We start from the raw sequence: 54,644 nt of genomic DNA, 5'->3' as shown, positions 1-54,644 counted from the left end.
CGAGCGGGTGATGCGCCAGGACATCACGATGCACAGCAGCAGCGCGGCGAGACCGCCGGCGCTCAGCGAACCGGCCGTGATCAGCAGCCCGCGCGCCTCCTCGCCGCTGCGGTCCAGCAGGCCCTGGGTCTGCTGGCGGATCAGTTGCTCGTACTGGGTGGAGAGCTTCGTCATCGCGGCGTCCCAGCGCGCCTGCGCCTGCGGCAGTCGGGTGTGGCGGGAGGCGCCGTCGCCCGTGGTGCGGGCCGAGAGGACCTCGTCCTCCACGGACTGCAGCGCCCGCCAGTCCCCGCCCTGGACGATCCGCTCGACCTCGGTCTTCACCTCGCCCTCCAGCGAGGGGACGAGCTGGTTGTCGACGAGCCAGCGGCGGGCGTTGACCACCTGGGCGAAACCGTTGCGGGTGGGTTCGTCGAGACGGCCCGAGGGCCAGTTGAGGGTGAGGATCGCGTCCTCCTGGGAGACCAGCTCCGCGGCCTGCGCGATGGTGACGAGGGGACCGGCCTGCGAGGTGAGGTCGCCGTCGTCGACCTGGGTCAGCTGCTGGAAGGCGTGGATCTGGCCGTCGATGATCGAGCCGTAGTGCTCCAGGACCTGCTCGGGCGTGATGTCGGTGGGGTTGTCCACCTGGTCCCGGTAGTACTCCAGGCTGTTGGAGGCGCCCATCACCGAGTACAGCTGGTCGCCGATACGGTCGGGGGCGCGCTCGATCTCGCTCGCGCGGCGGTCCAGCTTGGCGACCGCCCGGTCGGTCTCCCGGCGCTGCCGCCGCAGCGCGTCCATGGAGCTGCCGGGGGTCGCCATGTAGGCGGCGGACAGGGCCCGCTCACGTTGCAGGGCGAGGGTCGCCTCGGTTCCCATGGCACCGGTGGACTTGCTCAGACCGGTCTGCGTCCGCAGCTGCAGGCCCTCCGAGAACATCTGGGTCGTCGTCACACCCCAGCTCACGGCCAGCGTGACGCTGGGGATCAGAGCCAGGAGGATCAGCGAGAGACGTATGGAGCCGAGACGGCGCCGGGCGCCGGTCCGTGGGGGCATCGTCGTCCTTGGGCGGTTGGCGGGGAGCGGAAGGGAGCGGGGGCGGGGCGGCAGGGGTCCGGAATCGGTGGGTGGACACCTGTCAGTGGGGCGCACAGGGGATGCGGAGGATGTTATCCGTACAAGTGAGCGCACGTCGCAGGGGTGGTGGGAAGTTTGGCGTCGCCGTTACACGACCGTTCCGGATACTTGGGGCGCGTGGCTCGGCCGTGCCCGAACGGAAGGTTCCGTTTGTCCGCGCGCGGCGGGCTACGGGCTCTCGCCGCGGGAGCGCGCGGTGGCCCGGACGCGAGGGCGCGCGGTGGCCCGGACGCGTCACGTCAGCGGGTCCCGTTCGCCGCGAACCTGGCGATGCCGGCGATGTTCTTCCTGGTCACGAAGGCGGGGCCGGTGAGCACCGGGGCGACGCCGCCACCGCTGACGTTGCCGTTGGTCCGGTACAGCCACAGCCCGTCGACCGCCAGATATCCCTGCAGGTAGGGCTGTTGGTCGACGGCGAACTGGACGTCCCCGTCCCGTACGGCCTTGACCAGGTCCTTGTTGAGGTCGAACGTGGCGACCTCGGCCTTGCTGCCGGCGTCGCCCACGGAGTCCACGGCGGCGAGCGCGAACTGCGCCCCGAGCGTGACGACCTCGTCGATGGACGGGTCCTGACGGAGCTTCGCGGCGATCGCGTCGGTCACCGCGTCCATGTCGGTGCCGTCGACGTACAGGTTCTCGGTCTGCCCGCCGAAGGTCTTGCGTACGCCGGCGCAGCGGGCCTCCAGGGCGACGTTGCCGCGCTCGTGGATGACGCACAGGGCGCGCTTGGCGGCGCGGGCGTCGAGTTCGTTGCCGAGCGCCCGGCCGGCGACGCTCTCGTCCTGGCCGTAGAAACCCAGCAGGCCCTGGGCCCGCCAGGCACCGATGCCGGAGTTGAGGCCCACCACGGGTATGCCCGCGGCGCGGGCCTCGGCGACCGCGCCGCGCACGGCCTGCGGCTTGGCGAGGGTCACCGCGATGCCGTCGACCTTGTCGGCGATCGCGTCCCGCACCAGTTTCGCCTGCCCCGCGGGGTCGGGGTCGCTGACGAACGTCAGCTCGATGCCGTCCTTCGCGGCTGCGGCCTCGGCGCCCTTGCGGACCAGGTCCCAGAAGGCGTCCCCCTCGGCGCTGTGCGTGATCAGCGCGACCTTCATCCCGCCCGGGACCCCCGACGTGTCCGTGTCCGCACCGTCCTGCGAGCCGCCGAGGACGGAGCAGCCGACGACGGTCAGGCAGAGAGCCGCGGCGAGGGCCGTGGCACGGAAGGCGGTGAGGAACCTGTGGGGCACGGGAGAGGGGTTCATGGGGGCGCGGCACCTCGCTGTGCGACCGGGGTGGGAGGTCGGGGAGAGCGAGGCCGCCGTCATCACCGCGATGACGTGCGGCGACTGGCTGACTTTCGCTGGGCGGAGCCAATCGCGTGTGACGCCCGGTAGTCAAGTGAACAACGTAATCGATGTGTTGCCGTGACGGCCCGATCCTGACCCGCGCACACGTGTCAACGGCCGGGGCGGGTCCGGGGCGGGGGACCTGGAACGTTCCAGCCCGCCCGCCGGAGTCGATTTCCGGCCGTCCCCGCCACCGGTCCGGTGGTCCCGTTCTTAGGCCGGATCCCGTCCCCGGGGGCGGCAACCCCGGTGCCTCCGGCGGCGACTGCCCGTCTGACGGCTCCCTCCCCCACACGGAACGGAAGCGACGCATGAGCGAGAACCGCGGCAAGGCCCGCCACCGCAGAAGGAGCACCGCCCTCGCGGCCGGTGTCCCCCTGTCCCTCGTCGCCGCCGGGACCATGGCCCACGGCACGGTCCTCGGAGTGTTCGGCGAGGACGCGCAGCCCCGCGCGGCCGCGGCGGCCGACGTGCCGGCGCTGCTCATGTCCGCTACGGGACACCGGAGTTCGATCGGCACGACGGTGGCCGCCAAGGCCGCCGCGGCCACCACCCTCACCGTCGCCAAGGACGGCAGCGGCCAGTTCACCAGCGTGCAGAAGGCCGTCGACGCGGTGCCCGCGAACAACCCCTCGCGGGTGGTGATCTCGGTCAGGCCGGGCACCTACCGGGAACTCGTCAAGGTCCCCTCCAACAAGCCGCACGTCACCATCCAGGGCACGGGCGGCAGCCGCAAGGAGACCACCATCGTGTACAACAACGCGGCGGGCACGCCCAAGCCGGGCGGCGGCACCTACGGCACCGGCGGCAGCGCCACCGTCGCCGTGGAGGCGGACGACTTCCAGGCCCGCAACCTGACCCTCTCCAACGACTTCGACGAGGCCGCCAACCAGTCCCTCAAGGACCAGCAGGCGGTCGCGCTGCGCACGGCGGCCGACAAGGTGCTCCTCGACAACGTCATCGTGACCGGCGACCAGGACACCCTGCTGCTGGACACCGCCTCGAAGGACAGGCTGGGCCGGGTCTACGTCGTGAACTCCTACGTCATCGGCAACGTCGACTTCATCTTCGGCAGGGCCACGGCCGCCGTCGACCGGTCGGTCATCACCCTGAAGAAGCGCTGGAACGGCACCTCGGCCGGCTACGTCACCGCACCGAGCACCGCCGCCGGCCGCAAGGGCTTCCTGATTACCAACTCCACCGTCAACGGTGACGTGTCCGACCGGAGCTTCCACCTCGGCCGCCCCTGGCACGCGGGCGGTGACGCCTCGCTCGACCCCCAGACCACGGTCCGCAACACCAGCCTCAGCGCGGCGATCCGGACCGCGCCGTGGACCGACATGAGCGGCTTCTCCTGGAAGGACGACCGTTTCGCCGAGTACCGGAACACCGGTCCGGGATCGGGCGGCGCGAGCTCCGACCGCCCGCACCTGAGCGACGCACAGGCGTCCGGCCAGGAGGTCACCGGCTGGCTGGCCGGCTGGACACCGGGCGCCTGACCACCGCGGCGGGGCGCACGCAACGTCCTCGCAACCTGCCCGGGCGTTCACTGCGGCCATGGATGTCGTCCCGCGCGTCGAGCTGACCCCCGCGGCCGCCGATCTCGTACGGCGGCTGCGGGCGGCCCACGGCCCTTTGATGTTCCACCAGTCGGGCGGCTGCTGCGACGGCAGCTCCCCCATGTGCTACCCGGACGGCGAGTTCCGCACGGGGGACTCCGACGTCCTCCTCGCGGAGCTGACCGTGGACGGGGTCGACGAGAGCGTCGGGTTCTGGATGTCCCGCGGCCAGTACGAGGTGTGGAGCCACACCCGGCTGATCGTCGACGTCGTACCGGGCCGGGGCGGCGGCTTCTCGCTGGAGGCACCCGAAGGGGTGCGTTTTCTCATCCGTTCCCGCGTCGTCGGAGCCGAGGCGCCGCCCGGCCGGTAGTCGTCTGGTGCACTTTCCCTGAGTCCTGGGAACGGTTGACGAGACATCAGGGGGCGCCGTGACGCGTCGTGCTGGACGGGTGCGCAGGGTACTGACGGTTCTCTCGGTGTGGAGTGTGCTGGCCGGCGCGGCCCTGGCGGGCGCGGCACCGGCCACCGCCGCGCCCCGGGCCGTCGCCGTCGCGCCGGGCGTCGAGTACAGCCACTTCGACGTCAGGGGCGCCCAGGGCGTCACCCACGCCCATCTGCTGACCGTCGACCTGCGCAACCGGCAGGTCGGCGTCGGGCTGCTGTACCCGGGGAAGGTGGCAGCGCGGGCGACCGTGTCCCGGCTGGCCGGCGCGGCGGGAGCCGTGGCCGGGGTCAACGGCGACTTCTTCAACATCACCGAGACCCAGCACCCGGGCGTCGCGGCCACCGGGGCACCGGTCGGTCCGGCGATCGCCGCCGGGCACGCGCTCAAGGCCGCCGTACCGAAGGGCCAGCGCTTCGGTCCCGCCCTGCCGCCGGGGACGAGCACCCGGGACGTGCTCGGCGTCACGACCGACGGCACGGCCCGCCTGGACAGCGTCGCCCTCGACGGGTCCGTCACCACCGCCGACGGCGACCTCCCGCTGCGCGGCCTCAACCAGTACGCCCTGCCGGTGGGTTCCGTCGGGGCGTTCACCTCGGACTGGGGCAGCGTCTCCCGGATGCGGGCCGTCTGCGGCACGGACACCGACCGGGCGGCACCGTGCAGCACCGACACCCACGAGGTGGTGGTCGAGGACGGCCGCGTGGTCGGCTCGGCCGGCACCCCCGGCAGCGGCGCCATCGCGGAGGGCACGACGGTCCTCGTCGGGCGCGAGGCGGGCGCCCAGCGGCTGCGCAAGCTCTCCCCCGGCGACACGGTGGACGTCCAGCACGTGCTGGTCTCCTCGACCGGAACTCCGTACGCGTTCGCGCTGGGCGGCTACCCGGTCCTGCGGGACGGCGCGCCGCTGCCCGGCCTCGACGACACCACCTCGGCGGTACGCACCGCCGCCGGTGTCGCCGACGGCGGCCACCGGCTGCTGCTGCTCGCTCTGGACGGCGCCGCCGCCTACCGCACGGGGCTGACCGTCGCCGAGGTCGCCTCCACCCTGCGCGGCCTGGGCTCCACCGACGCGTTCGGCCTGGACGGCGGCGGCTCCTCCACGCTGGTGGCCCGCGCGCCCGGCGCGAGCACCGTCACGGTCAGGAACCACCCGACGGACGGCACGGAACGGGCCGTCCCGAACGGCATCGGCGTCTTCACGAAAGCCTGACGAGGCGCCCGGAGCCGTCAGGCGCCCCTCACGGCTCCAGACTGCTCACGATCTCCGCCGTGGCCGTCATCCCGTTGTGGATCGTCGGCCCGAGGCTCGTGCCGGCCATCGAGAAGCCCAGCAGCACGCACACCACCGCATGCGACATCTTCAGCGCACCGTTGCGCAGGAAGACCACCGTCAGAATCACGAGCAGCACCACCACAGAGATGGAAATGGCCATCGTCAACCTCCTTCCGCCACGCGCACTTCGCGTCATTCGCCCGCAAGTGTGACGCAGTGAGGCATTCGTCCGGGTGGCTGACATGTCCGCCGAACGAGTGGTCTACACCGGCCCGCGAGCCTCCAGGAACGCCGCGAGCCCCGCGAGGTCGTCGGTGTTGAGGTGGTCGACGTCCGCCGCGACCAGTTCGCCCCACACCGCGTTCCTGGCCGGGCCCGCCAGGTCGGGCGTCGCCCAGAACCGGACCCGCTGTCCCCGCCCGTGGGCCGTCGCGACGATCCGGCGCAGCTTCGCGCGCTCGGCCTCGGGGAACGGCCCGACGCCCTGCCAGGTGAAGTGGACCGTCCAGTTGTCGGAGACGAGCGGGACGAACGAGGCGGGCGCGGGCGCCGGGTCGAGGAGGTCGGCGAGCCGTCCGTCGTAGAACGCGTGCCGCACGGACTGCGCCGCCATGGGCACCCGGGCGGCCCGGTCCCCGGAGACCACCGCCGTCACCGCCCCCGGGCGCACCCGGCCGTGGGCGTACGTCGTGAACAGGTGCCGGTGGCGCCGAAGTTGCCGGTCGAGTGCGAGGTAGGTGGACGAGCCCTCGGTCTTGAGGTCGATGAGCAGCTGCAGCGGCTTGCGCCGCCCCCGGTGCACCGAGCCGTGGTGGGCGCGGACCCGGGCGGCGAGCGGTTCGAGGTAGAGGGACGCGAGCGTGCGGGCGGGGTCGAGGCCGGCCGGGTCGTGGGCGACGAGGAGCCGGCCGTCGACGAGGAAGACGTCGGCCTCGACGCTGCCGAAGCGGTGGTCGAGGGCGTCGAGGAGGGGGCGCGGGTGCTCGTAGTCGTTGTGGGCGTGGGCCCGCCACAACGGGCGCGGGCGGTGGCCGCGTTCGCCGGCCGACGCGCTCGTGGCGGGCAGGGTCACCGCGCCCGCGAGGGCGGCGCCGAGGGTGGTGAGGGCTCTGCGACGGGTGGTGAGGACCATGCGCTGCCTCCCGGGTGGGGCCGGTGCGGGACCCTGCGAGTATGCGAGCCGGAAGGGGCGTACGGGCAGTGCCGTACGGGGAGTTGGCCGGACCGCCGTGGTGCGTTCATCCGCGCCGCCGCGCGCACGGCGCAAAGCCCGCCCCTGGTGGGACGGGCTTTCCCCGGCTTTGGCGGACGGCCGTCAGGGGGCCTGGAGGTCGACCAGTCCGGCCAGCGCGGTCCGGTGGGCGCCCGCCGTGCCGTACGCGATCGAGTCGGCCTTGGCGCGCTTCAGGTACAGGTGGACCGGGTGCTCCCAGGTCATGCCGATCCCGCCGTGCAACTGCAGTGCCTCCTCGGCCGCGTGGACGGCCACGGGCGCGGCGAACGCCTGGGCGACGGCCACCGCGAGGTCGGCGTCGTCGCTGCCGGCGGCGAGCCGGTCGGCCGCGTTGCGGGCGGCCGCCCGCAGGTTGACGACCTCCAGCCAGAGCTGCGCGAGCCGGTGCTTGAGCGCCTGGAAGCCGCCGACGGGCCGGTTGAACTGCTTGCGTGCCTTGAGGTAGCGGACCGTCTCGGTCAACGTCCATTCCGCGAGGCCGAGTTGCTCGGAGGCCAGCAGTCCGGCCCCGGCACGCAGGGCCCGGCGGACGGCGGGCTCGGCGTCGCCGAGGAGCCGGCCGGGCGCCCCGTCGAGCGAAACCTTCGCCAGCGGGCGGGTCAGGTCCAGCGACACCTGCGGGGTGACGGTCGCGGCGGAGGCGTCCACCGCGTACAGGCCGCCGTCGTCGGCGGGCACCAGCAGCACGTCGGCGACGGCCGCGTCGGCGATGCCGGTCAGCTCCCCGTGCAGGGCGCCGTCCTCATGCCGTACGACCTGGTAGGCGCTGCCCGCGGGGACGCTCAGCGAGACCGCCAGGGCACCGATCGCGGTCGCGGACGCCAGCCGGGTGAGGAGGTCGTCGGCCCCGCACTCCAGCAGGGCCTCGGTGGCGACGACCGCGCTGGTCAGATACGGGACCGGCGCGACCGCACGGCCCAGCTCCTCCAGGACGACCGCCGCTTCACGGTGGGTGGCGCCCTGCCCGTCCAGTTCCTCCGGCACGAGCAGTCCCGCGAGACCCATGCCTCCGGCGAGGGCCTTCCACGCCGCCAGGTCGTGCGGGGCGTCGGACTCGGCGCGGGCGATCACGCCCGCGGCGTCGCAGTGGTCGGTCAGCAGGTCGCGGACGGCCGCGCGGAGGGCTTCCTCCTCCTCCGAGTACAGGAGGTCGGGCTGTGTGCTCTGCGCTGTCATCGGGCCAGGTCCTTCCACGCGACGTCCTTGTCGGTGCGCGGTTCGCCGGGCAGGCCCAGGACGCGCTCGGCGACGATGTTTAGCAGGACCTCGGTGGTCCCGCCCTCGATGCTGTTGCCCTTGGAGCGGAGGTAGCGGTACCCGGCGTCGCGGCCGACGAAGTCGACCAGTTCGGGGCGCCGCATGGTCCAGTCGTCGTACAACAGTCCTTCCTCGCCGCGGAGTTCGACCTCCAGGCCGCTGATCTCCTGGTTGAGGCGGGCGAAGGCGAGCTTCATGCCGGCGCCCTCGGGGCCGGGCTGTCCGGCGACGAGCTGCTGGCGCAGCCGCTCGGCGGTGAGCCGCGCGGCCTCGGCCTCGACCCAGAGCTTCAGCAGCCGCTGGTGGAGGTCGTGGGTGCGCAGTTCGGGACGTTCGCGCCAGGTCTTCGCGACCGGGCCGATCATGCCGCCCTCGCGGGGCAGGCGCATGCCGCCGATGGCGACGCGCTCGTTGTTGAGCGTGGTCTGGGCGACCTTCCATCCGTCGCCGATCCCGCCGAGGCGGCGGGAGTCGGGGATGCGGACGCCGGTGATGAAGACCTCGTTGAACTCGGCCTCGCCGGTGACCTGGCGCAGCGGCCGGACCTCGATGCCCGGGTCGGTCATGTCGCAGAGGAAGTAGGTGATGCCCTGGTGCTTGGGCAGGTCCGGGTCGGTGCGGGCGATGAGGATGGCCCAGCGGGCGACGTGCGCGCTGGACGTCCACACCTTCTGGCCGTCGACGACCCAGTCGCCGTCGCCCTCCCGGACGGCCCGGGTGCCGAGCGCGGCGAGGTCGGAGCCGGCGCCGGGCTCGCTGAACAGCTGGCACCAGACCTCCTCCCCCGTCCACAGCGGGCGCAGGAACCGCCGCTTCTGCTCCTCGGTGCCGTAGGCGAGGATCGTCGGCGCCGCCATGCCGAGGCCGATGCCGATGCGGCGCGGGTCGTTGTCGGGGGCGTCCTCCGCCGCCAGGTCGGCGTCGACGACGGCCTGCAGGGAACGCGGGGCGCCGAGCCCGCCGAGGCCCTCGGGGTAGTGCACCCAGGCGAGTCCGGCGTCGAAGCGGGCGCGCAGGAACTCCAGGCGGTCGGTGGTGGCGGGCGGGTGCGCGGCGAGCAACTCGGCCGTGCGGCGCCTGAGGTCGGCTGCGTCGGTCATGCGGCGGCTCCGTTCTCCGGCGCGGGTACGACGACGACCCGGCCCGTGGTGACGCCGTCCGCGACGCGCTGCACGGCGGCGGCGGCTCCGTCCAGCGGCGTGCGCTCGCTCACCAGCGGCCGGACGACGCCCCGGGCCGCCAGCTCGGTGAGCTGCTCGTGGCAGTGCTGGACCAGCTTCGGGTTCTTGGTGTTGTACAGGCCCCAGTGCAGGCCGAGGATCGAGTAGTTCTTGACGAGGGCGTGGTTGAGGCCGGGGCTCGGGATCGTCCCGCCGGCGAAGCCGACGACCACGATGCGTCCCTCGAAGGCGACGACCTTGGTCGACTGCGTGTAGGCGTCGCCGCCCACGGGGTCGTAGATCACGTCCGCGCCCCGGCCTCCGGTGGCCGCCTTCACGGCGGAGACGACGTCCTCGCTCCGCCGGTCGACCACCACGTCACAGCCCAGCTCCCGGGCCACGACGGCCTTGTCGGCGCCGCCCACGACGCCGATGACGGTCGCGCCCGCCGCCTTGCCGAGCTGCACGGCCGCGCTGCCGACCCCTCCGGCGGCGGCGTGGACGAGCAGGGTCTCCCCCGCTTCGAGGCGCGCCCGGCGGTGCAGGGCGAACCAGGCCGTCTGGTAGCCGATGTGCAGGGCCGCCACCTCGGCGTCGTCCAGCGCCTCGGGCGCGGGGAGCAGGGCGGCGGCGTCGGCGACCGCGTACTCGGCGAAACCGCCGTGCGGCAGCACCGGATTGGCGATGACCCGGCGGCCGTCCTCGGTCTCCCCGCAGATCTCCACGCCGGGCGTGAACGGCAGCGGCGGCCTGACCTGGTAGTGCCCGCGGCACATCAGGGCGTCGGGGAAGTTGACGTTCGCGGCGCGCACCTTCAGCAGGACCTGGCCGTCACCGGGCGTGGGCCGCTCCACGTCCTGGAGCCGCATCACCTCGCCCGGCTCGCCGTTCTCGTGCACTTGCCATGCCTGCATGCGATGCCTCCACGGACTGCCTCGGACGTCCTCGTCGGACCGGGGGTCGACTGTCGCATGCATACTAAGCGGTCGCTTGCTCTCCGGGGAACCGCTCCGGAGGAGTCGTGTACGTCACGGACGCGCGGGCCTGGCCCGTACGTGCATCCGCTCGCCCTGCGGCCCGAACAGGCTGAGGAACTCCACCGGCCCCTCCCCCGTCGAACCGAACCAGTGCGGCACCCGGGTGTCGAACTCGGCGGCCTCCCCGGCGACCATCACCACGTCGTGCTCGCCGAGCACGACCCGCAGCTTCCCGGACATCACGTACAGCCACTCGTACCCCTCGTGCGTGCGCGGCTCCGGCTCCTGCTTCGACTGCGGCACGAGCACCTTGAATGCCTGGAGGCCGCCCGGCTGCCGGGTCAGCGGCCAGTACGTCCGCCCGTGCCGCCGGATCGGCTTCGAGCGCACCCGGGGGTCGCCGACCGGCGGCTCCCCGATCAGCTCGTCCAACGGCACCTGATGGGCCCGGGCGATCGGCAGCAGCAGCTCCAGGCTGGGCTTGCGCAGTCCCGACTCCAGCCGTGACAGCGTGCTCACCGAGATGCCGGTCGCCTCCGACAGCCCGGCGAGCGTCGCCTCCCGCTCCTTCCGGATCCGCCGCAGCCGGGGCCCGACCCCGGCGAGAACCTCGTCCGTCCCGCCCGCGTCCGCACTCGTGTCGCTCATCCCGCTATTGCAGTTTCGGCAAAGGCATTTGTCAATGCGGCGATTCGGCGCGACCGTCGTCGTGGAGGTGGTCACCCATGACCGAGCAGCAGTACGAAGTGATCGTCATCGGCGGCGGAGCGGCGGGACTGTCCGCCGCCCTGGTCCTCGGCCGGGCCCGGCGGCGCACCCTGGTCGTCGACGCGGGCGAGCCGCGCAACGCGCCCGCCGCGCACATTCAGGGCTTTCTGACGCGGGACGGGATGCCGCCCGCGGAGTTCCTGGCCGTGGGCCGCGAGGAGATCGCCCGCTACGGCGTCGAGCCGGTCCGGGGCCGGGCGGTGGACGTGACCCGCGACGAGGACGGCGGGGCCTTCACCGTCTCCCTCGCGGACGGCCGGTCCGCGCGCGGGCGCCGTCTGGTCGTCGCCACCGGTCTGAAGGACGACCTGCCGGCCGTCCCCGGCGTCGCCGAACGCTTCGGCCGGGACGTCCTGCACTGCCCCTACTGCCACGGCTGGGAGGTCCGCGACCGGCCCTTCGGCGTCCTCGCCACCGGCCCGATGAGCGTCCACCAGGCCCTGATGGTCTCCCAGTGGTCCGAGGACGTGACCCTGTTCCTGCACGAGACCCCCGAGAGCGACCTCTCCGACGACGACCTGCGCCGTCTCGCGGCAGCGGGGGTGCAGGTGGTCCCGGGAGCGGTGGCGGGCCTGGTCGTGGAGGACGACCGGCTCACCGGCGTCCGGCTAGCCGACGGCACGGCCCACGCCCGGTCGGTGATCTTCACCGCCCCCCGGCCGATCCCGCGGACGAGCCTGCTGGAGAAACTCGGCGCCGCCATGAACGAGACCCCGTTCGGCGCGTACCCCGTCGTCGACCCCACCGGCCTGACCACCGTTCCCGGCGTCTGGGCCGCCGGGAACGCGATCGGCTTCTCCGAACAGGTCGTCAACGCGGCCTCCTCGGGCTACCGGGCGGGAGCCACGATCAACGGAGACCTCCTGATGGCGGACCTGGACGCGGCGCCCCCGCGATAGCCGGGCGTGAGGGACCGGCCCGGAGGGCCGTCGCCCCGAAGGGGCGCGGGGAACCGTGCGAGAAGCCCCTCTCACCCGCATCCGCCACCACACCGCACCCCCTTCCCCCGTAGGCGCCCGGCGGAACTCCGTAGGACCATGGCCCCATGCTCTTCGCCCGGCTCGCCCGCGTGTCGCAAGAGATCGCCGCCACCTCGGCCCGGTCCCGCAAGACCGCCCTGCTCGCCGACCTCTTCCGGGACGCCGGGGAGGAGGACGTGCCGATCGTCATCCCGTACCTCGCGGGCCGCCTGCCCCAGGGCCGCCTGGGCATCGGCTGGAAGGTCCTCGACCAGCGGATCCCCCCGGCCGGCACCGCGACCCTCACCGTCCGCGAGGTCGACGCCCGCCTGACGGCGATCGGCGCCGTCACGGGTACGGGCTCGCAGACCGAACGCAGACGGCTGGTGGGCGCGCTGCTCGCGGCGGCCACCGAGGACGAACAGCGGTACCTCGTCGGCCTGCTCACCGGCGAGGTCCGCCAGGGCGCCCTGGACGCGCTGGCGGTGGAGGGCCTGGCCGGGGCCACCGGGGCGCCCGCCGCCGACGTACGCCGGGCGGTGATGCTCGCCGGCTCGCTGCAGACCGTGGCGCGGGCGCTGCTCGCCGAGGGCCCGCGGGCCCTCGAAGGGTTCCGGCTCACCGTCGGGCGCCCCGTCCAGCCGATGCTCGCCCACAGCGCCCCCTCCGTCGCCGAGGCCGTGGCGAAGCTCGGCGTGTGCGCGGTCGAGGAGAAGCTGGACGGCATCCGCGTCCAGCTCCACCGCGACGGCGGCGACGTACGCCTGTACACCCGCACCCTGGACGACATCACCGACCGGCTGCCCGAACTCACCTCCGCCGCACTGGGGTTGCGGGGCGAACGGTTCATCCTGGACGGGGAGGTGATCGCGTTCGACGGGAACGGGCGGCCCCGCTCCTTCCAGGAGACGGCGGGCCGGGTGGGCTCACGGCTGGACGTGGCGACGGCGGCCCGCCAGGTGCCCGTCTCCCCTGTCTTCTTCGACGCGCTCTCCGTTGACGGGCAGGATCTCCTGGACCTCCCGTTCACCGAACGCCACGCCGTCCTCGCCCGACTCGTCCCGGAGCCCATGCGGGTCCGCCGCACCCTCGTGACGGGCCCCGACGACCTGCCCGAGGCGGAGCGGTTCCTCACCGACACCCTGGAACGCGGCCACGAGGGTGTCGTACTGAAGGCGCTGGACGCCCCCTACAGCGCGGGCCGGCGCGGGGCGTCCTGGCTGAAGGTCAAGCCGGTGCACACCCTCGATCTGGTGGTCCTGGCCGCCGAGTGGGGCCACGGCCGCCGCACGGGCAGGCTGTCCAACCTCCATCTCGGCGCCCGCACCGCCGACGGCGCCTTCGCCATGCTCGGCAAGACCTTCAAGGGCATGACCGACGCGCTGCTGGCCTGGCAGACCGAACGGCTGACGGAGCTGGCCGTGGAGGAGCACCGCTGGGGCGTGACCGTACGCCCCGAACTTGTCGTCGAGATCGCCTACGACGGACTGCAGCGCTCCACCCGCTACCCGGCCGGTGTCACCCTCCGCTTCGCCCGCGTGATCCGCTACCGCGAGGACAAGACCCCGGGGGAAGCCGATACGGTCGAGGCCCTGCTGTCCGCACACCCCGAGGTGACGCGTTGACCACACCCAAGCGCAGCGCCGGCCTGCTGCTGCACCGCCGCACCGAGCACGGCGTCGAGGTCCTGCTCGGCCACATGGGCGGCCCGTACTTCGCGCACAAGGACGCGGGCGCGTGGAGCGTGCCCAAGGGCGAGTACGAACCGGACGAGCCGGCCTGGGACGCGGCCCGCCGGGAGTTCCGGGAGGAGCTGGGGCTGGCGCCGCCGGAGGGGGAGGCCGTGCCGCTGGGCGAGGTGCAGCAGAAGAACGGCAAGATCGTCACGGTCTGGGCGATCGAGGCGGACCTCGACCCCGCGACCGTCGTACCGGGCACCTTCCGCATGGAGTGGCCGCCGAAGTCCGGCCATGTCCAGGAGTTCCCGGAGCTGGACCGCGTGGAGTGGCTCACCGTCGAACGGGCCCGGGCCGTGCTCGTCCCGGCGCAGGCGGAGTTTCTCGACCGTCTCGCGGAGCACTCGGGCTGAGTCCGCGTTGCGGCGTGCGCCGTCGCGCGGGAAGGTCGAAGGACAGCCCACGCAGGAGGTCAGCCATGCCCATCGCCACGGTCAACCCGGCGAACGGCGAAACGCTTCGGACCTACGACGCCCTCGGCGAGGAGGAGATCGAACAGCGCCTCGCCACCGCCGACAGCACGTTCCGTACGTACCGGACGACGTCGTTCGCGGAGCGGGCCCGGCTGATGCGCCGGGCCGCCGAGCTCCTCGACGCGGACGCCGAGGACGTCGCGCGGGTGATGACCACCGAGATGGGCAAGCCCGTCAAGCAGGCCCGCGCCGAGGCCGCCAAGTGCGCGAAGGCGATGCGCTGGTACGCCGACCACGCCGAGGTGCTGCTCACCGACGTGGAGCCGTCCGACTCGGACGTGAAGGACTCGGGCGCGTCCCGTGTCCTGGTCCGCTGCCGGCCGCTCGGCCCGGTGCTCGCCGTGATGCCGTGGAACTTCCCGCTCTGGCAGGTGATCCGCTTCGCCGCGCCCGCGCTGATGGCCGGCAACGTGGGCCTGCTCAAGCACGCCTCGAACGTCCCCCAGACCGCCCTCTACCTGGAGGATCTGTTCCGCCGGGCGGGTTTCCCGGAGGGCTGCTTCCAGACGCTGCTCGTCGGCTCGGGGGCCGTCGAGGACATCCTGCGCGACCCGCGGGTGAAGGCCGCCACGCTCACCGGCAGCGAGCCGGCCGGGCGGGCCGTCGCCTCGGTGGCCGGCGACGAGGTCAAGAAGACGGTCCTGGAACTGGGCGGCAGCGACCCCTACGTGGTGATGCCGTCCGCCGACGTCGGCAAGGCGGCGGAGACCGCGGTGACTGCCCGGGTGCAGAACACCGGTCAGTCGTGCATCGCGGCCAAGCGGTTCATCGTGCACGCCGACGTGTACGACGCGTTCGCCGGGCGGTTCGTCGAGGCCATGCGGGCGCTGAAGGTCGGGAACCCGCTGGACGAGGAGACCGATGTGGGCCCGCTCGCCAGCGAGCGGGGCCGCGAGGACCTTCAGGAACTGGTCGACGAGGCCGTGGAGAGCGGCGCCACCGTCCTGTGCGGCGCCGAACGCCCCTACGGGCCCGGCTGGTTCTACCCGCCGACCGTCCTCGCCGACATCACCCCCGAGATGCGCGTCCACCGGGAGGAGACCTTCGGCCCGGTCGCCACGCTGTACCGGGTCGCCGACCTCGACGAAGCCGTCGCGATCGCCAACGACACACCCTTCGGGCTCAGCTCCAACGTGTGGACGCGGGACCCCGCCGAGGTGGAGCGGTTCGTGCGGGACCTCGACGCGGGCGCGGTCTACGTCAACGGGATGACCGCCTCCCACCCGGCGTTCCCGTTCGGCGGCGTCAAGCGCTCCGGTTACGGGCGTGAGCTGTCCGGACACGGAATCCGGGAGTTCTGCAACATCACCACCGTGTGGCACGGGGCGTGAGCGTTCCGCGGCTACCATCCCCGTTGTGAACCGCGAAGTGACTCTGCCTCTGATCGTCGACGACCGCGGGACCTTGCAGGTGTCCGCGGCCGAAGTGAGCAAGCTGCTGCGGACGGTGGGCGGCCGGTGGCTGCACCTGGTCGAGGCGGGTGAGGAACTCGACGAGGACACGGTCGCGGCACTGACGATCGAGCTGGCGAAGCTGGCGGACCGCATCGACGTGGCATGCATCGCGCACAGCAGCGGGGCCGCCTCCGGCTAGGGCCCTTCTGACGGATCGCGACGCCGCGGAGATCCGTCAGAAGGGCCCCAGGGTCCCGCCGCCGGGCGTCGTGACGAGGCCGCGGGACCTTCGCGGTGCGTTCCCGCGGCGCTACCGGATCGGCATCCCCGACAGGGTCCGGGCGATCACCAGGCGCTGGATCTCACTCGTGCCCTCGAAGATCGTGTAGATGGCGCTGTCCCGGTGCATGCGCTCGACGGGGTACTCACGGGTGTACCCGTTGCCGCCGAGGATCTGCAGCGCCTGCGCCGTCACCTTCTTCGCCGTCTCGCTCGCGAACAGTTTCGACTGCGAGCCCTCGGCCGCCGTGAAGGGCCGGCCGTTGATCGCCATCCAGGACGCCCGCCACACCAGCAGCCGCGCCGCGTCCACGGACGTCCGCATGTCCGCGAGCTGGAAGGCGACGCCCTGGTTGTCGATGATGGGCCGGCCGAACTGCTCCCGGGTCTTGGCGTAGTCGAGCGCGACCTCGTACGCGGCGCGGGCGGTGCCCACCGCCATCGCGCCCACGGCCGGACGGGACGCCTCGAACGTGGCCATCGCCGCGTTCTTCACGCGCTCCCCGCCGGCCTTCGCCCGCTCGCGGGCCCGCGCCAGGCGCTCGTCGAGCTTCTCCTTGCCGCCGAGGAGGCAGGAACCGGGGACGCGTACGTTCTCCAGGACGACCTCGGCGGTGTGGGAGGCGCGGATGCCGTGCTTCTTGAACTTCTGGCCCTGCGAGAGACCGGGGGTGTTCGGCGGGACGATGAAGGAGGCGTGGCCCTTGGAACCGAGGTGCGCGTCGACCACGGCGACGACGACGTGGACGTTGGCGATGCCGCCGTTGGTCGCCCAGGTCTTGGTGCCGTTGAGGACCCACTCGTCCTTGGCCTCGTCGTACACGGCCCGGGTGCGCATGGACGCCACGTCGGAGCCGGCGTCGGGCTCGGAGGAGCAGAACGCGGCGACCTTGACGTCGTCGGCGTCACCGTACATCTGGGGGATCCAGGTGCCGATCTGCTCCTCGGTGCCGTTGGCGAGGACGCCCACGGCGGCGAGGCCGGTGCCGACGATGGAGAGGGCGATGCCCGCGTCTCCCCAGAACAGTTCCTCCATGGCCATGGGGATGCCGAGGCCGGTCGGGTCGAAGTACTGCTGGGCGTAGAAGTCGAGGGAGTAGATGCCGACCTTGGCGGCCTCCTGGATCACCGGCCAGGGGGTCTCCTCGCGCTCGTCCCACTCGGCGGCCGCGGGGCGGATCACATCGGCGGCGAACCCGTGGAGCCAGTCGCGGACCTCCCGCTGTTCCTCGTTGAGTTCCATGGTGAACTCGGCCATGACGCGCCTCCAGCACTGCACTAAGATGTTACCTGCGGTAACTGAAGTCTGTTACCGGCCGGTAGGAAAAGTCAACTCCCCTGTCGGGGTCGGTAGCCCGTTCGATCGGGTCGTGCCAATCAGTGTTAGTTTGCGCAGGGCGTCACCGTCATCAGCATGTGGGGGAGTAACTCATGGACACCACGCAGCGGACCGACCAGGAGCGGTCCGCCGACCGCCGTCGGCGCGAGCTGCTGGAGGCCGCGGACAGGGTGGTGCTCCGCGACGGCCCCGGGGCGTCGATGAACGCCATCGCCGCCGAGGCCGGGATCACCAAGCCGATCCTCTACCGCCACTTCGGCGACAAGGGCGGACTCTACGCCGCGCTCGCCCAGCGCCACACCGACGCCCTCCTCGACTCCCTGCGGGCCGCGCTGGACGCCCCGGCAGAGCGCCGGGAACGGGTCGAGGCGACCCTCGACACCTATCTGACGGCCATCGAGGCCCGCCCCCAGGTGTACCGCTTCCTCATGCACCCCGCCGAGACCGGGCAGCCGGGCGACCAGCCCGGCGACCACGGCTTCGACGTCGGCAGGCACTCCGCCCCGCTCCTGCGCCGCATGGGCGAGGAACTCGGCAAGGTCATAGAGGAGCGCCTCGACCTCGGCCCCGACAGCCATCGGCTCGCCCGCGTCTGGGGCCACGGCATCGTCGGCATGATGCACGCGGCCGGAGACTGGTGGCTCGGCGAACGTCCCTGCACCCGGGCGGAGTTGGTCCGCAGCCTCGCCGACCTCCTGTGGGGCCGCCTGGCGGCCGCGGGCGACAAGGTCGGCGGCCCGGGTTTCTAGTGACATCCCCGCGGGTGCCGGCTCGTCGTGGCCGGTCTCGCCGGACCCCGCGCCCCTGACGGGGCGCGCCCGCACCGACGGACTCACCGCCCCCACGGCGCCCGCGCGGCCTTCCGCAGCACCCGCCGCCGACGCCACCCCGACAGCCGGTCCGCGTAGACCCGGCCCTCGAGATGATCGCACTCGTGCTGAAGGCACCGTGCGAAGAACCCGCTCCCCCACACCCGCACCCGGTCCCCGTCCACCGTGAACCCCTCCACCGCGGCCTCGTCGTACCGCTCCACACCCGCCTCCAGGCCGGGCAGGGACAGACAGCCCTCGGGCCCCCGCAGTACGATCCCCTCGGCCGAGACGAGCCGGGGATTCACGACATGACCCAGATGCCGTACGTCCTCGTCGTCCGGACAGTCGTATACGAACACCCGAAGCGCCCGGCCCACCTGGTTCGCGGCGAGACCCACACCCCGCGCGTCGTACATCGTCGCGAACATGTCCTCCACAAGGCGCGCCAGTTCGGGCCCGAACTCCGTCACCTCTTCACAGGGCGCCTGCAATACGGGGTCCCCGAGCAGTGACAGGGGGAGAACGCGCCCTCTGGCGCCTGGAATCGAGCCGCTTCGCATGGTCGCAAGGGTACGTTCGGACCGATATCTCCGGTCCGGACGGTGTTCACGGCCCGGTCGAGATTCGGGCACGTGAGTGGATCTCGATAGGCTTCGGTCCACACGTTGCCGGGACAGGGCGCGGCGCTGTACGCAAGGAGGATCGAGAACTGATGGCAGGCAACTCGGACCCGCTCACGCCGCGGGCCAAGCTGGCCGTGACGGCGGGCAAGGCGGTCGCGGCGGCATCTCGTGCCGCGGGACGCGGTAGCGGATCTGTGATCGGCGGCCGGGTGGCACTGAAACTCGACCCCGACCTCCTCGCGCGGCTCGCGCAGAGCCTGGACGTCGTCCTGGTCTCGGCCACCAACGGCAAGACCACCACGACCCGGCTGATCGCCGAGGCACTGCGGGCCGCGGGCCCGGTCGTATCGAACGCGCTCGGCGCCAACATGCCCGCGGGCATCACCTCGGCCCTCGCCGGGAACTCGGACTCGAAGTTCGCGGTCATCGAGGTCGACGAGAAGTATCTGGCCGGTGTGGCGCGGGACACCGCCCCCAAGTGCATCGCGTTGCTGAACCTCTCCCGCGACCAGCTCGACCGCGCCGCCGAGACCCGCATGATGGCGGAGGCGTGGCGGGAGGGCCTGGCCGGCACCAAGGCCGTGGTCGTGGCCAACTGCGACGACCCGCTGATCGTGTGGGCGGCCTCGTCGTCCCCGAACGTGATCTGGGTCGCGGTCGGCCAGATGTGGAAGGACGACGCCTGGTCCTGCCCGTCCTGCGGCGGTGTGATGCAGCGCCCCGGCGACGACTGGTTCTGCGGCGAGTGCGGTTTCCGCCGCCCGACGCCGAGCTGGGCGCTCTCCGGCGACCACGTCCTGGACCCGCACGGCTCGGCCTGGCCGATCCATCTGCAGCTCCCGGGGCGCGCCAACAAGGCCAACGCCGCCTCCTCGGCCGCCACGGCGGCCGTCTTCGGCGTGCCCCCGCAGGTCGCCCTGGAGCGCATGTACCAGGTCCAGGCGGTCGCCGGACGGTACGACGTGGTGCAGTTCATGCAGCGCGATCTGCGGCTGCTGCTCGCCAAGAACCCGGCGGGCTGGCTGGAGACGTTCTCGCTGATCGACCCGCCGCCGTCGCCGGTGATCCTGTCGGTGAACGCGCGCGGCGCCGACGGCACCGACACCTCCTGGCTGTGGGACGTCGACTACACCCGGCTGACCGGCCACCCGATCTTCGTGCTGGGTGACCGCAAGCTGGACCTGGCGGTACGGCTGGAGGTCGCGAACCAGCACTTCCAGGTCTGCGACACCCTCGACCAGGCGGTGCAGATGTGCCCGCCCGGCCGGATCGAGGTCATCGCGAACTACACCGCGTTCCAGGACCTGCGCCGCCGCGTGGGCAACTGAGCACGCCACGACGCACGACGCCAACGACTCCGAGGGGCACCGACTTTCATGAGCGACAACAGTCTGCGGGTCGTCTGGGTCTACCCGGACCTGCTCAGCACCTACGGCGACCAGGGCAACGTCCTCGTCGTCGAGCGCCGGGCGCGGCAGCGCGGCCTGGACGTGGCCCGGCTGGACGTGCGCAGCGACCAGCCGATCCCGACCTCCGGCGACATCTACCTGATCGGGGGCGGCGAGGACCGTCCGCAGCGGCTCGCCGCCGAGCGGCTGCGCCGGGACCGGCACCTGTACCAGGCGATCGACAACGGCGCGATCGTCTTCGCGGTCTGCGCCGGGTACCAGATCCTCGGCCACGAGTTCGTCAACGACCTCGGTCAGCGCGAGCCGGGCCTCGGTCTGCTCGACGTGACCACGACCCGCGGCGAGGGCGAGCGGTGCGTCGGCGACGTCCTCGCGGACATCGACCCGCGCCTCGGTCTGCCGCAGCTGACCGGGTTCGAGAACCACCAGGGCGTCACCCACCTCGGCCCCACCGCCCGCCCGTTCGCCAACGTGCGGCTCGGCAAGGGCAACGGGACGGGCGACGGCACGGAGGGCGCGTACAACGACACCGTGTTCGGCACGTACATGCACGGGCCGGTGCTGGCGCGGAACCCGCAGATCGCGGATCTGCTGCTGAAGCTGGCGCTGGACGTGAACGCGCTGCCGCCGACCGACGACCGCTGGTTCGAGGCGCTGCGCGACGAGCGCATCTCCTCGGCCCAGCAGCAGCCCGCCTAGCACGTCACGGCGGGTGCCGAGGCGCCTGAGAAACGGTTCCTCAGTGCCCGGACGAAAGCCCGTCCGAAAGGGCCCCCGCTCATGTGTGAAAGCCCGTCTGACCAGGGCTCCGCTCACCTGTGCGGGGGCGTCCAGCAGGCGGACGCCCGCTACGGCCGGGGCCCCCGCCGCCGGTAGGGTGGCGGGGATTCCGGCCGGACAGCGTGGTCCGGTTCCCGGCCCACGTCGAGAAGGTATTCGGGCTATGCGCATTGGTGTCCTCACGTCCGGCGGCGACTGTCCCGGACTGAACGCCGTCATCAGGTCCGTCGTGCACCGCGCCGTCGTCGACCACGGCGACGAGGTCATCGGCTTCCGGGACGGCTGGAAGGGTCTGCTGGAGTGCGACTACCTCAAGCTGGACCTGGACGCGGTGGCCGGCATCCTGGCCCGCGGCGGCACGATCCTCGGCTCCTCCCGGGTCCAGCCCTCGCATCTGCGGGACGGGGTGGCGCGGGCCAAGAGTCATGTCGAGGAACTCGGTCTGGACGCGATCATCCCCATCGGCGGTGAGGGCACGCTGAAGGCGGCCCGGCTGATGTCGGACAACGGCCTGCCCGTCGTGGGCGTGCCGAAGACCATCGACAACGACATCGCGGTCACGGACGTCACCTTCGGCTTCGACACGGCCGTGGGCGTCGCCACGGAGGCCCTGGACCGGCTGAAGACCACCGCCGAGTCCCACCAGCGGGTCCTGGTCGTGGAGGTCATGGGCCGCCACACCGGCTGGATCGCGCTGCACTCCGGCATGGCGGCCGGCGCGCACGCCATCGTCGTCCCCGAGCGGCCCTTCGACATCGAGGAGCTGACCGCGAAGGTCGCCGAGCGGTTCTCGGCGGGCAAGCGGTTCGCGATCGTCGTCGCGGCGGAGGGCGCCAAGCCGAAGGCCGGGTCCATGGATTTCGACGAGGGCGGCAAGGACATCTACGGGCACGAGCGCTTCGCCGGGATCGCCCGCCAGCTCTCGGTCGAGCTGGAGCAGCGCCTCGGCAAGGAGGCGCGGCCGGTGATCCTCGGCCATGTGCAGCGGGGCGGTACCCCGACCGCGTACGACCGGGTGCTGGCGACGCGGTTCGGCTGGCACGCGGTGGAGGCCGTGCACCGGGGCGAGTTCGGGAACATGACCGCGTTGCGGGGCACCGACATCGCGATGGTGCCGCTCGCCGAGGCCGTGGAGACGCTGAAGACCGTGCCGGACGAGCGGTACGCCGAGGCGGAGTGCGTGCTCTAGGGGGCCGGTGAGGGCTCAGGAGCGAGGTCCGCCCCCGGTCGTGATCGCGACCGGGGGCGGTTCTAGTCTGGGGGCGGACAGGACAGCACAACCCCCCACGAAGCAGGAGCCGGCGGATGGACCACAGCGGGCACGGTACGGGGCTCTTGCCCTTCACCCTGGGGCGGGGACTCGCGTGGTCGGCCGACCCGTTCTTCCTGGTCGCCTGCCTGGCGGGGCTGGCCCTGTACGGCTGGGGCGTCGTACGGCTCGTGCGGCGCGGGGACAAGTGGCCGGTGGGGCGGACCGTCGCGTTCGTCGCGGGCGTGCTGCTGGTGATGCTGGTGACGTGCACCGGGCTCAACGACTACGGCATGGTCATGTTCAGCGTGCACATGGTCCAGCACATGATCGTCAGCATGGTGGCGCCGATCATGCTGCTGCTCGGGGCGCCGGTCACGCTGGCGCTGCGGGCGCTGCCGGTGGCGGGCAGGGGTCGCAAGGGGCCGCGTGAGCTGCTGCTGATGTTCCTGCACAGCTGGTACATGAAGATCGTCACGCATCCGGCCTTCACGATCCCGATGTTCATCGCGAGCCTCTACGGGCTGTACTTCACCCCGATCTTCGACTTCCTGATGGGGTCGACCCTCGGGCACATCGTGATGATGACCCACTTCCTGATGGTGGGTCTGTTCTTCTTCTGGCCGATCATGGGTGTGGACCCCGGCCCGCACCGCCCCGGCTATCTGATGCGGATGCTGGAGCTGTTCGCCGGCATGCCGTTCCACGCGTTCTTCGGCATCGCGCTGATGATGGCGTCCGCACCGATGGTGAAGACGTACGAGAACCCGTCCGCCTCCCTCGGCATCGACGCGCTCACCGACCAGAACGCGGCCGGCGGCATCGCCTGGGCGTTCAGCGAGATCCCGTCGGTGCTCGTCCTGCTCGCGCTGCTGTTCCAGTGGTACGGCTCCGAGCAGCGGCAGGCCCGGCGGGCGGACCGCGCGGCCGACCGGGACGGAGACAAGGAACTCGAGGCGTACAACGCCTATCTCGCCTCACTCGACGCACGCGGTCGCTGAGCCGCAATCCCCTTCGGGGTCCCCTTTCTTTGTTCGAGGCCGGGCCCCCGCTTCTCCCCAATTCCCCTTGACCAAAAGGCTTTTGCTTTCAGTAGCATGATGCCTGCGCCCCGCTTCCACCCTGCGGGGCGACAGGGGAAACCGCCGGGGGGAGCGGCCATGACCATTCATGTGTGCCCACGAACACATTTACGAAAGGCCGGGAAATCGGCTGCCCGGAGGATCGCCGTCGCGCTGTGCGGCGCGCTGCTCCTCGGCGGGTGCGGTGACTCGGCCCCCTCGCTGCTCGCGGTGAAGGCGGTGGCCGCCGGGGTCGCGTCCCTCGCGCCCTTCTTCGACGAGGGCGAACAGCTCGGCCGGGACGAGCCCCGGCTGACGCCCCTGACACCGCACAGCGGTCTGCAGCAGGGAAACGCGCCCGGCCTGTACGGGGGCACGCAGAAACCCACGGTCTGCGACGTACGCAAGCTGGAGGATTTCCTCGCCGCCCCCGAGAACGAGAAAAAAGCTCAGGAATGGGCCCGCGTCACCGGGGTGAAAGCCGACGGCATCGGACGTTATCTCGATTCACTCACCCCCGTTCTCCTGCGCCACGACACCCTCGTGAAGAACCATGACTACAAAAAGGGCAGGGCCGTTCCCTTCGACGCGCTCCTGGAGGCCGGAATCGCGGTCCTGGTCGACGACCAGGGGCTGCCCGCCGTGAAGTGCAGCTGCGGAAATCCGCTGCGCGCGTTCGACGCGGACCCCGGACGCATCGATGTGGAATTCCCGGGCGACAAGGAGTGGAAGGGCTACGACGCGTCCGGCGTGGTCGTCGTCGAACCCGCCCCCGAGCGACTGAAGGAGATCAAACTCGTCGATGTCGAGGACCCGGACCGGGGCATCAGCCGGGCGGTCGGCACCACGGGAGAGTCCGACACGACGTTCGACGCGCGGGCACGGCAGGCCGTACCGACGGTGCGGGGCATGACGTTCGGCGAGGCGAGCGCGGCCCTGGCGGACAGGGGCCTGGCGGCGACGGTCGCCGGGGGCGAGCTGCCGCCGGACGACACGCCGGTGACGGGGTCCAGTCCCGGGCCGGGCGCCGAGCTGGAGTTCGGCGCCGCGGTGGCACTGCGGGTGGAGGAGCCGGGCGGGACGGCGGAGGAGAGCAGCGGGGAGCCGGGGTCCTCGGGGCCGGGCTCGGGATCGGGAGCCCCAGGTTCGGAACCGGGTTCGTCCTCCGGGCCGGGACCGGGATCCACGAGGCTCGGGCCGACCGAGCCGTCGGAGAGCGGGGGCTCGCCGGCCGGCGGGGCTCCGTCGGAGAGCGGGTCGACGCCGACGGACGGGAACACGCCAAACACGCCCCCTGCGGGCGGGGGGTCCTCGCCGTCGGCCGGCGGAAGCTCGCGGGGAGGGACGACGTCGGGGACCGGCTTTTCGGACGGGGACCCGTCGGGCTCCGGCCCGTCGGGCTCCGGCCCGTCGGGCTCCGGCCCGTCGGGCTCCGGCCCGTCGGGCTCCGGCCCGTCGGGCTCCGGCCCGTCGGACGGTGGACCGCCGGGTGGCGGGCCGTCGGACGGTGGGTCGCCGGGCGGCGGGTCGGTGGCCGGCGGGTCGGTGGCCGGCGGGTCTGCGCCCGCAGAGTCGGTCACTCCCCCGACGACGGGCGGTACATCGTTCATGCCGTCGCCGTCCACGTCCTTCGAGAAGCCTGCGCCGGAGCCCGATCCCACGCCGAGCCCGTCCGTTCCCTCGTCTCCCTCGTCGGCGTCCGGTCTGTCCACGTCGAGCAGAGCGCCGGCCGCTCCCGAGCCCGGGGCCCCGACGGACCCGACGGACCCGACGGGAGCGCCCAGGTGGCCGGGCCTCCCTGTGGAGGTCCCGGCCCAGCCGCCCGTACGGATCTGAACCCCGGGAGGGACCGATGCAGTCAGAAGCACCGCAGTCGGGGGTCGGCCGGGTCATCGCCGACCGGTATCGGCTGCTGCACCGGCTGGGCAGCGGCGGCATGGGCCAGGTCTGGCTGGCGCACGACCGCCGGCTGGACTGCGAGGTGGCGCTCAAGGAGGTCGTGTTCGGCGGTCCGGACGAGGCCGAGCAGGAGCGCACGGCCCGGGTGGCCCGCGCCCGCGCCGAGGCCCGGCACGCCGCCGGTCTGCGCGCCCACCCGAACGTGGTCACCGTGCACGACGTCCTGGAACACGACGCGCTGCCGTGGATCGTCATGGAGTACGTCCCGGGCGCCCTCGACCTCAAGGCCCTCGTCGACCGGCACGGCGCCCTCGCGCCCGCGGAGTGCGCCCGGATCGGGCTGGCCGTGCTGGACGCGCTGACCGCCGGGCACGAGCGCGGCGTGATGCACCGGGACGTCAAGCCGGCCAACATCCTGCTCGCCCCGGACCGCACCGGGTCGCCGTACGCGCGCGTCCTGCTCACCGATTACGGCATCTCCGTCCAGCCCGACACCCAGGAGACCCGGCACACCCGGTCGCACGTCCTGGTCGGGACCGCCGGGTATCTCGCGCCGGAGCGGGCGCAGGGCGGGCAGCCGACCGCCGCGTCCGACCTGTTCTCGCTGGGCTGCACGCTCTACCGGGCCGTCGAGGGGTACGGGCCCTTCGACCGTGGCTCCGACATCGCGGCGCTGACCGCCATCGTCCTGGACGAGCCGCGTCCCATGCTGCGGGCCGGTGCGCTGGAGCCGGTGCTGACCGCCATGCTCGCCAAGGATCCCGCGCACCGGATCACCGCGGCGGACACCGAGGCCGCGCTCTCCGCGATCGTCACGCCCGAGACCCGCCCCCGCACCGGGCCCGTCCCCGGCCCGCGACCGCGGTGGGCGCACGCGCCCGCACCGGCCGGACCGGGGGGTCCCGCCCTCCCCCGCCCCGCGCCCGGGCCACCGTGGCACGCCCCGTCGGACGGGCCCGGCGGGCAGGACGGCTGGTCCCCGCCGGAGCGCCGTTCGTCCGGGGGCACGGAGCCTGCCCCGCCTCCGCGGACCGCCGGCGACCGTCCCGGCGCAGGCGGGCGGGTGCGCCGGCACCGCCTCCGGGCCCTTCTCGCGGGACTGGCCACCGCGCTCGGACTGGCCCTGGTGGTCGCCGGGGCGTGGCAGGCCGTGGAGAACCTGAGGGACCTGCGGGGTGCGCTGGACGGCAGCGCCGACACCCTGAGCACCGAGCTGCCGTACGGCCGGGCCGTGGGGCTCGTGGAGCCGCTGAGGGACGGCGACTGTGTGGACGTCACCTGGGCCGGCACGCCCTTCGAGGACGCCGCCCGGCTGCGGGTGGTGCCCGCGTGCGCGGGGCGCGCGATGGACGGCCAGGTGATGGCCTCCTACGAGGCGTCGTCCGCCGAGGACGCCAGGACGGGCGGCGCCGCCCGGTGCGAGCAGCTCACGGGGGAGGCCCGCGAGAAACTTGTGGACGTCCGTACTTTCGCCGTCCTGCCCACCGCCGACGGCTTCGACGCCGCCGGGCACCGGGTCGCCTGTCTCCTGCTGGGCGAGCGCAGGCCGGTCTACGGGCCGATCGGCGCGTACCGGACGGTGGGTGAGACGGTGCTGGTGGACGTGGCCACCCTGCAGAAGCAGGACTGTCTCGACCCGATCTCCAGCAACCGGATCAGGCTGGTCTCCTGCCACGACCGCCACCGCCAGAAGGTCCTCGGCTTCTACGAGATGAGCCCATCGACCACCTACGACGCGGCGCAGGACCGGGCCCTCGCGGCCTGTGTGCGGAACATGCCGCCGCGGCAGTACGGCCACGAGCCCGGCATCACCGCTTCCGGTTTCTGGATCAGCGAGGACGGCTGGGAAAAAGGAGCGCATTTCGTCGTCTGCACTGTCATTTCCGGTAGTGGGGGCACCATGGAGGGAGAAGAAGCCTGACGAAGGGTGTTGCGATGCCCGGTTCGACGAAGACCATGGGGGTGCTCACCGTCGGTGGGCTGGTCGCGGTGACGGCCTACTCGGTGGCGCTCGGCAGCAATGGCTGGCTGTGGTTCGGATGGGTCTTCCTGGGCCTGCTGACGCTGGGGATGGTGGCGTCGCGCACCTGAGGCTCACGCCCCGTGCTCCTCAGACCCGGGGCATTCCCCCGTCCGGGTGTACGCCCGGCTGGAATTTGGGCAGCCGGGCGGTGATCTTCATACCCGCGCCGACCGCGGTCTCGATGACGAGGCCGTGGTCGTCGCCGTAGACCTGCCGCAGCCGCTCGTCGACGTTGCTGAGGCCGATGCCGCCCGAGGGGCTGGTCTCGCCCGCCAGGATGCGGCGGAGCACCTCCGGTTCCATGCCGACGCCGTCGTCCTCGATGACGACGAGGGCCTCGGCTCCCGCGTCCTGGGCGGTGATGCTGATGTGGCTCTTGCCCGCGGCGGCCACCGTCCTGCCCTCCAGTCCGTGCTTCACCGCGTTCTCCACGAGGGGCTGGAGGCAGAGGAAGGGCAGGGTGACGGGGAGGACCTCGGGGGCTATCTGGAGCGTGACGGAGAGCCGCTCGCCGAAGCGGGCCCGGACCAGCGCCAGGTACTGGTCGATGGCGTGGAGTTCGTCGGCGAGGGTGGTGAAGTCGCCGTGTCTGCGGAACGAGTAGCGGGTGAAGTCGGCGAACTCCAGCAGGAGTTCACGGGCGCGCTCGGGGTCGGTGCGGACGAACGAGGCGATCACCGCCAGCGAGTTGAAGATGAAGTGCGGGGAGATCTGGGCACGCAGGGCCTTGATCTCGGCCTCAATCAGGCGGGTGCGGGACTGGTCGAGGTCGGCCAGTTCGAGCTGGACGGAGACCCAGCGGGCCACTTCCCCGGCCGCGCGGACGAGCACGGCGGACTCGCGGGGCGCGCAGGCGACGAGGGCCCCGTGGACGCGGTCGTCGACCGTGAGGGGGGCGACGACCGCCCAGCGCACCGGGCAGTCGAGGATGTCGCAGGTCAGCGGGAACGCCTCGCCCCGGCCGGTCTCCAGGGGGCCCGCCAGTCTGCCCATGATGTCGGCGCGGTGGTGCTCGGCCACACCTTCCCAGGCGAGGACGGACTCGTGGTCGGTGAGGCAGAGCGCGTCCGTGCCGAGCAGGGTGCGCAGCCGTTTGGCGGATCTTCGGGCGGTCTCCTCGGTGAGGCCGGCCCGCAGCGGGGGCGCCGCGAGGCTGGCGGTGTGCAGGGTCTGGAAGGTGGCGTGCTCGACGGGCGTGCCGAGTCCGCCGAGGCTGTTGCGCGGGCGGGCCGTGCGGCGGCCGAGCCAGAACCCGGCGGCGAGCACGGGAAGCAGGGCCACGCAGAACCCCGCGAGGAACCCGGTCACTTCAGCGCTCATCGCTCACCTCCCGCATGTGGTACACCGCTCACCGCTCGTGGGTTCCCTTCCCTCGCTCCCCCGCCCCGGGCGGGCACGCCCGGCCCTGCCGGCTCCGGGCCCGCCCTCCGGCGACCGCCGGCCCTCCCGGCCCTCAGCGGCGCCACAGTTCGATCTCCTTGGTCGCCGCCCGGGTCCGGCCGCCGACGAGTTCCTCCGGGAGGTGGAAGCGCGCCAGGATGGCCGGTGTCTCCGCCGGGATCCTGCCGGGGGTGGCCAGGGACACCAGGACCATCGTGAGGAAGCCGAGCGGCACGGACCAGAGCGCGGGCCAGGCCAGCAGGGCGTGGAGGGTGCCGGTGCCGGGGTATCCGGCCATGGTCGCGGCGACCGCGAGGAGCGCCGCGCCGCCGCCGACGAGCATGCCCGCGGCGGCCCCCGGCGGGGTCAGGCGCCGCCACCAGATGCCGAGGACGAGCAGCGGGCAGAAGGAGGACGCCGACACCGCGAAGGCGAGCCCGACCGCGTCGGCGACGGGCAGCCCGCCGACCAGGCCGCTCGCCGCGAGCGGCACGGCCATGGCGAGGAGCGTGCCGAGCCGGAAGTGCCGGACGCCGCGTGCGGGCAGGACGTCCTGGGTGAGCACCCCGGCGACCGCCATGGTCAGGCCGGAGGCGGTGGACAGGAACGCGGCGAAGGCACCGCCCGCGACCAGTGCCCCTAGGAGGTCTCCGCCGAGGCCGCCGATCATCCGGTCCGGGAGGAGGAGGACGGCCGCGTCGGCGTCTCCGGTGAGGGTGAGGTCGGGGGCGTAGAGCCGGCCGAGGGCCCCGTAGACCGGGGGCAGGAGGTAGAAGAAGCCGATCATGGCGAGGACGACGACCGTGGTGCGGCGGGCGGCGACACCGTGCGGGCTGGTGTAGAAGCGGACGACGACGTGGGGCAGGCCCATGGTGCCGAGGAAGGTGGCGAGGATCAGCCCGTAGGTGGCGTACAGGGGACGTTCCTCGCGGCCGGCGGCCAGGGAGGTGGACATGCCGCCGTTGGTGCCCCGGTCGGCGACGGGGACGGTGTCGCCCTTGCCGAAGGTCAGCCGGGTGCCCCGGTCGACGCGGTGGGTGCCGGCGGACAGGTCCACCCGCCGGTCGTCGTGGCGGCGGCCGTCGATCGTGCCGGTGACGGTGACGGTGAGCGGGCCGGCGAGCTTCAGGTCGAGGGTCTCGTCGACACGGACGACACGCTGCTCACGGAACTCGGCGGGCTCGTCGAAGGCGTGCCGCGGGGCCCCGTCGGCCTGCCAGGCGAGGACGAGGAAGAGCGCGGGGACGAGCAGGGCGGTGAGTTTCAGCCAGTACTGGAACGCCTGGACGAAGGTGATGCTGCGCATGCCTCCGGCGGCGACGGTGGCGCAGACGACGACGGCGACGATGACGCCGCCGAGCCAGGCGGGCGCGTCGGTGAGCACGCTCAGCGTGAGTCCGGCGCCCTGCAGTTGGGGCAGCAGGTAGAGCCAGCCCACGCCGACGACGAAGGCCCCCGCGAGCCGCCGTACGGTCTTGGAGGCGAGCCGGGCCTCGGCGAAGTCCGGCAGCGTGTAGGCGCCGGAGCGGCGCAGCGGGGCGGCGACGAACAGCAGCAGGACGAGGTATCCGGCGGTGTAGCCGACCGGGTACCAGAGCATGTCGGGGCCCTGGACGAGGACGAGGCCGGCGATGCCGAGGAAGGAGGCGGCGGACAGGTACTCGCCGCTGATCGCGGCCGCGTTGAGCCGGGGGCCGACGGTGCGGGAGGCGACGTAGAAGTCGGAGGTGGTGCGGGAGATGCGCAGGCCGAAGGCGCCGACGAAGACGGTCGCCACGACGACGAGGGCGACCGCGGGGACGGCGTAGTTCTCGTTCATGCCTTGCTTCCGGTCTCCTCGTTCACTCGGTTCGCTGTCGGCCTCGCCCCGGTCTCCACCGCGGTCCTCAGCGGTCCTCGACGAGCCGGACGAGGTCCTGTTCGTTGCGTTCGGCGCGGCGTACGTGCCAGAGGGCGAGGAGGACCAGCGGCGGGTAGACGCCGAAGCCGAGCAGGGCCCACTCCATGCCCGCGCCGTCCGGCATCGCGGCGAAGACCAGGGGCAGCGGGGCGACCAGCAGGACGAGGACCGCGAACACGGCGAGGGCGGCGCGGAGTTGGCTGCGCATGAGGGAGCGGACGTAGGTGTGGCCGAGGGTGGTCTGTTCGTCGATCTCGGTGCGCGGGCGGTGATGGCCCGAGCCGCGCCGGGTGCGGCGGGGCACTCCGGTGACGACGACACGGCGTTCGGCGGGGTCGTGGGGCATGGCGGCTCCTCAGCCCGTGGTCCGGCGCATCAGCAGGTCGCGCAGCTCGCGTGCGTGGCGGCGGCTGACCTGGAGTTCCACGGAGCCGACGAGGACGCTCACCGTGCCCGCGTCCAGGCGGAGTTCGCCGACGTGCCGCAGGGCGACGAGATGCCGGCGGTGGATGCGCACGAACCCGCGTGCGCGCCAGCGCTCCTCGAGGGTGGACAGGGGGATGCGGACGAGGTGGCTGCCCTGGGGGGTGTGGAGCCGGGCGTAGTCGCCCTGGGCCTCCACGTGCGTGATGTCGGCGACGGCGACGAAGCGGGTGACGCCGCCGAGTTCGACGGGTATCTCGTCGGGGTCGGGTTCGTGGACGGGGATCGGCGGGGCCGTGGCGGTCGCCGTGTCACGGAGCTGGGCGGCCCGGCGTATCGCCTCGGCGAGACGCTCCCGGCGGACGGGCTTGAGGACGTAGTCGACGGCCTTGAGGTCGAACGCCTGGACGGCGAAGCCCTCGTGCGCGGTGACGAAGACGACGAGCGGGGGGCGGGCGAAGCCGGTGAGGAGACGGGCGAGGTCGAGGCCGTCGAGGCCGGCCATGTGGATGTCGAGGAAGACGACGTCGATCGCCTCCGGCCCCTGGGGCCCGGACTCCAGGGCACGGTTGATCCTCCGCAGTGCCTCGGTGGCGTCGCTCGCTCCCTCGGCGCTGCCGACCCGTGGATCCGCGTTCAGCAGGTACAGCAACTCCTCCAGCGAGGGTTTCTCGTCATCGACGGCGAGCGCGCGCAGCATGAACGTGGAGTGTAGGAGCAATTCGTACGCCTGCACACGGGCGCGCGCCGGACCCTTCGCAGCGGGGGCCGCGGGGCCCCTCCCTGGATACAGTGCCCGCATGAGCAGCAAGTCCGCGGCGTTCGACGAACTCGACCGCAAGATCATCACGGCGTTGATGGCGAACGCGAGGACCAGCTTCGCCGAGATCGGGGCGGCCATCGGCCTTTCGGCCACCGCGGTGAAGCGGCGGGTGGACCGGCTGCGCGAGACCGGGGTGATCACCGGGTTCACGGCGACCGTGCAGCCGGCCGCGCTCGGCTGGCGCACTGAGGCGTACGTGGAGGTGTACTGCGAGGGCGCGGCGCCGCCCCGTCGGCTCGCGGAGGTCGTGCGCAACCATCCGGAGATCACGGCGGCGATGACGGTGACCGGCGGCGCGGACGCCCTGCTGCACGTCCGGGCGATAGACGTGGAGCACTTCGAGGAGGTGCTGGAGCGGATCCGCACCGAGCCGTTCATCCGGAAGACGATCAGCTACATGGTGCTGTCGCACCTGCTGCCGGAGGCTCCGGAGGCCGGGGCCACCCAGGACGCAGCGAACGTGCGCTGAGCCGAGCCGACACGCAGCATTACTGCGCGAACACGCAACGTTCGTTTCTTGTCGTGCGCCTGGCCTGATTCTTACCGTGGTGTCATCCCCGTCGACACCCGTCAGGAAGCGGAGAAACCCTCTGTGCCCGACACCCGTGTGCCGCGCCTTCGGCGCTTTCTCGTCTGCGAACCCAGACACTTCGCCGTGCAGTACTCGATCAATCCGTGGATGCACCCGGACACCCCCGTGGACGTCGATCTGGCCCAGGACCAGTGGCGGGAGCTGATCCACGCCTACCGCACCCTCGGCCACACCGTGGAGACCGTGGAGCCGGTGGCGGCGCTGCCCGACATGGTGTTCGCGGCCAACTGCGCGCTCGTCCTCGGCGGCCGGGTCCTCGGTTCGCTGTTCCACGCGCCCGAGCGGCGCCCCGAGTCCACCGCGTACGACGCCTGGTTCCAGGGCGCCGGGTACGACGTGCTGCGCTCCGAGTCGGTGTGCGAGGGCGAGGGCGACCTGGTGCCGACCGGCCGCTATCTGCTCGCCGGGACCGGCTTCCGCACCACCCGCGAGGCCCATCGCCAGGCGCAGGAGTTCTTCGGCGTCCCGGTGATCAGTCTGCAGCTCGTGGACCCGCGCTTCTACCATCTGGACACCGCGCTGTTCGTCCTCGACGACGGGAGCGACGGCTCGGCGGGCAACATCGCCTACTACCCGGAGGCGTTCTCCCCCGGCAGCCGTGCCGTCCTCGCCCGGCTCTACCCGGACGCGGTGATCGCGACCCGCGACGACGCCATGGCGTTCGGCCTGAACTCGGTCTCCGACGGCCGCCACGTCTTCATCTCGCCCCGCGCCAAGGATCTGGCCGACCGGCTCACCCGGCTGGGCTACGTTCCCGTCCCCGTCGACCTGTCGGAGTTCCAGAAGGCCGGCGGCGGCATCAAGTGCGTCACCCAGGAGATCCGCCCGTGACCCGGGAGACCCGCCGCCCGGTTCGTGCGATCCGCCCCCTGACCGATGGAGGTCCGCTCATGACCGCTCCCGCCCCCACGCGCTCGTCGGCCGACCTCATCCGCGCCGAGGAGCCCGTCCTCGCGCACAACTACCACCCGCTGCCCGTGGTCGTGGCCCGCGCCGAGGGCACCTGGGTGGAGGACGTCGAGGGCCGCCGCTATCTGGACATGCTGGCCGGATACTCCGCCCTCAACTTCGGCCACCGCCACCCGGCGCTGATCGACGCCGCGCACCGCCAGCTCGACACGCTCACCCTCACCTCGCGGGCCTTCCACCACGACCGGCTCGCCGGGTTCGCCGCGTCCCTGGCCGAGCTGACCGGGCTGGACATGGTGCTGCCGATGAACACCGGCGCCGAGGCAGTGGAGAGCGCGATCAAGGTGGCCCGCAAGTGGGCATACGAGGTGAAGGGCGTCCCCGCCGACCGGGCCACGATCGTCGTCGCCGCCGACAACTTCCACGGCCGTACGACGACCATCGTCAGCTTCTCCACCGACCCGGTGGCCCGTGACGGTTTCGGGCCCTTCACCCCCGGTTTCCGGGTGGTCCCGTACAACGACCTCGCCGCGCTGGAGGCGGCGATCGACGAGACGACGGCCGCGGTGCTGATCGAGCCCATCCAGGGCGAGGCGGGCGTGCTCATCCCCGACGACGGGTATCTGCGCGGGGTGCGCGAGCTGACCCGCCGCACCGGCTGTCTGTTCGTCGCGGACGAGATCCAGTCGGGCCTCGGCCGCACCGGCCGTACGCTCGCCGTCGAGCACGAGGACGTCCTGCCCGACGCCGTACTGCTCGGCAAGGCGCTCGGCGGCGGCATCGTGCCCGTGTCGGCCGTGGTGGCCCGCCGGGAGGTGCTGTCGGTGCTGCGTCCGGGCGAGCACGGCTCGACGTTCGGCGGAAACCCGCTCGCGGCGGCGGTCGGTTCGGCGGTGGTCGAACTGCTGCGCACCGGTGAGTTCCAGCAGCGGGCCGCCGAGCTGGGCGGGGTCCTGCGGGAGGGGCTGACGGAACTGGTCGGCCGGGGCGTGGTCGGCTTCCGGGCGCGCGGGCTGTGGGCGGGCGTCGACGTCGACCCCGCGATCGGCACGGGCCGCGAGATCAGCCGGCGCCTCATGGCGGCGGGCATCCTCGTCAAGGACACTCACGGCTCGACCATCCGCCTGGCCCCGCCCCTGACCATCACCGCCGCGGAACTGCGGTCCGCGCTGGGGACGTTGGGAGAGGTCCTGGAGGCCGGTTCCTGACGGAGGGGACCGGAGGACGGCTCCTGGCAGACCGCCCGTTCCCGCGTCCCGGACAGGGGCGCGGGGACACCCCCGGGCCCGTGAGGGGGCCGCGGGTGCCCGGGACGCCCGCACGGCGCGGGAGGGCCGCCCGGCGCGGGAGGGCCGCCGTCGAGTTGCCGTCGAGAGCCGGGCGCGCAGGCTGGGGGGAGCCCCTCAGCCCTCCGGAAGGACACAGGTCATGGCGACGGTCCGTGGATTCGACGGTGAGCCGCAGACTCTCGAAGCGTTCGAGATCGACCTCGACGAAGGGGACTGGGAGGCGTTGCGTTCCGACCCGGAACGGTTCTTCCGGGAGCTGCTGGAGCCCGAGTACAAGGTCAACGGCATCTGCGTCGACACCCGGAACCTCGGGCGTCTGGCGCGGGGCGAACTGACGGCGGCGAGTTTCGTCCGGCTCGTGCACATCAGCGGTGGCCCGTTCGACTCGTACTACGTCTGGCCCGAACACCAGATGTGACGTGCCGGGACACCGCGTTCCGGCCGGATCAGGCGGCGGGGTGGGGCCGCAGCAGGAACAGGGCGATGTCGTCGGTGTGCCGGCCGGTGGGGCGGGTGTGGCGGACCAGGCTGTCCACCAGCTGGTGCAGCGGGAGGTCGCCGGCCCGGCCGAGGTGCTGGGCGAGGTCGGCGATGGTCCGGCTCATGTCGGTGCCGGGATCCTCCACGAGGCCGTCCGTGTAGAGGGCGAGCAGTGTCCCCGGGGCCAGGGACAGCGTGGTGAGCGGGTAGACGGGGCTGCCGACGCCGATGCCGAGCGGGGGGCCGGGGCGGATGTCGACCGGATGGCTGCGCCTGTCGGGGTGGCGCACCAGCGGCGGCGGATGTCCGGCGCTGGCGAGGGTGGCCTGGCGGCGGCCGAGGTCGAGGTGGGCGTAGAGGCAGGAGACGAAGCGGCTGGCGTTGAGGTCGGCCAGGTCGCGGTCGGTGCGGGCCAGGACCTGGTCGGGAGCGGCGCCGGCGGTGGCGTGGGCGTGGACGGCCATGCGGACCTGGCCCATGAGGGCGGCCGCCGTGATGTCGTGGCCCTGCACGTCGCCGATGACCGCGGCGGCCGTGGTGTCGGTGAGACGGATGAGGTCGTAGAAGTCGCCGCCGATGTCCATGCCGTGGCTGGCGGGCAGATAGCGGGCGGCGACATCGAGCCCGGCCACGGTGGGCAGGGCGTGGGGCAGCAGGGTCTGCTGGAGGGCGTGCGCGAGGTTGTGCTTGGCGTCGTAGAGGCGTGCGCGGTCCAGGGCCTGGGCGATGAGCCCGGCGAGGGGCGTGAGAAGCGAGCGCTCACCGGCGGTGAACGGGTGCGGCTCGTTGTAGGCGAGGAGGAGGCAGCCGATGGGGTGCCCCGAGCTGAGCAGCGGCAGGAAGGCCCAGGCGTGCTTGTCGGTGATCTGCGGGGCCCTGGGGTAGAAGCGGGACAGTTCGCCCCGGTCGGCGAAGAACGCGGAGGCACCGGTGGTCAGGACGCGGCCGGCGGGCGTGAGATCGGCGTCCGTGGGCATGCCGTCGAACTGCTCGATGACGGCGGGGTCGTAACCGCGGTGTCCGATGATCTGGATGCGGCCGGCGTCGGCGGTGGACATGATCATGCCGTGGGCGCCGAACGCGGGCAGGATCCGTTCGGCGACGAGGTCGACGACGTCCTGGACGCCGAGGGTGTCGGTCAGGGCGGCCGCCAGGGCCATCAGCAGATGGATGCGGCTGTGCGACGGGGTTCCGGTGAGCGCGTTCTGCGTGTCGGCCGACCCGGCCCCCGAGACGGACCCGAGGTCGGGCGTGGGCCGCGCGCCGAGGGGTCGGGAGGCGAGGTGGGGGGAGATGAGCACGCTGGTGCCGTCGTCGTCCGTGTGCAGGCGCAGATCGAGCCGGCGGCCCGGTGGGCGCACCACGGTCAGGGCGACCGGCTCGCGGCTGCTCATGGCGGTGCGGTAGGCGTCCATGTACGCGATGTCGTCGAGCCAGGTCAGTGACTGCCACGGCTGGGTTCCCAGCAGGCGTTCCGCCGGTCTGCCCAGCAGGTCGGCGGCCGCGGCATTGACGTAGGCGACGCAGCCTCCCAGGTCGAGGGCGAGGGTGCCGAGCGGCAGACGTTCCACCATCTCGGCCGCGGCGCGTCCGGACTGCGGGGCTGGGGTGTCGCGGTGGGGCCGCACGAAGCGGGGCCGGTCCGGGACGACCGGCGGCAGGGTCTGCGCGTCCAGCACCCGGGCGACACGGCGGGCGCTGAAGGCGATGTTCCCGCGCTCCCGGCGGCTGAGCCGGGGGGAACGTCCGGGTGCCCACCCGAGCAGCAGCGCGCCCCTGCGGTGCCGGATCCCGCCGAGCGGATGGACGGCGAACGCGACCTGGTAGGGGATGCCCGCCGCGACGCGCGGATAGCAGCGGGCCAGTTCCTCCAGGGAACTGACCCAGACGAGCCGGTCGTTGCGGACCGCGTCCTGGCTCGGGCCGTGCACGGAGTAGGGGGCCCTCCACCACGGCGCGAAGGCGTCGACCGGTACGCCGCACAGCGCGATCAGGCCCAGTGTGGTTTCCTCCGGATCCAGCACGTAGACGCCGCCGAAGCGGGCACCGGTGCGGCGCACCGCCGCCGCCAGGCTCTCGCCCAGCGGATCGTCCGCACCCGGACGCCCACCGGACCCGGTCATGCGGCGCAGCATCTGACGCCCATATCCAGACGCTAAGCCAGCACGGGGGCTATGGCATGTGGATCAGGAGCGCGGCCGGCCCGGCGCGCGGCGCTCCCCGCCGTCGGACGGCCGGGGGCGGGGAGCGGCTCCGCTGCCGCTCGCTCCGCGGTTCGAGCCGTTCGGCCGGCCGCACACCCCGCGCCCGCCGCCCACGCGGTTCGGCCAGAAGTCCGTACGGGACGACGTAGGCGCCTCCGGGTGCTCCCGGTGACGCGGCACGGCGGGCTACGATCACACTGTCGACACGCGGGACGGGGCTCACCAGCGCTCATGGCGCCTGACGCAACGTCAGCGACGTCAGCGAGGAGTCAGCGTGAGCACGATCGGACCCGGCCGCGGACGGGCCCTGCCCACAGGGGGATCGCGAGCGCGCATGTCTTCCGTGCCCTGGCGGAACACGTCCACAGAGTCGATCGGGTAGCGCGAGGGAGACGCCGTGTTCTATTACCTGCTCAAATACGTGCTTCTGGGTCCGCTGCTGCGACTGGTCTTCCGGCCTCGCATCGAGGGCCTCGAACACGTCCCGTCCACGGGCGCGGCCATCGTCGCGGGCAACCACCTGTCCTTCTCGGACCACTTCCTGATGCCCGCGATCCTCAAGCGGAGGATCACGTTCCTGGCGAAGGCCGAGTACTTCACCGGTCCGGGTCTCAAGGGCCGGCTGACGGCGTTCTTCTTCCGCAGCGCCGGACAGATCCCGGTCGACCGCTCCGGCAAGGAGGCCGGTCAGGCCGCCATCCGCGAGGGGCTCGGTGTGCTGAGCAAGGACGAACTCCTCGGCATCTACCCGGAGGGCACCCGCTCCCACGACGGTCGCCTCTACAAGGGCAAGGTCGGCGTCGCCGTCATGGCGCTCAGGGCCAAGGTGCCGGTCATCCCCTGCGCCATGATCGGCACCTTCGAGGCGCAGCCCCCGGGCAAGGTCATCCCCAACATCCACCCCGTCGTCATCCGCTTCGGCAAGCCGCTCGACTTCTCGCGCTACGAGGGCATGGAGAGCGAGAAGGCCGTGCTGCGCGCGATCACCGACGAGATCATGTACGCGATCCTGTCGCTCTCCGACCAGGAGTACGTGGACCAGTACGCGGCCGTGGTGAAGGCGGAGGAGGCCGCGGCGGCCAAGGAGCGCAGGTTCCCGCGCATGCCGCTGAGTTGACCGGTGCCCGGACCAGGGCCGGGGTGCTCTGCGGGTAGCAGAGCACCCCGGTGGACCGGATGCGGACGTCGTACGGCCGGGGCATGACACGACGTGCTCCGGAGATCGGGGCGACGGGACAGACCGGGCGCGCGGCATGGAGAAGGGGGCGACCGGGGTGTCCCGGTCGCCCCCTTCCGTCACGTCGCCTCGGTCACCGTCACCTCGGTCACGTCACGGAACCGCGGCGGGTCCTACGGAGCGGGCGTGGCGTGCGGCGCGCACGTCACGTCGGCCCCGCCCACCTCACCGGTGAGCAGGTAGGTGTCCACACGCTCGTTGACGCACGGGTTCACCAGGCCGGTGACACCGTGGGAGCCCGCGTTCTGCTCCGTGACGAGCCGGGAGCCCTTGAACCGCTTGTGCAGCTCGACGGCACCCTCGTACGGCGTGGCCGCGTCCCGCTCGGACTGGACGATCAGGACGGGCGGCAGGCCCGCCTTGGTCTTCACGTTCAGCGGGGTGTACTGCTTCGACCCCCAGGTGGCGCACGGCAGGTTCATCCAGGCGTTGGCCCAGGTCATGAACGGGTGGTCCCGGTGCAGCCTGGTGTTGTCGCGGTCCCACTTCCGCCAGCTGGTGGGCCACTTGGCGTCGGTGCACTCGACCGCCGTGTACACGGCGTTGCCGTTCTCCGAGGTCGCGTTGCCCGCGGTGTCGGAGAGGTCCGGGGCGGCCGCGTCGACCAGCGCCTGGGTGTCACCGGCGGCGTACTTGCTCCAGACCCGGGCGGTGGGCGCCCACGAGGAGTCGTAGTACGGGGCGCTCTGGAAGAAGGAGATCAGCTCGGCCGGGCCGACCAGCCCGCCGAGCGGCTTCTTCTTCGCGGCGGCCCGCAGCTCCAGCCACTTCGCCTGCACCTTGGCCTGGGTGTTCCCGAGGTGGTACGTGGCGTCGTTCTGCGCGACCCACTTCGTCCAGTCCTGCCACCGGCCCTCGAAGGCGACGTCCTGGTCCAGGTTGGCCTGGTACCAGACCTTCTCGCGGGAGGGGTTCACCACGCTGTCGACGATCATGCGGCGCACGTGGTCCGGGAAGAGCGTGCCGTAGACGGCGCCGATGTAGGTGCCGTACGAGACACCGAGGAAGTTGAGCTTCTTCTCCCCCAGGGCGGCCCGGATGACGTCCAGGTCACGCGCGGTGTTCGGCGTCGTCATGTGCGGCAGCATCTCGCCGCTGCGCTGTTGGCAGCCCGCCGCGTAGTCGGCCGCGAGCTTGCGTTGCTTGAGCTTGTCGGCCTCGGAGTCCGGAACCGGGTCCATCTTGGGCGCCTTCACGAACTCCTGCGGGTCCACGCAGGAGATCGGTGCCGACTTGCCGACTCCGCGCGGGTCGAAGCCCACGAAGTCGTACGCCTTGGACGTCTTGGCCCACAGCGGGGCCTTGGTGGTGACCCGGCGCGGGAAGCGCAGGCCCGAGCCGCCCGGGCCGCCCGGGTTGTAGACGAGGGCGCCCTGGCGCTCCTCCTTCGTACCGGTGCTGCCGATACGGTCCACCGCCAGCTGGATCTGCTTGCCGTTCGGCTTGGCGTAGTCCAGCGGCACGGAGACCCAGCCGCACTTGATCGGCTTCTCCAGGCCCCAGCTCTCGGGGCAGTCCTGCCAGTCGATGCCCTTCTTCGCCGCCCTCTCGGCGGCGAGGGCGACGCCCTTGGCCTCGCGGTTCTGCGCTCGCGCGCCGTCCGCGGCGCTTGCCACGGGGGCGGCGACGGCACCCGCTATCAGCGTCGCCGTGACGAGCAGTCCGGCGGAGCCGAACGCTGCCGCCCTTCTGGTCGGCCTCAAACCTCTCAAGAGGAAACTCCCCGTACATCGTTGCGAAGATGCGACATGGTCACGGGGATCCTCGTACCTGTCAGGTACCTGAGAACAGAGGCCGGAACAGTTCTTTACTAATCCGATAACCGGTGCGGAAAGTCCCGTTCAGCGGATGAGCGCGGATCCGGTCCGCCGCTCCTCAGCCGTCCAGTTCGGCCAGGGCGTCGTCGAGGACGCGCCGCAGCCTCAGCGCGTCGGGTGCGAGGGCGCTGACGAGCACGGCCGGCCCGGCGAGCGGGGTGAGCGCGGCGGTCTCCCCCAGCACTCGCGGCCCGGGCGCCCGCTCGGCGAACTCCGGCCGTACGACCAGGAGTTGCCCCAACGCCCGGTGCCCGCCCAGCACGGCGGGCCCGTCCCAGCCACCAGGAGCCCCCGGCCCACAGGACACCTGCTGGTCGAGCAACGGCCGCCCGCCCGACCACACACCGAGCCGGCTGGTGAGCCGCCCGGGCTCCTCCCCGGACCGGCCGAGCACCTGCTCCTCCCGGAACACCAGCCGCGCGCCCTCGGAGAGTTCCACCCGCGTCGACACGTACAGGTCGCTGCCCTTCGCCGAGATCAACTGCTCGGGCAGCCAGCGCAGTTCGCCTCCGGCGGCGACCTCGATGCGTACACCGTAGTGGGCCTCGCCCTTGGCCTGGCCGGGCAGCGCGATCGTCGCGGCGGCCGACCCGACGTGCAGCCGTGCCCCGGCGCCGACCTCCGCCTCGACGGCGAACCGGTCCCCGCCGAGCGGCCCGCTCATGGCCCCGACCAGCATGACCCGGGCCTCGTCACCGCTCCCCCGCGTACGGCGCAGGGCCAGGGGCCCGTCGCTCTCCAGTACGGGCAGGGCGGTGCCGCCCCGCCCGTCGGCGCGGGCCGTGAGCCGGGCGGTGGCGCTGACGCCCGTCGTCCCGCGGGCCCTCCCCACGGCGGCGCCGGGGGCCGACGTCATGCCGTCCACGTCGCGAGCTTCCCGCGCACCCAGTCGGCGACGTCCGTGACGCCCGCCTCGGTGCGCAGCGACTGGAACACCACCGGCAGTTCGGCCCGCTGCGCCTTCGCGTCCGCGGCCATCCGGGCGAGGTCGGAACCCACGTACGGCGCGAGGTCCGTCTTGTTGACGACGAGCAGGTCGGCGGTGGTGACGCCGGGGCCGCCCTTGCGCGGGATGTCGTCCCCGCCGGCCACGTCGATGACGAAGACCTGCGCGTCGACGAGGCCCCGGGAGAAGGTGGCGGTGAGGTTGTCGCCGCCGGACTCGACGAGGATGAGGTCGAGCGGCCCGACCTCGTCCTCCAGGTCCTCCACCGCCTCCAGGTTCGCGGAGATGTCGTCCCGGATCGCCGTGTGCGGGCACGCGCCCGTCTCCACGGCGGTGATCCGCTCGGGCGGCAGTACCGCCTCGCGCAGCAGGAACTCGGCGTCCTCGCGCGTATAGATGTCGTTGGTCACGACCGCGAGCGACAGTTCGTCCCGCAGCGCGCGGCAGAGCGCGGCGACGGTGGCGGTCTTGCCGGACCCGACGGGCCCGCCGAGCCCGATCCGCAGGGCCCGCCGGGTCCCGTCGGGCCGCCGCGCGTCAGCGCCGAGTGCGGCGGGGCCGTCGTGGGTGTGGGAGTGGTCGAGATGCATGGGTGGCTCCTTGGCCGTGGGTCGCGGAATTGGGGTGGTGCGACGGTCGTGGGGCGGGTGCGGGTCCGATGAGGCTTCTCGCGCAGTTCCCCGCGCCCCCAAAAACATCAGGCCCCTGCGGGCCTGAAAAGCTCGGGGCGCAGCCCCTGCTTTTCAGGGGCGCGGGGAACTGCGCGAGAAGCCCCACCGGGCGGACGTACGGGGGCGAGGGGCGCAGCCCCTCAAGGATGGGACGGGTAGGGGCGGCGGGGGCGAGGAAACTCAGGAAGCGAACAGCCGCACGGACCACCCCGCATGAACCTCCGCCCCGATCTCCAACAGCGGCCCGGACGCCGCCGGCAGACACTCCACCCCCGCCCGCCCCACCCCCCGAGCCGCGTCCACCGCCTCCCCCACCACCACATCCAGCTCGGGAGCCAACCGCGCCAACACCCCGGTCGCGTCGAACGGATCGAGACTCAGCAACCGCACCACCGCACTCGCCGCCCCGCTCACACTCTCGTACGCCGAGCAGTACGCCGCGTCGTCCGCCCCCAGCCCGGCCGCCCTGGCCACCACCCCCAGCACCACCGGCTGGTGCGCCCCCTTGGGGAACTCCCGCGCCAGCGCGTCCAGTTCCGCCGACGGCCAGGTCGCCCGCGCCGCCCGCATCAACTGCCGCCCCAGCTTCCGTGAAGCACCCCGCAGGGCGACGGACGGCGTCCGGGCGTCCGCGGCCGCGTCCAGGTCCGCCGGATCCACGCCGAGCGCGGCGGCGGCGGCCAGCCCGGCCGCCACCAGCCCGGCCGTGTGCAACCGCCCCCGGCAGAAGGCCTCCAGCCCCTCCGCCCCGGTGATCAGCCCGGCCTTGACCGCCGCCTCGGCCCCGCCGGAGTGCGCGTGCCCTCCGGCGGGGAACCGGCCGTCGGCCAGGACGAGCAGTGCGGCCCTAGACATCGCGGCCCCCTCTCCTCGGACGTCGCACCCCGAAGGTCCGGCATCGCATCCCGTGCACCACCCCGGCCATCAGAAGAGGAAGTACCGCTGTGCCATGGGCAGTTCGGCAGCCGGTGCGGCCTCGACCAGCTCCCCGTCGATGTGCACGGCGAAACTGTCCGGGTCGATACGCACCTCCGGCCGCGCGTCGTTCTCGCGCATGTCGGCCTTGGTGACCCCGCGGGTCGACTCGATGGCGACGAACCGCTTCCCCAGCGACAGCCGCTCCGGCAAGCCGTCCTCGACGGCGAGCGGCGCCACGAAGTTGAACGAGTTCGAGGCGGGCGCCCGCCCGATGGCCCCGAACATCGGGCGCGGAAGGATGGGCTGCGGCGTCGGGATGGAGGCGTTCGCGTCGCCCATCTGCGCGTAGGCGATCTGTCCGCCCTTGATCACGAGCTGGGGCTTGACGCCGAAGAACGCGGGCTCCCACAGGACCAGGTCGGCCAGTTTGCCCGTCTCGACCGAGCCGATCTCACGGGCCAGCCCCTGCGCGAGGGCGGGGTTGATCGTGTACTTGGCGACGTAACGGCGTACGCGGTGGTTGTCCGCACGGCCGTCACCGGGCAGCGCGCCCCGCCGCCGCTTCATCACGTGGGCGGTCTGCCAGGTGCGCAGGATGACCTCGCCCACCCGCCCCATGGCCTGCGCGTCCGAGGAGATGATCGAGATGGCGCCCAGGTCGTGCAGTATGTCCTCGGCACCGATGGTGGACGGCCGGATGCGGGACTCGGCGAACGCCAGGTCCTCCGGCACGGCCGCGTTCAGGTGGTGGCAGACCATCAGCATGTCGAGGTGTTCCTCGGCGGTGTTGACGGTGTAGGGCCGGGTCGGGTTGGTGGAACTGGGCAGCACGTGCGGCTCGGACACCACGGTCATGATGTCGGGCGCGTGTCCGCCGCCGGCGCCCTCGGTGTGGTACGCGTGGATACCGCGTCCGGCGATCGCGGCGAGCGTGTCACCGACGAACCCGGCCTCGTTCAGCGTGTCCGTGTGGATGGCGACCTGGATGCCCGTCCGTTCGGCGACGGTCAGCGAGGCGTCGATGACGGCCGGGGTCGAGCCCCAGTCCTCGTGCAGCTTGAGGCCGAGGGCGCCGCCGCGGATCTGGGACAGCATCGCCTCGTGGGAGACGGTGTTGCCCTTGCCGAGGAAGCCGATGTTGAGCGGGTACGCCTCCATCGCCTCCATCATCCGGGCCAGGTGCCAGGGGCCGGGGGTGACGGTCGTGGCCTTCGAGCCCTCCGCCGGTCCCGTGCCGCCGCCGACGAGGGTCGTGACACCGGACGACAGGGCCTCGTCGGCGATCTGCGGGCAGATGAAGTGGACGTGGGCGTCGATCGCTCCGGCGGTGACGATCCGCCCGTTGCCCGCGATGATCTCCGTCTCGGGGCCGATGACCAGGTCGGGGTGGACGCCGTCCATCGTGTCGGGGTTGCCGGCCTTGCCGATACCGGTGATCCGGCCGTCGCGGATGCCGATGTCGGCCTTCACGACGCCCCAGTGGTCGATGATCACCGCGCCCGTGACAACGGTGTCCGGGGTGCCTTCCGCGCGCGTGGCCCGGGCCTGGCCCATGGATTCGCGAATGACCTTGCCACCGCCGAACACCGCCTCGTCGCCGGCGAGTCCGGGCCCGCCGCTGCGGTCCTCCTCGATCTCGACGAGCAGATCGGTGTCGGCGAGCCGGATGCGGTCACCGGTGGTGGGGCCGAACAGGTCGGCGTACGCGGCACGCGAGATCTCAGGCATCGAGGGCACCTCCGGTCTCCCCGCGCAGTCCGGGCACGACACGGGCGCCGGCGAGGGGTACGAGTTCCACCTCGGCCGGGATCCCGGGCTCGAAGCGCACGGCGGTGCCGGCGGCTACGTTCAGCCGCTTCCCGCGCGCGGCCGCGCGGTCGAACTCCAGGCCCGGGTTGGCCTCGGCGAAGTGGTAGTGGGAGCCGACCTGCACGGGCCGGTCGGCGGCGTTGAGGACGGTGAGCCGGGTGACCTCACGGCCCTCGTTGTAGACGATCGGGCCGGAAGCGAAGAGGATCTCGCCGGGAATCATCGCGGTCTCCTCGGAGGCGCGGGTCGTGGACATCGCGGCCCTCTCAGACGATCGGGTCGTGGACGGTGACGAGCTTGGTGCCGTCCGGGAAGGTCGCCTCGACCTGGACGTCGTGGATCATCTCCGGGATGCCCTCCATGACGTCGTCCCGGGTGAGCAACTTCCGCCCGGACGCCATCAGTTCGGCCACGGTGCGGCCGTCCCGGGCGCCTTCGAGGAGGTGAGCGGTGATGAGCGCCACGGCCTCGGGGTGGTTCAGCTTGAGCCCGCGGGCCCGGCGCTTCTCCGCCACGTCGGCCGCCACATGGATCAGCAGCCTCTCCTGCTCGTGCGGGGTCAGTTGCACGGCGTCCACCTCACATCCTCGCTCCGGACCGTGCGGGGTCCGGTTGCCTCGCCACCGGGCAAATTCGCTGGTGGCGTGGCCGCAGGCTAATCGGACGGCGTTTCGACGACGTTAACCGGGCCGTGATCTCCGTGGGCCACGCCCCGCCGTGCGCCGGGCCGGCCGACCACCCCCGCCCATGTTCCGCTCCCGTCACTCCCAGGCGCCTCCCGTTGTCCCGCCCCGGCCCCCGCTCAGCCGCCGTCGCCCCTGACCTCCATGCTCATCAGGGCCTTCACGCCCAGCTCCAACACCTGGACCGGTACGTCACCGAACAGCGCGTTCTGGGCCGCGAAACCCTGGGCCAGCGCGACCATCGTGCGTGCCACGCTGACGGCGGGGATGTCCGCCCGCATCATCCCGGCGTCCTGGTACGCCTCGACGATCCTGATCCAGGGGCTGCGGACCTGGGCGAAGCCCTCGGCGAGGATCGCGTGCAGTTCGGCATTGCGCAGCGTCTCGGCCCACACCTGCACCATCAGCTTCGGGTACAGGGACTCCCCCGCCTCCCCGAGCGTCGGCTGCCGGTGCAGGATGCGGCGCAGCACGGCGCCGAGCAGGACGTCCGGCGGCGGGGGCGGACCCTGCAGCGCCGCATCCTCGAACGCGCTGCGGACATCGTCGAGGACCTCGCCGACGATCGCCGCGATCAGTTCTTCCTTGCCGCTGAAGTAGCGGTAGACCGCCCCGGCGGAGAGGTCGGCCTCCTTCAGCACGTCCTGCATCGAGGTGGCGTGGAAGCCGTTGCGGGCGAAGCAGCGGGCGGCGGCGTCGAGGATCTGGCGGCGGCGGGCGTCGAGACGCTCCTGGGATACGCGGGGCATGGCGCCCAACGTAAAACGAACGTTCCTTCTTGACAAGACGCGACGCCGGGAGGATGGTGAAGCCAAGAAAAACGAACGCTCCTTCTTTTTAGCGGCCCAGCACCACCGCCGCCCTGTCGCCGAGCAACCGCCGCGGCGACTACCCCGCCCACCCCTTACTCCCCACCGAGGAGAACCATGTCCGCCCCGTCCGCAGCATCCACCGCGGCCAAGGCCACCGACACAGGCGCAGGCACCACCCCCGCCACCGCCGTCGGCACGTCGGCCCCGGCCCACTCGGTACCCCCGAACCGCCGTATGGCCGCCGTCATCGTCCTGATCCCGCTGGTCGCGGCTCTCGCACTGTGGGCCTTCGCGTGGCCCAACGCCCGGACCGCACCACGCGACCTGCCGCTCGGTGTGGCCGGTCCGGCCACCGCGGTCACCCAGGTCGAGAAGCAACTGGCGCACCGGGAGGGCGCCTTCGAGATCCACCGCTACGCCGACGAGACGGCCGCGCGGGAGGCGATCGAGGACCGGACCGTATACGGCGCGGTGGTCGTCACCCAGGCGGGGCCGAAGCTGCTCACCGCCTCGGCGGCGAGCCCGATGGTGGCCCAGTTGCTGCAGCAGGCCGTGACCCAGCAGGCCGCCGAGGAGGGGGTCCGGGTCGCGATCACCGATGTGGTGGCCACCTCGCCGAACGACCCGCGGGGGGCGGCCTTCGGTGCCGGCGTGCTGCCGCTGGCCCTGGCGGGTACCGCCTCCGGTGCCATGGTCACCCTGCTCGGTCTGCGCCGGGGGCGTGCGGCCGGTGCGCTGGTCGGAGCCGCCGTGCTGGTCGGGCTCGCCGCCACCGCGATCACGGAGAGCTGGCTGGGCGTGCTCGGCGGTCACTGGTGGGCCGAGGCCGGCGTGCTGAGCCTGACGACACTGGCCGTCGGCGGCACCGTGGCCGGATTCGCCTCCCTGCTCGGCAAGCCGGGCATGGGCCTGGGCGCCCTGCTGATCGTCTTCGTCGGCAACCCCTTCGCGGGCGCCGCCACCGCGCCCCAGCTGCTGCCCGAACCGGCGGGCGCCCTCGGCCGGCTCCTCCCGCCGGGTGCGGGTGTGTCGCTGCTGCGCTCGGTGTCCTTCTTCGACGGTGCGGCCGCCCTCGCCCCGGCCCTCGTCCTGACCGCCTGGGCGGCCTTCGGCCTGACGGCCGTCCTGCTGGGTCACCTGCTCAGGCGTGCCCCGAAGCCCGCCGAGCGGACCGCCACCGAGCCGGCCCCCGCCCCGGTCCCGGCCGGCTGACCCGTCCGAGGCCGACCCCGGCCACCACCAGGACCGGCCGTGCGCCCCCGCTGTAGCGGACGGGGGCGCACGGCCTTCGTGCCCCCGCCCCACACGCCCGCTAGGACGCCCCCGTCCCCCGGCGCTCGGCCGTCATGCCGAACCTCTGCTGCTCCCTGGCCGTCGGCGCGACCTCGCGGACGCGGGAGACGGAGCTGATCACCGGCTCGTCCGTGGGCTCCTGGAGGGATTCGAGCTGTTCCAGGTCGGCTGCGGAGACCAGGGCGACGAGGGGCTTGCCGTGGCGTGTCACGACGACGCGCTCGCCGCCGTAGACCACGCGGTTGATCAGTTCGGCGAGCTCAGCCCTGGCTTGCGTCACCGGAATCTCGTAGGCCATGGAATCCAGCTTAGACCGGGGCTTCCTCACCGCCCGGAGCGGAAGATCCGATTCTGGCCCAGGGCGATCGCCCCCTTCGTACGATCGGGCTCCACCTCCGGCAGGAGGCGTTCATGACAACCAGACACAGGGGGAACGATGTCCGGTCTTTCCAGGCGGTCACTGCTCGGGTACTCGGGATCGGCGGCGGCAGGGGCGGTCCTCACGACGAACGCCACCACCCAGGAGGCGACGGCGGTGAGCGCGAAGACGGCCACCGGCGCCGACACCGACACCGACAGCAGGTCGTCGGCCGCCGCCGACTTCCCGGACGGCACCCGGTTCAGCGGCACGGTCCGGATGCCCGGTACCGAGATGACGGAACTGACGATCGGTTTCAGCGTCGGCACGACGGAGGCGCCGGCCGCCCAGCGGATTACCGCGCTCGACGTCGCGGAAGCCCTGAACACGCTCGCCGCCGCCCGCGGCTGGCCGCCCGTCACCTTCTACGGGACCCCGGCTCCCGCACCACTGAACTGACCGGCCGGACACGGCCCACCCGAGATCCCCGCGAAGCCTCGCTGCGCGGGGATCTCCCACTTTCCACGGCACTCTCACCATCGGCGGCACCCCGCACCGTCGGCTGGGTCTTTTCGCTCTCGGCCGATCGCGGTCCTCTCCTCCGCACTACGTACGTCCTGTACATTTTTTACGGAAGTCGATCAGAGGAGGCACATCCATGCCCGAGCGCCCACCGTCCGCCCGCCATGTGCTGCCCGAGTTCACCGAGCGCACCGGCGCGGGGTACCGGACGCTCACCGCGATGACCGCGCTCTACGACACGAACCGGTTCGTCACCTGTGACGTGGAGACGGTCTGCCCGGGGCAGGCGGGGTCGGCCGCCGCGGTGCTGCCGGCCGCGGGCACACCGGGCAAGCGGTCGATGCTGCCGGGGGCCCGCGCACTGATCCACCAGCCGGCCATGGCCGACCCGGTCGAGGGGCAGGCCGGTGATCCGGCGATCCGGGCCGAGGAGTTGACGCGCCACCGCCGGACCATGGAGGAGATGCTCGTCCGGCACACGGGGCGGAGCCCGGAGCGGATCGGTGCCGACATCGAGCGGGACACGTTCCTCGACGCCGAGGCGGCGGTGGCGTACGGCCTGGCAGACCGGGTTGTCCAAAGCCGCAGGACCGATGTCACACCCCCCTCGCCCCCGTTCCCCGGGGCGAGGTGAGGCGCGGATGCTGCCCCCGGAGCTGCCGCCACTGCCCGCGCTCACCCGCGCCGAGGCGGAGCTGATCGACCGTTACCTGGACGTGCTGGACCTGATCGGCCGGATCAATCCGGCCCGTCCGGGCGATACCTATCGCGGGTTGCGTGCGGCACAGGCGCTGGTCTCGAAGGCGACCGCCCTGCGCGACGCGCTCGAACTGATGCACAAGCGCGGGGAGAGCGAGGTGCACGCGCCGACGCTCGCGCGGGCGCTGCGCGTCCTGGACGGGGAGCGCCGCGCCGGACGGGTGGCGCTGCCGCCGGAGGCGGAGGACTCGCCGGCCTGAACCGATCGCCTGTCGCGCTCCGTACTACTGACGGGGCGTCCGGTTCCGGCTCGGCGCCCTCCGGTCGGCCTACCGCGACCGACCCATCGGCCCATACGTCGTGAGGACCTGTGAAGTTGCGCAAGATGCCTGGTACATGGGCGGAGTACAGCATTCCGGTGCTGGTGCGGACCTCCTCGACCAGTGGGACACAACGAGGGAAATCACCCTGTCCACCCGAACGGGCGAGTGGTGAGTAAGACCACAAATCCCCGTTTCCGTTGGGATTTTCGCACTTGAGTACGCCAAGATCCCTTCCTGACGACAAGCCCCCGCCGCAGCGGCGGGGCGATCCGGGTGGACGCCGAGTCCTGCCGCCGCCCTGATGACCGGTCGACAGGATTGCATCGGCAGGAGTGGAGGACCCAAGCACGACGGGTCGCCGGAACGGTCACGCCATGACCGGGCCGAGCAGCCCTTGGGGTGAAGCCGCGTCAGCGGCCGGGCAACTTCGCCAGCCCGAATCCGACAGGTCATCCTTCACAGGCGGCTGACGAAGGGTTGCGCATGTCTGCGCTGAATCGTGTCCCGTCGCTGTTGACCCGGGCCGGTACGGCCTCGGCTCTGACCATCGCCGCCGTCGGCGGCAGCATCGTGGTCCCGGGCGCCGCATCCGGCGCCGAGGCCGCCACGGTGGCGTCGAAGGCACTCAAGGTCGCGGCTTCCAAGAAGGGCTCCCCTTACAAGTACGGCGCCGTGGGTCCGGGCAGGTTCGACTGCTCGGGGCTGACGCTCTACTCGTTCAAGAAGGCGGGCAAGAAGCTGCCCCGTACTGCCCAGCAGCAGTACAACAAGACGAAGCACATCTCCGCGAGCAGCCGCAAGCTCGGAGACCTCGTCTTCTTCCACTCGGGCTCGAACGTCTATCACGTCGGTATCTACGCGGGGAAGGGAAAGCTCTGGCACTCGCCGAAGACGGGTGACGTCGTCCGGCTGCAGAAGATCTGGACGAAGAGCGTCTGGTACGGCCGGGTCCGCTGACCCACCGCCGGGGGCGGTGGAGCTGTCCGCCGCCCCCCGCCGGCGTATGTCGTACCCATGTGGTTACCCGTCCGGTCATGGCCGACGTACCCACCGGCACCGCGCGCAACGAGACGCCCCTCGAACGCGCGGACCGCAATTTCTCCGAGTTGCTCCAGGAGCTGCGGGTGACGCAGACCGGAGTGCAGATCCTCTTCGCGTTCCTGCTGACGTTGGCCTTCACGCCACGCTTTCCGGATCTGGACACGTTCCAGCGTGTCACCTACGTGACCACCCTGTTGCTCGCGGTTCTCGCGGCGACCCTCTTCACCGCCCCGGCCGCCCTGCACCGCTCGCTCTTCCAGCAGAACGCCAAGCCCGCCATCGTCCGGGTCTCGTCCCGGCTGGCCACCGCGGGGATGATCGTGCTGATGCCGGCCTTCACCGGTTCCGTCCTGCTCGTCGTGGACGTGACGCTCGGCCGGACGGCCGGGATCGTCGCCGGATCGGGCACCCTCCTGGCGTGCCTCCTCCTGTGGGGTCTGCTCCCGAAGCTGGTGGGCCGCGCCTCCGGCCGTGGCGCCACGCCGCCGCCGTCGCCACCGGTCGGACGGGAGAACCACCCGGTCAGGTCTCCGGCGGACCACCCGCGGTGACCGGCCGGACGGGAACCGTCCAGGGAAGTTCGATCGCCACCGTCTTGCCGCCCTCCCGCGTGGGTCTGACGCTCAGTCTGCCGCCGCACTCCGCGGTCAGCCACCGGATGATGACCATGCCCCGGCCGTTGTCCTGCTGGACGGCGGCCGGCAGGCGTCTGGGAAAGCGCGGATGGCTGTCGGTGACGCCGATGCGCAGCTGTTCGTCCCGGTCGAGCGCGATGTCCACGGTGAAGGTGGGAGACAGGCCCGACGTGTGCTGGACGGCGTTGGTGGCGAGTTCGGACACGATCAGGCGCACGGTGTCCGCGGTGCCCGAGTCACCCGGCAGGCCCCATTCGGCGAGCACGACGGCGACGTAGTTCCGGGCTGCGGACACCGAGGCGGGATCGCTCGGCAGAGTGACGGATGCTTCCAGGTGATCTGCCATGGCGAGGCGTCCCTTTCCCACGGGACCGGTGTCCGACAGGGGAGCGGATGGTTCGACTGCGGTCCCGGACTGGTGCTTCGCGCCAGACTGCCACTACCTGGGCCGTCACGGGCGGCGATCCACCAAGATGTGCATATATCTGTCGCTCGAAGCGGTGAACTATCCGACGGCCGAACGTATTTGGGTGGGCCCTTGGTCCATCCTCTGTCGTCACCCCGACGTCGCTCGCCGGGCGGAAGGAGAATCCCATGCAGTACGGTCCGGCGGTGCGCCGCCGCAAGCTCGGTGCCGAGTTGCGTGTCCTGCGCACCCGTTCCGCGCTCACGAGCATCGAGGCGGCCCGTCGGGTGGGCTGGCACCAGTCCAAGGTGAGCCGGATCGAGACGGGCTCCAGTGGGGTCAAACCCGCGGACGTCCGCAAGCTCCTGGACGCGTACGGGATCGACGACACCGAGTTACGGGAACTCCTGCTGGCCCTCGCCGGCTCCGAGGACGGCGGCGGGCGGCACAACTGGTGGCACGCGTACCGGGGCGTACTTCCTCCGGCGTACCGGGACTTCATCAGCCTGGAGTCGCAGGCCGGGGGCATGCGCACGCTGGAGACCTCGGTGGTGCCCGGACTGCTGCAGATCCCCGAGTACGCGCGGGCGGTGACGCGGGCCGCGGTGGAGGGCCTGGAGGACGACAAGCTCGACGCGCTCGTGGAGGTGCGGCTCGCGCGGCAGAAGGTGCTGTGCGGGAACCCGCCGATGAGGCTGAGCGCCGTGCTCGACGAGAGCGTTCTCCGGCGCGAGGTGGGCGGACCCGAGGTCATGGCACGGCAGCTGGTGCGTCTGGTCGAGGCGGCGCGGCTGCCCCAAGTGAGACTGCAGGTGCTCCCGTTCACTGCCGGGGCGCATGTCGGCGTCACGGGTCCTTTCGTAATTTTCTCATTTAGGAGCACGTCCGATCTGGATGTGGTTGTTCTCGACCACTTGACGAGTAGCCTCTACCTCGAACGGAAAGAAGACCTCAAGGCGTATGTCGAGGCCTTCAACGCCCTTCAGATCCACGCCCTTTCGCCCGAGGACTCGTTGGATTACCTCGCCGGGCTAGCCGCCGGCGCGTAAGGAGGCACCATGTCCGCACTGCCTCGGAACGTCCCCGCAAGTACCGACCTGCACGAGGTGCGATGGCTGCGCAGCAGCCGCAGCACCGGGATGAACAACTGTGTCGAGACGGCCCGTCCGGGGTCCGGCCGCTGGGCCGGGCTGGTGGCCGTACGCGACTCGAAGAACACGGCGGGGCCCGCCCTGCTGTTCGACCCCGACGCCTGGGAGGGATTCATCACCACACTGCGGTGACCGACACCGACAGCGTTCAGGATTCCGTTCTCGGCGACGCACGGCCGGGACGCCGACTCACGGTCGCGTGTCGCCGATGATCCGCACGGCCCGGCCGATCTGCTCGTGCGTGAGATCCGCACGGGCGGTCAGCCGCAGCCGCGAGACGCCGTCGGGCACGGACGGCGGGCGGAAACAGCCGACGGCGAGACCCGCCGCCCGGCAGTCCGCCGCCCACCGCAGCGCCTGATCCGGCGACGGCGCTCGCACGGACACCACGGCGGCGTCGGGCCGCACCGCTTCATGGCCCGACGCCGTCAGCCGTGTGTGCAGCTCCCTCGCCACCTCACGGGCGCGCGCGGCCCGCTCGGGCCGGCGGCGCAGCAGCCGCAGCGCGGCGAGCGCCGCGCCGGTCGCGGCCGGGGCGAGACCCGTGTCGAAGATGAAGGTACGGGCCGCGTTGACCAGGTGGTCGATGACGGCCGCCGGACCGAGGACCGCTCCGCCCTGGCTGCCGAGCGACTTGGAGAGCGTGAGGGTCACGACGACGTCGGGGGCACCCGCGAGGCCCGCCGCGTGCGGTGCGCCCCGGCCCCCGTCACCCAGGACACCGAGGCCGTGCGCGTCGTCCACGACGAGCCCGGCGCCGTACTCCCGGCAGGCCGCGGCGAGTCCGGCCAGCGGGGCGGCGTCGCCGTCCACGGAGAAGACCGTGTCGGACACGGCCAGGGCGGTCCCCGCTGCGGCCGTGCCGAGCGCCTTGCGGACGGCGTCGGGATCGGCGTGCGCGACGACCTGCGTGGTGCCGCGGGCCAGCCGGCAGCCGTCGATGAGGGAGGCGTGGTTGCCCGCGTCCGAGACGATCAGGGAGCCGTGGGGGGCGAGCGCGGTGACGGCGGCGAGATTGGCGGCGTAGCCGGAGGAGAAGACGAGCGCGGCCTCGAAGCCGCAGAAGTCGGCCAGTTCCCGTTCCAGTTCGCCGTGGAGTTCGGTGGTGCCGGTGACCAGCCGGGATCCGGTGGCCCCGCCGCCCCAGCGGCGGGCGGCCTGGGCGGCGCCCTCGGTGATCTCGGGGTGCCGGGCCAGACCGAGGTAGTCGTTGCTCGCGAGGTCGAGGAGCGGGGAGTCGGCCGGCCGGGCGCGCAGGGTGCGGACGAGCCCGGCCCGGCGGCGTGCGGAGGCCTGCTCGTCGATCCAGCCGAACGCCATGGGTCCTCCGCGGTGGTGTGGGCAGCCCTCGGCGCCGGTGCCGCGGTGGACGGCACGGCGGGAGCTTTTGTAGGCAGTGCACAGACACTAACGGGCCGACCAGCCGCCCACGATGTGGTGATACCCACACGTCGATCCCACTCTGTTGTCCGAACCATCCTTGGCCGCAAGCGGTCCCGTAGGACAGGATCGGCTCTCATGGACCTGCTGAACACGCTGGTGGACAAGGGGCTCCGGCGCGAGCCGCTGAGCCGTGCCGAGGCGCTCGCCGTCCTCGGCACCTCCGACGACGAACTGCTGGACGTGGTGGCCGCGGCCGGGAAGGTACGCCGGCACTGGTTCGGGCGCCGGGTGAAACTGAACTATCTGGTCAACCTCAAGTCCGGTCTCTGCCCCGAGGACTGCTCCTACTGCTCGCAGCGGCTCGGCTCGACCGCCGGCATCCTCAAGTACAGCTGGCTCAAGCCCGACGAGGCGTCCAAGGCAGCGGCGGCCGGGCTCGCCGGGGGCGCGAAGCGGGTCTGTCTGGTGGCGTCCGGGCGCGGCCCGACCGACCGGGACGTGGACCGGGTCTCCGACACCATCAAGACGATCAAGGACCAGAACGAGGGCGTCGAGGTGTGCGCCTGTCTCGGTCTGCTCTCCGACGGGCAGGCCGAACGCCTGCGCGAGGCGGGCGCGGACGCCTACAACCACAACCTGAACACGTCCGAGGCGACGTACGGCGAGATCACGACGACGCACACGTACGCCGACCGGGTGGACACGGTCCGCAAGGCGCACGCGGCGGGTCTGTCGGCCTGCTCGGGGCTGATCGCGGGCATGGGCGAGAGCGACGAGG

The 54,644-nt window shown here is 72.3% G+C and carries 55 protein-coding genes, 1 pseudogene and 1 riboswitch (2 of these 57 only partly in view); of the genes and pseudogenes, 30 read left to right on the top strand and 26 right to left on the bottom strand.

Going from position 1 to position 54,644, the window contains the following annotated elements; translation table 11 throughout:
* Together SCAB_RS37730 and SCAB_RS37725 are read right to left on the bottom strand one after the other, a co-directional pair.
* Positions 1–1,038: the 5' end (the start) of a sensor histidine kinase gene (locus SCAB_RS37730; protein ID WP_013005295.1), read on the bottom strand. Its footprint begins 1,392 nt before the window's first position; the window shows 1,038 of its 2,430 coding nt (coding positions 1–1,038); the start codon lies at positions 1,036–1,038; the stop codon falls past the left edge of the window.
* Between the two features lie 320 nt (positions 1,039–1,358).
* Positions 1,359–2,366 carry a substrate-binding domain-containing protein gene (locus SCAB_RS37725; protein WP_037727570.1) on the bottom strand — a complete coding sequence of 336 codons (1,008 nt, stop codon included), beginning with the start codon at positions 2,364–2,366 and terminating at the stop codon, positions 1,359–1,361.
* 545 nt (positions 2,367–2,911) lie between these two features.
* Between SCAB_RS37725 and SCAB_RS37720 the strand changes: the two are divergent.
* The 3 genes and pseudogenes from SCAB_RS37720 to SCAB_RS37710 all read left to right on the top strand — a co-directional run.
* Positions 2,912–3,949: pseudogene (locus tag SCAB_RS37720) on the top strand (pectinesterase family protein); the annotation flags it as partial.
* A gap of 58 nt (positions 3,950–4,007) precedes the next feature.
* Positions 4,008–4,382 carry a DUF779 domain-containing protein gene (locus tag SCAB_RS37715; protein ID WP_013005292.1) on the top strand — a complete coding sequence of 125 codons (375 nt, stop codon included), beginning with the start codon at positions 4,008–4,010 and terminating at the stop codon, positions 4,380–4,382.
* Between the two features lie 115 nt (positions 4,383–4,497).
* On the top strand, positions 4,498–5,667 hold the full coding sequence (locus SCAB_RS37710; RefSeq protein ID WP_013005291.1) for a phosphodiester glycosidase family protein: 1,170 nt from the start codon (positions 4,498–4,500) through the stop codon (positions 5,665–5,667).
* A gap of 28 nt (positions 5,668–5,695) precedes the next feature.
* Here SCAB_RS37710 and SCAB_RS37705 read toward each other — a convergent pair whose 3' ends face one another.
* From SCAB_RS37705 to SCAB_RS37680, 6 genes are all read right to left on the bottom strand, one after another.
* Entirely contained in the window at positions 5,696–5,890 is a 195-nt protein-coding gene (locus tag SCAB_RS37705; RefSeq protein ID WP_037727566.1) for a hypothetical protein, read from the bottom strand.
* A gap of 102 nt (positions 5,891–5,992) precedes the next feature.
* Positions 5,993–6,862, bottom strand: a complete 870-nt coding sequence (locus SCAB_RS37700) for a phosphatidylinositol-specific phospholipase C/glycerophosphodiester phosphodiesterase family protein (RefSeq protein WP_013005289.1) — start codon at positions 6,860–6,862, stop codon at positions 5,993–5,995.
* Between the two features lie 183 nt (positions 6,863–7,045).
* The gene (locus SCAB_RS37695) at positions 7,046–8,140 is read right to left on the bottom strand and encodes an acyl-CoA dehydrogenase family protein (protein ID WP_013005288.1); all 1,095 of its coding nucleotides are present in this window, start codon (positions 8,138–8,140) and stop codon (positions 7,046–7,048) included.
* Positions 8,137–9,321 (bottom strand): acyl-CoA dehydrogenase family protein, encoded by a 1,185-nt coding sequence (locus tag SCAB_RS37690; RefSeq protein ID WP_013005287.1) that lies wholly within the window; start codon positions 9,319–9,321, stop codon positions 8,137–8,139. Before SCAB_RS37690 ends, SCAB_RS37695 begins: the two co-directional genes overlap by 4 nt.
* The gene (locus tag SCAB_RS37685) at positions 9,318–10,295 is read right to left on the bottom strand and encodes an NADPH:quinone oxidoreductase family protein (protein ID WP_037727565.1); all 978 of its coding nucleotides are present in this window, start codon (positions 10,293–10,295) and stop codon (positions 9,318–9,320) included. The genes SCAB_RS37690 and SCAB_RS37685 overlap by 4 nt, the downstream gene beginning before the upstream one ends.
* A gap of 114 nt (positions 10,296–10,409) precedes the next feature.
* A complete protein-coding gene (locus SCAB_RS37680) occupies positions 10,410–11,006 on the bottom strand; it encodes a helix-turn-helix domain-containing protein (RefSeq protein ID WP_013005285.1) in 597 nt (198 codons plus the stop codon).
* 77 nt (positions 11,007–11,083) lie between these two features.
* On the opposite strand from SCAB_RS37680, the gene SCAB_RS37675 reads away from it, so the two are divergent.
* The 5 genes from SCAB_RS37675 (at position 11,084) to SCAB_RS37655 (ending at position 15,887) form a co-directional block, all read left to right on the top strand.
* Positions 11,084–12,025: an NAD(P)/FAD-dependent oxidoreductase gene (locus tag SCAB_RS37675; protein WP_013005284.1), complete on the top strand. Its 942-nt coding sequence runs from the start codon at positions 11,084–11,086 to the stop codon at positions 12,023–12,025.
* A 146-nt stretch (positions 12,026–12,171) separates the two neighbouring features.
* The gene (locus tag SCAB_RS37670; protein ID WP_013005283.1) at positions 12,172–13,710 is read left to right on the top strand and encodes an ATP-dependent DNA ligase; all 1,539 of its coding nucleotides are present in this window, start codon (positions 12,172–12,174) and stop codon (positions 13,708–13,710) included.
* Entirely contained in the window at positions 13,707–14,174 is a 468-nt protein-coding gene (locus SCAB_RS37665; RefSeq protein WP_013005282.1) for an NUDIX domain-containing protein, read from the top strand. Before SCAB_RS37670 ends, SCAB_RS37665 begins: the two co-directional genes overlap by 4 nt.
* A 65-nt stretch (positions 14,175–14,239) precedes the next feature.
* Positions 14,240–15,625 carry an NADP-dependent succinic semialdehyde dehydrogenase gene (locus tag SCAB_RS37660; protein WP_013005281.1) on the top strand — a complete coding sequence of 462 codons (1,386 nt, stop codon included), beginning with the start codon at positions 14,240–14,242 and terminating at the stop codon, positions 15,623–15,625.
* Positions 15,626–15,650: 25 nt separating this feature from the next.
* Positions 15,651–15,887 (top strand): DUF6213 family protein, encoded by a 237-nt coding sequence (locus SCAB_RS37655; protein WP_013005280.1) that lies wholly within the window; start codon positions 15,651–15,653, stop codon positions 15,885–15,887.
* 111 nt (positions 15,888–15,998) lie between these two features.
* On the opposite strand, the gene SCAB_RS37650 is transcribed toward SCAB_RS37655, so the two are convergent.
* Positions 15,999–17,225 carry an acyl-CoA dehydrogenase family protein gene (locus SCAB_RS37650; protein WP_013005279.1) on the bottom strand — a complete coding sequence of 409 codons (1,227 nt, stop codon included), beginning with the start codon at positions 17,223–17,225 and terminating at the stop codon, positions 15,999–16,001.
* A gap of 173 nt (positions 17,226–17,398) precedes the next feature.
* On the opposite strand from SCAB_RS37650, the gene SCAB_RS37645 reads away from it, so the two are divergent.
* The gene (locus SCAB_RS37645; protein WP_013005278.1) at positions 17,399–18,055 is read left to right on the top strand and encodes a TetR family transcriptional regulator; all 657 of its coding nucleotides are present in this window, start codon (positions 17,399–17,401) and stop codon (positions 18,053–18,055) included.
* A gap of 83 nt (positions 18,056–18,138) precedes the next feature.
* On the opposite strand, the gene def is transcribed toward SCAB_RS37645, so the two are convergent.
* A complete protein-coding gene (gene def / locus SCAB_RS37640; RefSeq protein ID WP_173402943.1) occupies positions 18,139–18,678 on the bottom strand; it encodes a peptide deformylase in 540 nt (179 codons plus the stop codon).
* Between the two features lie 152 nt (positions 18,679–18,830).
* Between def and SCAB_RS37635 the strand changes: the two genes are divergently transcribed.
* The 7 genes from SCAB_RS37635 (at position 18,831) to SCAB_RS47900 (ending at position 27,230) form a co-directional block, all read left to right on the top strand.
* Positions 18,831–20,069, top strand: a complete 1,239-nt coding sequence (locus tag SCAB_RS37635; protein WP_037727563.1) for a Mur ligase family protein — start codon at positions 18,831–18,833, stop codon at positions 20,067–20,069.
* Between the two features lie 48 nt (positions 20,070–20,117).
* Complete coding sequence (locus SCAB_RS37630) at positions 20,118–20,849, top strand: type 1 glutamine amidotransferase (protein WP_013005275.1); 732 nt, start codon at positions 20,118–20,120, stop codon at positions 20,847–20,849.
* 244 nt (positions 20,850–21,093) lie between these two features.
* Positions 21,094–22,119 carry a 6-phosphofructokinase gene (locus tag SCAB_RS37625; protein ID WP_013005274.1) on the top strand — a complete coding sequence of 342 codons (1,026 nt, stop codon included), beginning with the start codon at positions 21,094–21,096 and terminating at the stop codon, positions 22,117–22,119.
* A 116-nt stretch (positions 22,120–22,235) separates the two neighbouring features.
* Positions 22,236–23,180 (top strand): cytochrome c oxidase assembly protein, encoded by a 945-nt coding sequence (locus SCAB_RS37620; RefSeq protein ID WP_037727562.1) that lies wholly within the window; start codon positions 22,236–22,238, stop codon positions 23,178–23,180.
* A gap of 159 nt (positions 23,181–23,339) precedes the next feature.
* Complete coding sequence (locus SCAB_RS37615; protein WP_013005272.1) at positions 23,340–25,076, top strand: PASTA domain-containing protein; 1,737 nt, start codon at positions 23,340–23,342, stop codon at positions 25,074–25,076.
* Positions 25,077–25,092: 16 nt separating this feature from the next.
* Positions 25,093–27,060, top strand: coding sequence for a protein kinase domain-containing protein (locus SCAB_RS37610; RefSeq protein ID WP_013005271.1), 1,968 nt, complete (start codon positions 25,093–25,095; stop codon positions 27,058–27,060).
* 14 nt (positions 27,061–27,074) lie between these two features.
* Positions 27,075–27,230 (top strand): hypothetical protein, encoded by a 156-nt coding sequence (locus SCAB_RS47900; protein WP_013005270.1) that lies wholly within the window; start codon positions 27,075–27,077, stop codon positions 27,228–27,230.
* A 19-nt stretch (positions 27,231–27,249) separates the two neighbouring features.
* Here SCAB_RS47900 and SCAB_RS37600 read toward each other — a convergent pair whose 3' ends face one another.
* From SCAB_RS37600 to SCAB_RS37585, 4 genes are all read right to left on the bottom strand, one after another.
* The gene (locus SCAB_RS37600) at positions 27,250–28,470 is read right to left on the bottom strand and encodes a sensor histidine kinase (RefSeq protein WP_013005269.1); all 1,221 of its coding nucleotides are present in this window, start codon (positions 28,468–28,470) and stop codon (positions 27,250–27,252) included.
* Positions 28,471–28,615: 145 nt separating this feature from the next.
* A complete protein-coding gene (locus SCAB_RS37595; protein ID WP_013005268.1) occupies positions 28,616–30,361 on the bottom strand; it encodes a sodium/solute symporter in 1,746 nt (581 codons plus the stop codon).
* 67 nt (positions 30,362–30,428) lie between these two features.
* Entirely contained in the window at positions 30,429–30,788 is a 360-nt protein-coding gene (locus SCAB_RS37590) for a hypothetical protein (RefSeq protein WP_013005267.1), read from the bottom strand.
* A gap of 9 nt (positions 30,789–30,797) precedes the next feature.
* A complete protein-coding gene (locus SCAB_RS37585; protein ID WP_013005266.1) occupies positions 30,798–31,565 on the bottom strand; it encodes a LytR/AlgR family response regulator transcription factor in 768 nt (255 codons plus the stop codon).
* Positions 31,566–31,665: 100 nt separating this feature from the next.
* Here SCAB_RS37585 and SCAB_RS37580 point away from each other — a divergent pair, with 100 nt between their 5' ends.
* From SCAB_RS37580 to SCAB_RS37565, 4 genes are all read left to right on the top strand, one after another.
* On the top strand, positions 31,666–32,157 hold the full coding sequence (locus tag SCAB_RS37580; protein WP_013005265.1) for an Lrp/AsnC family transcriptional regulator: 492 nt from the start codon (positions 31,666–31,668) through the stop codon (positions 32,155–32,157).
* A gap of 123 nt (positions 32,158–32,280) precedes the next feature.
* The gene (ddaH, locus tag SCAB_RS37575; RefSeq protein ID WP_061335578.1) at positions 32,281–33,111 is read left to right on the top strand and encodes a dimethylargininase; all 831 of its coding nucleotides are present in this window, start codon (positions 32,281–32,283) and stop codon (positions 33,109–33,111) included.
* Between the two features lie 59 nt (positions 33,112–33,170).
* Positions 33,171–34,397 carry an ornithine--oxo-acid transaminase gene (gene rocD, locus SCAB_RS37570; protein WP_013005263.1) on the top strand — a complete coding sequence of 409 codons (1,227 nt, stop codon included), beginning with the start codon at positions 33,171–33,173 and terminating at the stop codon, positions 34,395–34,397.
* A 220-nt stretch (positions 34,398–34,617) separates the two neighbouring features.
* A complete protein-coding gene (locus SCAB_RS37565; RefSeq protein WP_013005262.1) occupies positions 34,618–34,896 on the top strand; it encodes a hypothetical protein in 279 nt (92 codons plus the stop codon).
* A gap of 28 nt (positions 34,897–34,924) precedes the next feature.
* Here SCAB_RS37565 and SCAB_RS37560 read toward each other — a convergent pair whose 3' ends face one another.
* The gene (locus SCAB_RS37560) at positions 34,925–37,081 is read right to left on the bottom strand and encodes a SpoIIE family protein phosphatase (RefSeq protein ID WP_037727760.1); all 2,157 of its coding nucleotides are present in this window, start codon (positions 37,079–37,081) and stop codon (positions 34,925–34,927) included.
* A 478-nt stretch (positions 37,082–37,559) separates the two neighbouring features.
* On the opposite strand from SCAB_RS37560, the gene SCAB_RS37555 reads away from it, so the two are divergent.
* Positions 37,560–38,279 carry a lysophospholipid acyltransferase family protein gene (locus SCAB_RS37555; RefSeq protein WP_013005260.1) on the top strand — a complete coding sequence of 240 codons (720 nt, stop codon included), beginning with the start codon at positions 37,560–37,562 and terminating at the stop codon, positions 38,277–38,279.
* A gap of 233 nt (positions 38,280–38,512) precedes the next feature.
* Here the strand turns inward: SCAB_RS37555 and SCAB_RS37550 are convergent, their stop codons facing one another.
* The 8 genes from SCAB_RS37550 to SCAB_RS37515 form a co-directional block, all read right to left on the bottom strand.
* A complete protein-coding gene (locus SCAB_RS37550) occupies positions 38,513–40,102 on the bottom strand; it encodes an alpha/beta hydrolase (protein ID WP_013005259.1) in 1,590 nt (529 codons plus the stop codon).
* Between the two features lie 172 nt (positions 40,103–40,274).
* Positions 40,275–41,072, bottom strand: coding sequence for an urease accessory protein UreD (locus SCAB_RS37545; RefSeq protein ID WP_173403028.1), 798 nt, complete (start codon positions 41,070–41,072; stop codon positions 40,275–40,277).
* Positions 41,069–41,752, bottom strand: coding sequence for an urease accessory protein UreG (gene ureG, locus SCAB_RS37540; protein ID WP_013005257.1), 684 nt, complete (start codon positions 41,750–41,752; stop codon positions 41,069–41,071). Before ureG ends, SCAB_RS37545 begins: the two co-directional genes overlap by 4 nt.
* Before the next feature lie 261 nt (positions 41,753–42,013).
* Positions 42,014–42,688: an urease accessory protein UreF gene (locus SCAB_RS37535; protein ID WP_013005256.1), complete on the bottom strand. Its 675-nt coding sequence runs from the start codon at positions 42,686–42,688 to the stop codon at positions 42,014–42,016.
* Between the two features lie 69 nt (positions 42,689–42,757).
* A complete protein-coding gene (locus SCAB_RS37530) occupies positions 42,758–44,479 on the bottom strand; it encodes an urease subunit alpha (RefSeq protein WP_037727555.1) in 1,722 nt (573 codons plus the stop codon).
* The gene (locus SCAB_RS37525) at positions 44,472–44,783 is read right to left on the bottom strand and encodes an urease subunit beta (RefSeq protein WP_037727758.1); all 312 of its coding nucleotides are present in this window, start codon (positions 44,781–44,783) and stop codon (positions 44,472–44,474) included. Before SCAB_RS37525 ends, SCAB_RS37530 begins: the two co-directional genes overlap by 8 nt.
* Positions 44,784–44,826: 43 nt before the next feature.
* Positions 44,827–45,129 (bottom strand): urease subunit gamma, encoded by a 303-nt coding sequence (locus SCAB_RS37520; protein ID WP_037727756.1) that lies wholly within the window; start codon positions 45,127–45,129, stop codon positions 44,827–44,829.
* A gap of 233 nt (positions 45,130–45,362) precedes the next feature.
* Positions 45,363–45,992 (bottom strand): TetR/AcrR family transcriptional regulator, encoded by a 630-nt coding sequence (locus SCAB_RS37515; RefSeq protein ID WP_013005252.1) that lies wholly within the window; start codon positions 45,990–45,992, stop codon positions 45,363–45,365.
* A 177-nt stretch (positions 45,993–46,169) separates the two neighbouring features.
* Here SCAB_RS37515 and SCAB_RS37510 point away from each other — a divergent pair, with 177 nt between their 5' ends.
* A complete protein-coding gene (locus tag SCAB_RS37510; protein WP_013005251.1) occupies positions 46,170–47,267 on the top strand; it encodes a hypothetical protein in 1,098 nt (365 codons plus the stop codon).
* Positions 47,268–47,367: 100 nt separating this feature from the next.
* Here SCAB_RS37510 and SCAB_RS37505 read toward each other — a convergent pair whose 3' ends face one another.
* On the bottom strand, positions 47,368–47,646 hold the full coding sequence (locus SCAB_RS37505; RefSeq protein WP_013005250.1) for a type II toxin-antitoxin system Phd/YefM family antitoxin: 279 nt from the start codon (positions 47,644–47,646) through the stop codon (positions 47,368–47,370).
* Positions 47,647–47,784: 138 nt separating this feature from the next.
* Between SCAB_RS37505 and SCAB_RS37500 the strand changes: the two genes are divergently transcribed.
* The 5 genes from SCAB_RS37500 (at position 47,785) to SCAB_RS37480 (ending at position 50,842) form a co-directional block, all read left to right on the top strand.
* Positions 47,785–48,165 (top strand): twin-arginine translocation signal domain-containing protein, encoded by a 381-nt coding sequence (locus SCAB_RS37500; protein WP_037727552.1) that lies wholly within the window; start codon positions 47,785–47,787, stop codon positions 48,163–48,165.
* A gap of 199 nt (positions 48,166–48,364) precedes the next feature.
* A complete protein-coding gene (locus tag SCAB_RS37495; RefSeq protein WP_013005247.1) occupies positions 48,365–48,862 on the top strand; it encodes a ClpP family protease in 498 nt (165 codons plus the stop codon).
* 7 nt (positions 48,863–48,869) lie between these two features.
* Positions 48,870–49,187: a hypothetical protein gene (locus tag SCAB_RS37490; RefSeq protein WP_013005246.1), complete on the top strand. Its 318-nt coding sequence runs from the start codon at positions 48,870–48,872 to the stop codon at positions 49,185–49,187.
* A gap of 372 nt (positions 49,188–49,559) precedes the next feature.
* A riboswitch (cyclic di-AMP (ydaO/yuaA leader) is annotated at positions 49,560–49,730 on the top strand.
* Between the two features lie 3 nt (positions 49,731–49,733).
* Positions 49,734–50,207, top strand: coding sequence for a C40 family peptidase (locus tag SCAB_RS37485; protein WP_037727551.1), 474 nt, complete (start codon positions 49,734–49,736; stop codon positions 50,205–50,207).
* Between the two features lie 77 nt (positions 50,208–50,284).
* Positions 50,285–50,842, top strand: a complete 558-nt coding sequence (locus tag SCAB_RS37480) for a DUF6328 family protein (protein WP_013005244.1) — start codon at positions 50,285–50,287, stop codon at positions 50,840–50,842.
* Here the strand turns inward: SCAB_RS37480 and SCAB_RS37475 are convergent.
* Positions 50,814–51,272 (bottom strand): ATP-binding protein, encoded by a 459-nt coding sequence (locus SCAB_RS37475; protein ID WP_037727549.1) that lies wholly within the window; start codon positions 51,270–51,272, stop codon positions 50,814–50,816. The genes SCAB_RS37480 and SCAB_RS37475 overlap by 29 nt on opposite strands.
* 248 nt (positions 51,273–51,520) lie before the next feature.
* Here SCAB_RS37475 and SCAB_RS37470 point away from each other — a divergent pair, with 248 nt between their 5' ends.
* Together SCAB_RS37470 and SCAB_RS37465 are read left to right on the top strand one after the other, a co-directional pair.
* Positions 51,521–52,381 (top strand): helix-turn-helix domain-containing protein, encoded by an 861-nt coding sequence (locus tag SCAB_RS37470; RefSeq protein WP_013005242.1) that lies wholly within the window; start codon positions 51,521–51,523, stop codon positions 52,379–52,381.
* A gap of 9 nt (positions 52,382–52,390) precedes the next feature.
* Positions 52,391–52,615, top strand: a complete 225-nt coding sequence (locus SCAB_RS37465; RefSeq protein WP_013005241.1) for a DUF397 domain-containing protein — start codon at positions 52,391–52,393, stop codon at positions 52,613–52,615.
* A 57-nt stretch (positions 52,616–52,672) separates the two neighbouring features.
* Here SCAB_RS37465 and SCAB_RS37460 read toward each other — a convergent pair whose 3' ends face one another.
* Positions 52,673–53,803: an 8-amino-7-oxononanoate synthase gene (locus tag SCAB_RS37460; RefSeq protein ID WP_013005240.1), complete on the bottom strand. Its 1,131-nt coding sequence runs from the start codon at positions 53,801–53,803 to the stop codon at positions 52,673–52,675.
* A 198-nt stretch (positions 53,804–54,001) separates the two neighbouring features.
* On the opposite strand from SCAB_RS37460, the gene bioB reads away from it, so the two are divergent.
* Positions 54,002–54,644 carry the 5' portion of a biotin synthase BioB gene (gene bioB / locus SCAB_RS37455; RefSeq protein ID WP_013005239.1) on the top strand. Its footprint extends 590 nt past the window's final position, so only the first 643 of its 1,233 coding nucleotides appear in the window; its start codon is at positions 54,002–54,004; the stop codon falls past the right edge of the window.

This window comes from Streptomyces scabiei 87.22 (assembly GCF_000091305.1).
In the GTDB taxonomy this organism is placed as follows: Bacteria; Actinomycetota; Actinomycetes; order Streptomycetales; family Streptomycetaceae; genus Streptomyces; species Streptomyces scabiei.
Note: the sequence above shows the minus strand (reverse complement) of the source record. Positions and strands in the feature narration are given on the sequence as shown.

Bases quoted from the DNA above. Each gene is read 5' to 3' on its own strand.
- SCAB_RS37725 (WP_037727570.1), bottom strand. From the start codon at position 2,366: ATGAACCCCTCTCCCGTGCCCCACAGGTTCCTCACCGCCTTCCGTGCC.
- SCAB_RS37715 (WP_013005292.1), top strand. From the start codon at position 4,008: ATGGATGTCGTCCCGCGCGTCGAGCTGACCCCCGCGGCCGCCGATCTC.
- SCAB_RS37705 (WP_037727566.1), bottom strand. From the start codon at position 5,890: ATGGCCATTTCCATCTCTGTGGTGGTGCTGCTCGTGATTCTGACGGTG.
- SCAB_RS37700 (WP_013005289.1), bottom strand. From the start codon at position 6,862: ATGGTCCTCACCACCCGTCGCAGAGCCCTCACCACCCTCGGCGCCGCC.
- SCAB_RS37695 (WP_013005288.1), bottom strand. From the start codon at position 8,140: ATGACAGCGCAGAGCACACAGCCCGACCTCCTGTACTCGGAGGAGGAG.
- SCAB_RS37690 (WP_013005287.1), bottom strand. From the start codon at position 9,321: ATGACCGACGCAGCCGACCTCAGGCGCCGCACGGCCGAGTTGCTCGCC.
- SCAB_RS37685 (WP_037727565.1), bottom strand. From the start codon at position 10,295: ATGCAGGCATGGCAAGTGCACGAGAACGGCGAGCCGGGCGAGGTGATG.
- SCAB_RS37680 (WP_013005285.1), bottom strand. From the start codon at position 11,006: ATGAGCGACACGAGTGCGGACGCGGGCGGGACGGACGAGGTTCTCGCC.
- SCAB_RS37675 (WP_013005284.1), top strand. From the start codon at position 11,084: ATGACCGAGCAGCAGTACGAAGTGATCGTCATCGGCGGCGGAGCGGCG.
- SCAB_RS37670 (WP_013005283.1), top strand. From the start codon at position 12,172: ATGCTCTTCGCCCGGCTCGCCCGCGTGTCGCAAGAGATCGCCGCCACC.
- SCAB_RS37660 (WP_013005281.1), top strand. From the start codon at position 14,240: ATGCCCATCGCCACGGTCAACCCGGCGAACGGCGAAACGCTTCGGACC.
- SCAB_RS37650 (WP_013005279.1), bottom strand. From the start codon at position 17,225: ATGGCCGAGTTCACCATGGAACTCAACGAGGAACAGCGGGAGGTCCGC.
- SCAB_RS37645 (WP_013005278.1), top strand. From the start codon at position 17,399: ATGGACACCACGCAGCGGACCGACCAGGAGCGGTCCGCCGACCGCCGT.
- def (WP_173402943.1), bottom strand. From the start codon at position 18,678: ATGCGAAGCGGCTCGATTCCAGGCGCCAGAGGGCGCGTTCTCCCCCTG.
- SCAB_RS37635 (WP_037727563.1), top strand. From the start codon at position 18,831: ATGGCAGGCAACTCGGACCCGCTCACGCCGCGGGCCAAGCTGGCCGTG.
- SCAB_RS37630 (WP_013005275.1), top strand. From the start codon at position 20,118: ATGAGCGACAACAGTCTGCGGGTCGTCTGGGTCTACCCGGACCTGCTC.
- SCAB_RS37625 (WP_013005274.1), top strand. From the start codon at position 21,094: ATGCGCATTGGTGTCCTCACGTCCGGCGGCGACTGTCCCGGACTGAAC.
- SCAB_RS37620 (WP_037727562.1), top strand. From the start codon at position 22,236: ATGGACCACAGCGGGCACGGTACGGGGCTCTTGCCCTTCACCCTGGGG.
- SCAB_RS37615 (WP_013005272.1), top strand. From the start codon at position 23,340: ATGACCATTCATGTGTGCCCACGAACACATTTACGAAAGGCCGGGAAA.
- SCAB_RS37610 (WP_013005271.1), top strand. From the start codon at position 25,093: ATGCAGTCAGAAGCACCGCAGTCGGGGGTCGGCCGGGTCATCGCCGAC.
- SCAB_RS47900 (WP_013005270.1), top strand. From the start codon at position 27,075: ATGCCCGGTTCGACGAAGACCATGGGGGTGCTCACCGTCGGTGGGCTG.
- SCAB_RS37595 (WP_013005268.1), bottom strand. From the start codon at position 30,361: ATGAACGAGAACTACGCCGTCCCCGCGGTCGCCCTCGTCGTCGTGGCG.
- SCAB_RS37590 (WP_013005267.1), bottom strand. From the start codon at position 30,788: ATGCCCCACGACCCCGCCGAACGCCGTGTCGTCGTCACCGGAGTGCCC.
- SCAB_RS37585 (WP_013005266.1), bottom strand. From the start codon at position 31,565: ATGCTGCGCGCGCTCGCCGTCGATGACGAGAAACCCTCGCTGGAGGAG.
- SCAB_RS37580 (WP_013005265.1), top strand. From the start codon at position 31,666: ATGAGCAGCAAGTCCGCGGCGTTCGACGAACTCGACCGCAAGATCATC.
- rocD (WP_013005263.1), top strand. From the start codon at position 33,171: ATGACCGCTCCCGCCCCCACGCGCTCGTCGGCCGACCTCATCCGCGCC.
- SCAB_RS37565 (WP_013005262.1), top strand. From the start codon at position 34,618: ATGGCGACGGTCCGTGGATTCGACGGTGAGCCGCAGACTCTCGAAGCG.
- SCAB_RS37560 (WP_037727760.1), bottom strand. From the start codon at position 37,081: ATGACCGGGTCCGGTGGGCGTCCGGGTGCGGACGATCCGCTGGGCGAG.
- SCAB_RS37545 (WP_173403028.1), bottom strand. From the start codon at position 41,072: ATGACGTCGGCCCCCGGCGCCGCCGTGGGGAGGGCCCGCGGGACGACG.
- ureG (WP_013005257.1), bottom strand. From the start codon at position 41,752: ATGCATCTCGACCACTCCCACACCCACGACGGCCCCGCCGCACTCGGC.
- SCAB_RS37535 (WP_013005256.1), bottom strand. From the start codon at position 42,688: ATGTCTAGGGCCGCACTGCTCGTCCTGGCCGACGGCCGGTTCCCCGCC.
- SCAB_RS37530 (WP_037727555.1), bottom strand. From the start codon at position 44,479: ATGCCTGAGATCTCGCGTGCCGCGTACGCCGACCTGTTCGGCCCCACC.
- SCAB_RS37525 (WP_037727758.1), bottom strand. From the start codon at position 44,783: ATGATTCCCGGCGAGATCCTCTTCGCTTCCGGCCCGATCGTCTACAAC.
- SCAB_RS37515 (WP_013005252.1), bottom strand. From the start codon at position 45,992: ATGCCCCGCGTATCCCAGGAGCGTCTCGACGCCCGCCGCCGCCAGATC.
- SCAB_RS37510 (WP_013005251.1), top strand. From the start codon at position 46,170: ATGTCCGCCCCGTCCGCAGCATCCACCGCGGCCAAGGCCACCGACACA.
- SCAB_RS37505 (WP_013005250.1), bottom strand. From the start codon at position 47,646: ATGGCCTACGAGATTCCGGTGACGCAAGCCAGGGCTGAGCTCGCCGAA.
- SCAB_RS37500 (WP_037727552.1), top strand. From the start codon at position 47,785: ATGTCCGGTCTTTCCAGGCGGTCACTGCTCGGGTACTCGGGATCGGCG.
- SCAB_RS37495 (WP_013005247.1), top strand. From the start codon at position 48,365: ATGCCCGAGCGCCCACCGTCCGCCCGCCATGTGCTGCCCGAGTTCACC.
- SCAB_RS37490 (WP_013005246.1), top strand. From the start codon at position 48,870: ATGCTGCCCCCGGAGCTGCCGCCACTGCCCGCGCTCACCCGCGCCGAG.
- SCAB_RS37485 (WP_037727551.1), top strand. From the start codon at position 49,734: ATGTCTGCGCTGAATCGTGTCCCGTCGCTGTTGACCCGGGCCGGTACG.
- SCAB_RS37480 (WP_013005244.1), top strand. From the start codon at position 50,285: ATGGCCGACGTACCCACCGGCACCGCGCGCAACGAGACGCCCCTCGAA.
- SCAB_RS37475 (WP_037727549.1), bottom strand. From the start codon at position 51,272: ATGGCAGATCACCTGGAAGCATCCGTCACTCTGCCGAGCGATCCCGCC.
- SCAB_RS37470 (WP_013005242.1), top strand. From the start codon at position 51,521: ATGCAGTACGGTCCGGCGGTGCGCCGCCGCAAGCTCGGTGCCGAGTTG.
- SCAB_RS37465 (WP_013005241.1), top strand. From the start codon at position 52,391: ATGTCCGCACTGCCTCGGAACGTCCCCGCAAGTACCGACCTGCACGAG.
- SCAB_RS37460 (WP_013005240.1), bottom strand. From the start codon at position 53,803: ATGGCGTTCGGCTGGATCGACGAGCAGGCCTCCGCACGCCGCCGGGCC.